Raw genomic sequence first — 47034 nt, 5'->3', positions numbered from 1 at the left:
CCTGCGAAGAACGTCACGCCGTCGGCGTTGGAGGACTATAAGACTTTTTTGAGCAAAGACCGTTTATTAACGTCGCGGTCTTTATATTGGCAACGGATGCCTGCGCCTAATTCCGAATATTAACTAGTTTGTTGTAATTTTTTAACTGCTTTATCCATCAGAGTCATAAACTCTTCAAGTTTAAAATGCCACTTCCTGCCATCAGCCGTCGGGAATATTACGAATTCAACTGGCCTTCCAGGCTCGCGAGATACTTCAGCTAATTGTTCAGTTCCTGACCAGATCTCGAATACCAAATTTTCTCGATCTGGTGGACTACTTATCAAAGAAGAAAACTGTGTCATAGCTTCGGCTCTAAAAGTCCAATAAATTTCTACTAGTGTCGTAGCGTAGACCTCGTCCATCTGGTCCAATCACATCCATAACTCCCCCAGATCTTCCGGTAACTTTGTAGGTTACGGTCGGTTTCAAGAAGCTACCTTTGACAGTGGTTATAACGTTTTGGCCTTATCATCAATCCTCTTCATTTTTAATGCCTTTTGCACAATCAGATTTTAGGAACTAGAATAAACAGTCCCTCATCCGTTGGGTAGTTTAAAATATAACTTCTTGCCTTGTCTGAACTGCGTTTTAAAAAAATAGAATCACACTCATCGACCTCTTGGTCGCAATGCCAACTGTCGTATGTATGCTCAAATTTATCACTAACCAATTTATATACATCTCCCCCGAGAATCGCAATTCCTAAAGCCTCGAGTTCGTGAATAGCAAGTAAAGCCTCATCATGACCTAGGGCCCAATTTCTTACCCCCAAATGATTTAGGGATTTACCTTGACTTAGAATGGGGTCTATTTGCTCCGACCATATAATACTCATAAATTACTCCGTCGAAGTCGGTTTGAACAGTCGATGATTTATTGATCCGTCCGACTCTTTTATAAATTCGAAAACGCCTTGCTTCCCACGATACTCGCCTGGAATTTTCAGCATATCTCTTACCACGCCATCTCCCCCTTTGATCTTCGTTACCTGTCCAGCGCCTTGGAACGTTGTCACACTTTCCGGGAAACCATGAAGATCGCCAGTCTTGATCTGACCTAACACTTTATCTGTGTATTTTGTGCCTGCAAAAAAATCATCCTCTACTGCACTTACGTTTTTCCCACCCTCCCCGCCCTTAACAACATCAGCCCCAACCCCTCTATCCTTACCGGTATAGTTCTTCCAGTCAGGATGGTACGGATCAGCCCTCATTTCGGCTGTGACTACCTTGGACTTGCCTGAGAATTTGCCGCTTGCCAGCACACCCGTCAAGAGCCCTGCGGCGAGCCCTCCTCCGCCGATGAGGTATAGCTCACTGTTGTCATCTTTGTTAAGCGGCTTGCCCTCCATTGCACTTGCAACCTGCTCCCCCAGCGCGTCGCTGTATTCTGCAAGCTTCTGGCCCAGGCTCTGCCCCAACGGCGTCTCGGAAACCGCGTTGTAAACCGCCAGTTGCACCAGACCTTTAGGCCCCTGCGCAACCGCTACCAATACACTCACCGCTTCCTGTTGCCCCGGATGCTCCTGGATGTACTGGTTGATCGAAGCCATCGACCGCAGCGTATCCTGAGCGACGGTGAGCTGTTCCTTGTCCGTCGGATTGACGAAGGAGGCAGGTAATTCCATCGCATCTGGACTATTGGGCCTATTGTCTTGCTGAAGCGTCTTGTCCAGGTCTTCAACCGGGTTGAGGTCGATCCCGGCAAGGCGTGCGATTTCTGCGACGACGCTTTCCTGGAACTGAGGATCGGCCATGGTTTTCATGGCCTGGTCGCGCGTCATGCCACCTTGGAGCAGCGAGTCCATGGTGTTTTCGGCGAAGTCAGCACCCATCAGTTTGGAGGCGCCCGTATCCATCTGGCGGCCTAGGGTGCTTTCGATTTTATTGACGGCACGCGTCAAATCGCGAGAAGCATTCTCGTAGTTCTGCCTGGCGGTGTCGTCGTAGGTCAGTAACTGGTTCGTCCACTGTTTGGCGGTGACGACCGGTTGACTGGCCGCCTCCACCGAACTCTTCGTCACATACAAATCAGTCCGATGTTCATCATCGCGCGTGATCTCGTACGCTTTATCCACATCGCGGTTCAGCCCGGCAGTCGAGTCTTTACCCGCCGCCGCATCGCCCCGCACCACCACATCGCCCGCACCCACCGTGCCGCGCACAATTTGCTGACGATCCTTCTCGTAGTTCCAGCCTTCGACGCTCCAGCCGTTCTGGCCCTGTTTGCCTTTGCTGACCTGGCTCTGGTCCTGAATGGCACCGCTGCTGTTACCGTACGAGCCGCCGACGTTGAGGTAGTAACCGTGCTCTTTGTCCTTACCGGCGATGTCGCTGAAGCCCAGCGTGTTGGTGTCGAGCTTGAGGTTGCCGGTGTCGGAGGCGATAACTGCGCCGTCGAGTTGGGTGTGGTTCTGCGTGCGGATGTCGACCTGGTCTTTGCCGGTGATGCTGGTCTGTTGCTCGATCCAGTGGGTCGAGCCGTTGGTGCGGCCGTAGCCGGCCGAGCCGCTGACACTGCCGCCCAGACCGACCACGACGGTGGCGCTGAGGTCGTATTCCTTGCCTTCGACCTTGCCGGTGTTGGCGAGTGAAGTAACGTTGAGGTCACGGCCGACGCGCCCGACCACGTCATTGCCACGCAGCGTGGCGCCGCCGATGTGGGTGTCCTGGCCGCTGGTGAAGCCCAAGCGGTTGCCCGCGTACAGATAGGCTTCCTGTTGCTGCAAGCCTTCGCGTTCGAGGTCGCCCTTGCCGATGTTGACGCTGGCGTAGACGCCGATCCCGCCTGGCCCTACCGCGATGCCGGCTTCGCCGCCGCCGTTCTTGCGGGTGTTGTCGGTGCTGCTGTTGTTCTGGGCGGCGCGGATATTGAGGTTATTGCCGGCGCGCAGGTCGATGTCACGCTGTGCCTGCGCCTGGGTGCCGATCAGGTTGAGGTCGTTGCGGGCTTGCAGGTTGATGTCACGCCCGGCTTGCAGTGCGGTGACGGTCGAAGCCTCCTGACTTTGATCACCGCTGGCGATGCCGTTGCTGCCGCCGATGCCGAGCTTGAAGCCGCCGCTGGTGCCGCCGTGAATGCCGCCCCAGCTTTGACGCTCGCGGGTTTCCTGGCTGTAGCGGCCTCTGGCGGCATCGAGGGTGACGTCCTGGCCTATGACGTTGATGTCGCGGCCCGCCTGAAGCTGGCCACCGGTGACCTGCACGGCGTTGTTCGCCGACAGGTTCACGTCGTTGCCGGCGTTCAGGGTCGAGGCGCGGTTGGTCTCTTCGATAACCTGCTGACTGGTGCTCTGCTTGCTGTTGCCCAGCTTGGCGTCAGCCGTCGGGCCTGACAGGAACTGCGAAACCCCGTCAACCGCCCTGAGCGTGCTCGACCCCTTGCTGACCGCGTCGTCACCTTTGCCTGCGCCACTCACGGCATCCCGGGTGCTGCCGTAGTTGTGGTTGACGCTCAGGCTGAGGCCGTTGCGCGAGCTTTCGCGCTGCTGTTCGATCAGTTGCGACTCACGCGCTGCATCGATCCTGATGTTGCGCCCGGCCGTCAGGTCGACATTGTTGGCGGCTTCCAGATCGGAGCCGACCTGATGGATGTCGCGTTTGGCATCGACCGCCAGGTTTTCACCGGCGCGGATCTGGCTGGCGGCAGCGGTCTGTTGTTCGAGGCGGTTTTTCTCTTTGGTGCGATCAACGCCTGCGAAGAACGTCACGCCGTTGGCGTTGGAGGACACACCGATGCCGGTCTGCCGGTTCTTTTCCCAATCCTGATTGGAGGTGCTGTTCTGCGCGGCCAGCACGTTGACGTCCTGACCGGCGTTCAAGCGCACGTTGCCGCCTGCGTTGATGCTGCTGCCGATGACATTGATGTCGCGCTCGGCTTGCAGATCGGCATCGCGCACGGCGTTGACCTGGCTGCCGACGCTGGTGCTGCTCTGTGCGACGCGGCCGGCTTCCTTGGCTGACGAGATGGACAGGAAACCGCCAGACACTGACAGGCCGGTTTTCTTCTTGTACTCCTCGCTGCGGCTGTAGGCCTGGTCGTTGGCCGAGACCAGATTGATATCACCGGTCTTGTCCAGCAGACCGGCTCTGACGTCCACGTCATTGCCCGCGCCGATTTCGCTGGCGCGCAGCCGCACGTCCTTGCCTGACGCAAGCACCACATCGTCGCCAGCGTTCAGCTCGCTGCCGACCTGCGTGGCGCTGGTCTTCAGCTGGCTTTTTCCGCTTTTCGACAGGCCGAGGAAACCGGACTTGGTCTTCTTGCTGTACGCCCCGTGTTCTTCGACGCCCGAGAGCACTGCTACATCGTTGGTGGCACCCAGTACCAGGTCGTTGCCTGCCGACAGCTTGCTGCCGATCACGCTGACGTCACGACCGCCATTGATGTTGACGCTGCCGTCGGCGGCCTTGCTGGCATTGACGGTGAGGTCCTGCCCTGCGTTGACCTCGGAGGCCATGTTGGTGCTGTCGTAGCTTTCCTGCTGCTTGCTGCTGCTGCGTCCGAATGAGCTTTTGCTCTTTTTCGAGTAGAAGTACGAGTTCTCGTCCTTGGCCGACGCGATGGTCATGTCCTGCGCGGCATCCAGCGCAACGTTTCCGCCTGCCGTGACCCGGCTGGCGACGATGTCGAGGTTTTGCCCGGCATCTGCCGAGAGGTTACCGCCCGCGTTGAGGTCGCTGGCTTGCTGATTGACCGTGCGGGTTTCCAGTTTGGTTTTCTTGCTTCGCGAGACGTACTCGCTTTGGTTGGCTGCCGACTCGAGCGCAATGTTGCCAGCAGAGCGCAAGGCCATATCCCGTCCGGCGTCCACACGACTGGCGGTGACACCCACATCACGACCCGCCTGCACGGCAACGTCCTGACCGGCGTTTACGCTGGCGCCCAGCTGGGTGGTGCTGGTGCGTACGTGATTCGGTCCGTCGGTGCGGCCTTGCTGGAGCTGTGCGGCGTTGATCGCGACGTCGCGGTCTGCCAGCAGGGTCACGTCGCGCCCGGCCTGCAATGCGCCGCTGCTGTTGACGTCGCGCCCGGCGCTGACGGTCAGGTCATTGGCGGCCTCGACGCGGGCGGCGTTGTTGGCGAAGTCTCTGCGCCACGTGGAGTTGCCGACCGCGCTCTGGTGGCGGGTGACACTGCGCTCGTTGCTCACGTCGCCATTCACGGAACTGAGGGTCACGTCGCGACCGGCGACAACGCCGCCTGCGCGGTTGATCAGGTCGTTTCCGGAACTCAGGTTCAGACGCTCATTGGTCTGGATCAGGCCTTCGTTGATGAGGCTGTTGCCAGCGCGGGCGTTGAGGGTGTTGGTCGCTCTGAGCGTGCCAACGTTGGTCAGGTTGTTGCCCGCAATCAGCGACAGGTCGCCGCCCTGGATCAGCGCGCCGTTGTTGGCCAGTCGATTGTTTGCCTGGGCCAGGTAAAGCACCGGCACCAGTACGTGTTCGCCGCGCACGACCTGATCTTCCATCCAGACGATGTCGTGGGTCAGGGCCGCGACCTGCTCGCCAGTCAGCGCCACGCCGACGCTGAGGCCCAGCGTGCTTTTGCTGGCGATGGCGTTGTCCATCAGGTACTTGTACATGGCTTCGTCGCTGGTCAGACCGTCGATGAAGCGTTGCCCGGTACGCGCGACGACCGCTTGCTGAATCAGGCGCTGCTCGTAATACCCATCGCCCAGGCGTTTCCAGGCGGCGTCGGGGTTGTAACCGACGGTGTCGAGCAAATAGCTGGAGCTCAGAAACTGCCGCAGGTCGGTCAGCGCCGGGTTGGTCTCGATCAGATACGGGTGGGGCTGGGCGGCTGTGGCGGCGCTCAGCAGTTGCGCGCCGCTGCCCGGCAGGCTCGCGCCGTTTTGCGTGTCGCTCAGGCGGAACAGGCCGTTCTGCCCGGTCGGCAGGCTGAAGCCTGGCAGCGCCGTCGGGTTGACCTGCTGCTGTGCAAGGTCGGGCGGCAATTGACGATTGAGCGTCACGACCGTCGCATAGTCGGTGCCCGGCGCCGTGGTGTCCGTGCGTGTGCCGCCGCTGACGTAAGTGAAGCCGCCGCGCACGACACTGTTGTCGAAGTTGTTGCCTGCGGTAATGCTGACCGGGCCGCCAGCCTGGATGATGGCGGCGTAGGTCGTGGCATCGGAGGCGAGCTGGCGGTTGGTTTCAAGCTCTGGAACATCGCGTTCAGTGATCGCGATGAAGTTACTCATCGCGGCTTGCAAGCCACCCAGATTGTTCGGGTCGTAGCGCGGGCTGTCCTGCGAATAGCGCAGGTTGAACAGCCTGGCGTCTTCATCCCAACGGTCATCGTCCCGGGTACGGCGAGAGACGAAGATGCGGTCGTTCTCGGTCTGGCCGGTGACCACGCCCACATTGTTGAAGTTGTTGAACGTAGCGGTCAGCGCCCCGCCGCTGGCCAGCGAGCTGCTGCTGTTGAGGAAGTCGCCACCGGCCAGTGTCATGTTGCCACCAGAGGTGATGCTCGAAGCGGCGCTGGCGGCGATTACTTCCAGCTTTTCCAGCTGCTGGATCTTCCAGACGTGATGCTCCTTGCCGCCGTCGCAATCCAGATTGCCGGTGCCTGGGGTGGAGCAGGACAGTTCGTCGATGCGAGCGCTGTAGATTCCGGAGTCCTTGACCGACAGCACGTCACGAATGTTCTGAACCGTGTTGGCGGCCAGCAGCATGCTGCCGTCGCTGGTCAGCGTGGCAGAGCGGTTGACGATGCTGTTGGCGAATGCGCCTGCGGCATCGCGGCTGATCTGCAGATTGCCCATGCTGTATACATCGGCGTACTGGTTGGTGAAATCATTGACCAGCAGCGAGGTATTGCCGCCGCTGAAGATCAGCGCGTTCTGGTTCAGCAGCGTCGGGGTGCTGACGGACAGATTGCCGCCCGCGCCCAGGGTGCCGAAGTTGTTGAGGGTGCCCGCGTTCACTTGCAGGTCGGTGTTGCCGGTAATGCGCCCGCTGTTGTTGAGGATGCCATCGATATCGATGACACCGGCAGCGCCGCTGGCCAGCCGTGCGTTGGCGTCGGTCAGGTTGAGTTGCGCGGCCTTCAGCGTCGAAGCGCCCAGGCTGGTCATGCTGCCTGCGCCGTTGTAGGCACCGGTCAAGCGCACGTCCAGCGTACCGTTGCTGGCGATGCGCCCGTCGTTGGTCCAGTTGCCGCCACGCCCGATGAAGCTATTGGCTGCCAGTAACTGCCCGCCGCCGAGCTGGGTGAAGCTGCCGATGTTCAGGTCCAGGTTGGCCGCTTGCAGCGTCGTGCTGTTGGTCCAGCTGTCGCCGGTCAGGGCCAGGGTGCCATTGGTGGAAATGCTGCCGCCTGCGTTTTGCAGCAGGGCCAGGCTCAGGCCCAGAGCGCCCTGGCCGACGTGCAGAATGGAGCCGTCGGTATTGACCAGGCTGCCGAGGGCGAATTGCAGATTGCTGCTCGCGCTTTCCAGCTTGCCCCCGGTGTTTTCCAGCACGCCGCTCAGGGTCAGTGCGGTGGAACCACCGCTGCCCAGCGCGCGCAGTTGTCCCGACGTGTTGTCCAGGCTGGCCGCCTTGAGCAGCAGGCTGTTGTCACTTTCAATGATGCCCTGACGGTTGTTCAATGCGCCGGACAGGTCGAAATCGATATCGCGACCTGCCACCTGGCCGCCTTGGTCACCGCTGTTGTCGAAGCTGTCGCCCCGCACTTGCACCACGCCATTGGCCGACAAAGCGCCGTTGCGGTTATCGAACGTCGACGCCTCAATCAGCGCGTCGCCTTGTTGGGCGGCGATGCTGCCGCCGTTGTTGTCGACGCCGCCACGGGCGGTCAGCAGCAGGCGCTGGCCCTGGATGACACCGCCCTTGGCGTTTGAAAGGCCGTTGCGCAGCAAGCCGGCAAGGTTGGTGTTCACGTTTCCGGCCAGACTGGCCAACACGCCCGCGCTGTTGTCGACGCTAGCACCGGTGATCGACAGGTCACCCGACTGCGCGATGAGGCTGCCACCCACGTTGCTGGTGGCGCCATTGCCGGTCGCCAACGTCAGTGTGTTGGCGCTTTGCACGATGCCGCCGTCGTTGTTTAGCGCGCCAGCGTTCAGCCCGAGCGTGCCGGTGCGGCTGTTGATCAGCCCGTTGTTGCCGTTCAGCACGTCGCCAGAGGCGGTGATCGAGACCGTGCTGCCTGCAAGCGTGCCGTTGTTGCTGTTATCCAGGGTGTTGGCGAACAGGGTCATCAGGCCCTGACTGGTCAGGCGACCATTGTTGTTGGTCACTGTGCCGCCGCGCTGCAGCAGCAGATCCGCACCGCTGACAATCGCGCCATTGCTGTTGTTCAGCACGCCCGGCAGGTCAAGGGTCATGCCTGAAGTGCTGACCACGGTGCCGTTGGTGTTGGTGAAGGCGCCATTCAGGGCGAGTGCCATGTCGCTATTGCTGACCAGCGTGCCTGCACTGTTGTCGAAGCGGTCGCCGGTCAGGGTCACGCCCTGCCAGCCGGAAATCAGGCCACCAAGGTTGTTGAGTACGGTGGTGTTCAGCACCAGTGCCGCGCCGCTGGTGATGCGGCTGGTCGCGCTGTTGTCGAGCTGTGCCGACGTAATGTTCAGGGCCTGAGCCGCGCTCAGCGTGCCGCCGTTGTTGTTCAGACGTGCGCTGCTTACGGTCAGCGCGCCGTCAGTCACCAGTTGCCCGGCGGAGTTGTCCAGGCTTTCGCTGGCTGTAACGAATTGCTGACCGGCGCTGGAGAGCTGGCCGTTGCTGTTGTCGAGGCGCGCCGCGCTTGCCGTCAGCGTACCTTCCGAAACGATCTTCCCGGCGCGGTTATCCAGGGTTTCGCTGACGATGGCGCTGAGTGTGCTGCTGGCGGCCAGGGTGCCCTGATTAACGATGTTGCGGGCGCGCAGGCTCAAGGTGCCCGTACTGTTGCGTGTGTTGTCGGCGTTGATCCCGGATTCGATGACGCCGGTGTTGCTCAGTTGCTCGGCATCTAGATTCACCGCCTGAGCGGCCACCAGATCGCTGCTGTTGGTCAGCGTGCCTGACGCATTGAGCGTCAGCTGTGAACCGGCGTAGGCCGGACCGGTGACGGTGATATCGCGAGCCTTGGCAACGATGTTGCCGCTGGCTGCGGTCTGATTCATGGTCAGCTTGCCGTTGGCATCGATATTGATATCGCCACCGCTGGCCGCCAGGTCTCCGGCAAGCCGAACGCCGACGCCTGTTTCAGTGCCGACCAGCCGCACCGCCCCGGCGTACATCCCGCCCAGCGCCGAGGAGTCGATCGCCAGCTCGGGTTTGGCGCTACCGTCGTCTGGCAGCGGTGTGGCATCGAGCGTCTGCGCATCGACGTCGTTGCGGCCGGCGATGATGTTCAGGCGTTTGGCATGCAGCTCGGCGTTGATTTTCGCGCTGCGGGTGATGATGTCGAACTGATCGACGTTGTCCGCATTCAGGCCTACGCCATCAATGGACACGCTGCCACCCTGCACGTTGAAGCGATTCAACTGACCGCTTGCGTCCAGCACCGGCTTGCCGGTGGTCAACGTGACCTGCGGAGTATTGATAAAGCCGCAGCCGTTGCAACTGATGCCATAGGGGTTGGCCACGATCACCCGCGCCGACTGCCCCGCGACTTCCGTGTAACCGTTGAGCTGGCTGGCGTTGGCACCGGTCACTTCGTTGAGAATCGTCCGGGCGGCAGTGCCTCCAAGATTCTTGTTGCCCACGATGATGCCGCCCAGTTGGGTGTTCTGGGTGGCATTGGTCGCGTTGTTGAGAATCACGCCTTTGCTGTCGACGTTGTACTGCTGGTACTGGTTATGCGACAGCCCGGCACCGTTGGGCGCGGCGATGTTGATCACCGGCACGCCGTTGCCAGCCTGGCCTACAGAGGTGTTGGTGGTGCCGCTGACCGCGATGCCTTCGGCTTGCACCAGCAGCGGCTGCCAGAATAGTGCGTTGGCGAGGATCAGCGCGAGGCCGCGTTTGGGAATACCCCAGAAGTGTGGACGTTCGGTCAGGGCAGCAGAAGGCTGACGTGCCAGCAGAGCCAGTTGATGAACGTCCATGTGAGTAACCTCGGGGCAGTGTTATCAGGAGCGGCGTTATTAAAGGAAAAGGTCCACGCGGAAATAGATCGGCGCTTCGCGCTCGATGACGTCGGGACGTTCCAGAGAATGAGCAAAGGTGACAGACGCGGCGACGTGCTGGCCGCGGGTAAACAGCTCGAACGAGTTGCTGGACAGCCGCCCGTGTTCCTGGCCGTTGTAACGGTCATTGCTGATCACGCCCTGATCGTAACCCGCCGCCGCGCCGTACTCGACAAACACCGGCCGCAACCAGTCGAGGGTGACCGGGCGGGTCAGGCGTATTTCGTTGCGCCAGTAGCCGCCGCTGTCGCCGGACAGAAACTCATCCTTGTAGCCGCGCACCGACGACGATCCGCCTAGGCTCAGGCGTTGCGGGCTGAACAGCACGTCTTCACTGCGCTGTCCGGTGGCCAGGCTGGTGAACGCCAGGTTCTCGCCCCACAGCTGAAACGGGTGCAGGTAGCTGATGGTGCCGGTGTATTTGCGATAACGCGCGTCAGCTTCGCCAGGCCCCGGATCGTGATTGCCTTGCGCGTCCAGCAAACCGATGCCCTGCTGCATGCCCAGGTCAATGTTGACGAACGCCGAGCCGACCCGTCGGCCATGGTTGATGCCGAACTGTGCTTCGGTGATGCGATTGCTGCTCACGCCGATCTTGCTGTTGTCGAGATAGTTGTTGGTGCGCAGGTACGCCAGACCGGCGTTGAGCGAGGTCTTGCTGACCGAGTCACGTTGAATGACGCGTTCGGCACGGAACTGGTGGCTCTGGCTGTCGCCGTCCTGCTTGAACTTGAAGCCGTTAGCCTGGGTTTGCGAGCGGTATTCGCTTTCGCTGTACAGGTAACTGAAGGTCCACCAGCCCCACGGCAAGCTGTACGACAGCAGGCCGTTGTGCGACCCCTGTTGATGATCGCTGACGGCGTCATGCCCACCGCGCAGGCTCAACTGGTCGGCAAGGCCCAGCGGGCTGTCCCAGTCCAGGCCTACGTTCCACTGCTGCTCGCCGGTACTGCGCTGGCCTTCGTTGTTGCGTGAAAGGCTGGCGCGCCAGGGTTTTTGCGGAGCATTCTTGACCAGCACGTCACTGCCACCTACAGCCTGACCCGGGGTCAGCTCCATTTGCGCCTGGTTGGAGGGCAAGCGGTTGAGCTGGTCCACCATCTGCTCGATTTCACGCAGGTTGACCACTTGCCCTTCCTGTCCGGGAAAGGTCATCGCCAGCTCGCGATCCGATAGACCGCTGTCAGCGTCACTGCGCAGTTTTTCCAGCTTGCCTTCGATGACCAGTACCTGCAGGTCGCCTTTGGACAGATCCTGCTGCGGCAGATAGGCACGAGTGGTCACCAGACCTTTCTCGATGTAATGGTCGGTGATGGCCTTGAGCAGTTCGTTGAGCTGGGCCACGCCGAGGCATTTGCCCTGAAACGGCGTGATCAGCGCATCACGTTCGGAGGGCGACAACGTGTCAGCGCCCTTGAGTTCGATGCGGTTGATCGTGAAGCAGCGGGTGTCGGCCGGGGCGACAGGTGCTGTTGGCGTGGTCTGTTTGCCGGGAAGGTCCTTGAGCTCTTCCAGGCGGCGGCGTTGCTCTTCGAGCAAACGGTCCTGGCGATCGCGTATGAGGTCCTGTTCACCGGGAGTCGCGGCCTGAGCAGGCGTCAACGCTCCCATAGCCCACAATAACGCGCACAGACCCAGCCATGTCCTCTTGGAGGCAAGCATAAATATTCCATTAAAAGCGCTGGAGGCGAGAGTTACGCCTACTCGGGGTTAGTCGATACGACAGTCAACCTCATGCCGAATAGCGGCTAAGTGATATCAGGTGTAACCATCGTGAAACAGACCACGCACATGTAAGAAAATTCCTACTTGAGGAAAATTCTTACCAGTCCGCCAGCTTTTCTCTGGAATAAATGACGCAGCGGTTAATCGCGCGCCAATAAAAAACCGACCTCGAAACGGTCGGTTTTTGTACATCACTAAAACTTATGCACGTTTTCAGCGTGTTAAGCACGTTGGGAAATAAGCTGCACAATTAGGCACTTATATCGGTTTTCCAATGCTTTTCCAAAAACCGTGCACAGGTTATCCACAAAATCACGCCGGGACTTTTTCTGCGGTGGTTGCAGGCGTGACCGGCGTGCCCATCGCGCGTTGCGTCTCTTCGTTCCAGGTCTGAACGCGGTCGTTCAAGGCGGCGATAGCGCGGGGGCCGGTGCCTTCTGCGTACATTGGCTTGCCAATCACCACCTGGATGGTGCCGGGTTTCTTCGCCCAGCCATCTCGAGGCCAGTATTTGCCGGCATTGTGAGCGATAGGAAGGACTGGCAGATCAGCGTTGACTGCCAATGCAGTGCCGCCGCGCGAGAATTTGCCGACCTGGCCGTAAGGCACGCGTGTGCCTTCAGGGAAGATCAGCACCCAGACACCGTCCTTGAGCAGTTCGTCGCCCTTCTTGGCGATCTCCCTCAAAGCCGCTTTCGGGTTTTCACGATCGATGGCGATCGGGCGCAGCATGGCCATGGCCCAGCCGAAAAACGGGACATACAGCAACTCACGCTTGAGGACCTGGCTCAACGGCTCGAAATACGCCGAGAGAAAGAAGGTTTCCCAAGTGCTTTGATGGTTGGAGATGATAACGCACGGCGTTTTCGGGACGTTTTCTGCACCGGTCACTTCAACCTTGATGTTCAGGAACACGCGGGTCAGCCAGAGTGCACAGCTGCACCAGTAGACGTTGATGAAGCGATAGCGGGCCTTGAACGGCAGAAAAGGCGCGATGAAAAAGCTCAATGTGCACCACAGCAGCGAGCTGGTGCCCAGCAACAGGTAAAAGAAGAAAGTCCTGATTGCCTGCATGATCGACATAGTTACGTTTACCGTACGGGCAGGTGCCCGCTCCTGGAGCGTTCCGAACCTGATGGGTCAGCTGTTCAGTGAAGCGCTGTTGTGGATAAGTTCTGCGGCAACCGCCGCCAGATCGTCAAAAATCAGAGTGCCCTCAGGCACGTCACCGTCCATCGTCCTGCGGCCTTTGCCGGTCAATACCAACACAGGCTGGGAATCGACGGCCAACGCGGCCTGCAGGTCACCTTTGCTGTCGCCCACGAACCATAGACCCTTGAGCTCGGCCGCGTAGTGACGAGCGATGGTTTGCAACATGCCGGGTCTGGGTTTGCGGCAGTCACAGCCTTCGTCCGGCCCGTGCGGGCAATAGACGATCAAACCCACCTCGCCGCCCTGCTCCGCCACCAGTTCGCGCAAACGCGCATGCATGGCGTCCAGAGTGGCCAGGTCGTAATAACCGCGGGCAATGCCGGACTGGTTAGTGGCAACCGCCACCGTCCAGCCGGCCTTGCTCAGGTCTGCGATAGCCTTGATCGAGCCGGGAATGGGCAGCCATTCCTCCACCGACTTTATATAAGCGTCGGAGTCGTGATTGATCACGCCGTCCCGATCCAGTATCAGCAGTTTCACCAGCGATCCCTTGTCAGCCCAGCAGCGAGATATCGGCAACGCCGAGGAACAGGCCGCGCAAACGCGACAACAGGGCATAACGGTTGGCACGCACGTTGGCGTCTTCCGCGTTGACCATCACGGCTTCGAAGAACGCATCGACCGGCTCACGCAGCATCGCCAGACGCGCCAGCGATTCGCTGTACTGACGCTCGGCAGCCATTGGCTGAATCGCATGGTCAGCCTGCTGAATCGCCGAGTACAGCGAGAACTCGTTGGCGTTGTCGAAGTACTTGGGCTCGACGGTCTGGGCAATATTGCCTTCGGCCTTGCTCAGCAGGTTCGACACGCGCTTGTTCACGGCAGCCAGTGCGGCCGCTTGCGGCAGTTTGCGGAACGCCTGAACCGCCTGGACGCGCTGATCGAAATCCAGCGCCGAAGCCGGTTGCAGGGCACGCACCGAGAGGTAAACCGCCACATCGACGCCTTCGTCTTCATAGCGCGCACGCAGGCGGTCGAAGATGAAATCGAGCACCTGCTCCGCCAGACCGGCTGGCTTGATCTTCGCCCCGAATTGCGTGACCGCGAACTTCACGGTCTCGACCAGGTTCAGATCGAGTTTTTTCTCGATCAGGATCCGCAGGATACCCAGCGCCGCACGGCGCAACGCATACGGGTCTTTGCTGCCGGTGGGCAGCATGCCGATACCGAAGATCCCGACCAGCGTGTCCAGCTTGTCAGCGATGGCAACCGCCGCGCCAGTCAGCGTGGTAGGCAGTTCGGCGCCTGCGCCGCGTGGCATGTACTGTTCGTTGAGCGCCAGCGCGACATCGTCTGCCTCGCCATCGGCCTTGGCGTAGTAATAACCGGCGATACCCTGCATTTCCGGGAATTCGCCAACCATTTCACTCGACAGGTCGCACTTGGACAGCAGACCGGCACGCGCCGCACGCTGGGCGTCGCCGCCTATACGGGGTGCGATGTAGGCGGCAAGCTTCGAAACACGCTCGGCCTTGTCGAACACACTGCCCAGCTGGGCCTGGAACACGACGTTCTTCAAGCGGTCGTTGAAGGTTTCCAGCTTCTGCTTCTTGTCCTGCTTGAAGAAGAACTCGGCATCGGTCAGGCGTGGACGAACCACCTTCTCGTTACCGGCGATGATCTGGGCCGGGTCCTTGCTCTCGATGTTGGCGACCGTGATGAAACGCGGCAGCAGCTTGCCATCGCCATCCAGCAGGCAGAAATACTTCTGGTTGTCCTGCATGGTGGTGATCAGGGCTTCTTGCGGCACTTCAAGGAAACGCTCCTCGAACGAGCACACCAGCGGCACTGGCCACTCGACCAGACCGGCAACTTCATCCAGCAGGCTTGGCGGCACGATGGCGGTGCCTTCCTGTTGGGCAGCCAGCTCTTCGACGCGCTTGCTGATGATCTGGCGACGTTCGTTGAAGTCGGCCAGCACATAGGCAGCGCGCAGGTCGCTGAGGTAACCGGCAGGCGAGGAAATACGCACGTCTTCCGGGTGGTGGAAACGGTGGCCGCGAGAGTGACGACCCGCGTTCTGGGCGAGGATCGTGCAATCGACGACCTGATCACCGAACAGCATGACCAGCCATTGGGTCGGCCGCACGAACTCTTCCTTGCGAGCACCCCAGCGCATGCGCTTGGCAATCGGCAGGTCGTTCAACGAGTCTTCGACGATGGTCGGCAGCAGCGACAGGGTCGGCTTGCCGAGGATGGTCTGGCTGTAACGCAGTTTCGGACCACTTTGATCGATCTCGCTCAGGTCGACGCCGCACTTCTTGGCGAAGCCCAGCGCTGCCTGGGTCGGATTGCCTTCGGCGTCGAACGCGGCCTGACGCGGCGGGCCGTCGAGGTTGACGCTGCGATCCGGTTGTTGCGTGGACAGTGCGGTGATCAGCACGGCCAGACGGCGCGGCGCGGCGTAGACCTGCTTGGCGCTGTAGGTCAGACCTGCGCCCTGCAAGCCTTTTTCAATACCGGCCAGAAAGGCGTCGGCCAGCGAAACGAGGGTCTTGGGTGGCAGTTCTTCGGTGCCCAGTTCGACCAGAAAATCTTGAGCACTCATTGCGCTGCCTCCAGCTTGGCCAATACTTCATCGCGTAGATCAGGCGGCGCCATCGGGAAGCCGAGGCGGGCACGGGCTTGCAGGTAGGCCTGAGCCACCGAGCGGGCCAGCGTGCGCACGCGCAGGATGTATTGCTGACGCGCGGTCACGGAAATCGCGCGGCGGGCATCCAGCAGGTTGAAGGTGTGCGAGGCCTTGAGAACCATTTCGTAGCCCGGCAATGGCAATTCCAGCTCGATCAGGCGTGCGGCTTCGCTTTCGTAGAAATCGAACAGTTCGAACAGTTTGTCGACGTTGGCGTGCTCGAAGTTGTAGGTCGACTGTTCCACCTCGTTCTGGTGGAACACATCGCCATAAGTCACTTTGCCGAACGGGCCGTCAGCCCAGACCAGGTCGTAGACCGAGTCCACGCCCTGCTGGTACATCGCCAGACGTTCGAGGCCGTAAGTGATTTCGCCGGTGACCGGGTAGCACTCAATGCCGCCGACCTGCTGGAAGTAGGTGAACTGCGAAACTTCCATGCCGTTGAGCCAGATTTCCCAGCCCAGACCCCAGGCGCCCAGCGTCGGCGATTCCCAGTTGTCTTCGACAAAACGCACGTCGTGCACCAGCGGATCGAGGCCGATGTGCTTGAGCGAGCCCAGGTACAGTTCCTGGAAGTTGTCCGGGTTGGGCTTGAGAATCACCTGAAACTGATAGTAATGCTGCAGGCGGTTCGGATTCTCGCCGTAACGGCCGTCAGTCGGGCGACGGCTGGGCTGTACGTAAGCGGCATTCCAGGTTTCCGGGCCTACGGCGCGCAGAAACGTGGCAGTGTGGAACGTGCCGGCGCCTACTTCCATATCGTAGGGCTGAAGTACCACGCAACCTTGTTCTGCCCAGTATTGCTGGAGGGCGAGGATCAAGTCTTGGAAGGTACGCACGGCTGGCGTAGGCTGGCTCACAAATTTCACCTGTGCTGGGCTGCGATTCAAAGAGCGGGAGTATACCCGATTCGGCCGCACGTCCACTCCTGGGAGCCCTATGACACGCTGCTTTTGGTGCAACGAAGACCCCCTGTACGTCGCTTATCACGATCAGGAGTGGGGAGTGCCGCTGCGCGATGCGCAGAAGCTCTTCGAGTTGCTTTTGCTCGAAGGGTTCCAGGCGGGGCTGTCGTGGATCACGATTCTCAAGCGTCGGGCGCGTTATCGCGAGGTGCTGCACGGCTTCGATGTCGAGCGGCTGGCGGACTTGAGCGACGCCGAAATTGAAGCGTTGATGCTCGATCCGACCATCATCCGCAACCGTCTCAAGCTCAAGGCCGTGCGCACCAATGCACGGGCCTGGCTGGCGCTGGAAGACCCGGTCGGCCTGCTCTGGTCGTTTGTCGGTGGCAAACAGAAGATCAACCATTTCAAGGATCGCAGCGAAGTGCCGGCCATTACCCCTGAAGCCGAGGCGATGAGCAAGGCGCTGAAAAAGGCCGGTTTCACGTTTGTCGGCCCTACCATCTGTTATGCCTATATGCAGGCCAGCGGCATGGTCATGGACCACACGGTCGATTGTGATCGGTACGCGATCCTGAGCCGCTGACGTTACACTACCCGCCTCGATAATCTGGGAGTCATCTGTGGATAAGTTCAAAGGCGCCGTAATGGTCGGCGCACTGCGATTGTTTGCCCTGCTGCCGTGGCGAGCCGTGCAGTGGGTTGGCACGGCCATCGGCTGGTTGATGTGGAAGCTGCCCAACCGCTCGCGCGAAGTGGCGCGGATCAATCTGTCCAAGTGTTTTCCGGAGCTGAGCGAGCCCGAGCTGGAAAAGCTGGTCGGCCGCAGCCTGATGGACATCGGCAAGACGCTCACCGAAAGCGCCTGCGCATGGATCTGGCCTGCACAAAAATCGATCAATCTGGTGCGTGAAGTCGAAGGGCTCGATGTGCTCAAGGACGCGCTGGCGTCTGGCAAGGGCGTGGTCGGGATTACCAGCCACCTGGGCAACTGGGAAGTGCTCAATCATTTCTATTGCAGCCAGTGCAAGCCGATCATCTTCTATCGTCCGCCCAAGTTGAAGGCGGTGGATGACCTGCTGCGCAAACAGCGCGTGCAACTGGGCAACCGGGTGGCGGCGTCGACCAAGGAAGGCATTCTCAGCGTCATCAAGGAAGTGCGCAAAGGCGGTTCGGTGGGCATTCCGGCCGATCCGGAGCCGGCGGAATCAGCCGGTATCTTCGTGCCGTTCTGCGGCACCATGGCCCTGACCAGCAAGTTTGTGCCGAACATGCTCGCCGGTGGCAAGGCAGTCGGCGTGTTCCTGCACGCCATGCGCCTTCCGGATGGCTCGGGCTACAAGGTTGTGCTGGAGGCGGCTCCCGAAGACATGTACAGCACCGACACCGAAACCTCGGCAGCGGCGATGAGCAAAGTGGTCGAGAAATACGTGCGGGCCTACCCGAGCCAGTACATGTGGACCATGAAACGCTTCAAGAAACGCCCGCCGGGCGAAGCGCGCTGGTATTAGGAACGATTGGGCGTGGGGCACTCAGCGTTATACGCAAGTGCGCTTTCGGTTCTGGCCGGAGGGCGGAATCTGTGTGTGCGAGCTCGCTCGCGAAGAGGCTATGGAGATCGCTGATCCGCCAGACCGTCTTCGCGGACAAGTCCGCTCCCACAAAGTCATGTTTTCCGGACGGCTCAAAAGTCGCTGACAACGCTGAGCGCTAACTCGCCGCCGCTATCAACCCACGCCGCTCCAATGCCACTTGCATGCCCTCCGGGCTCATCCGCACCAGGTTCACCGGGATGGACTTCGCCGCCGGTGTGTTGCTGCGGCTGTCGCGATTGGCCAAGGGCAGCAGGCCGTTGGTTTCCGGATAGTACGCGGCGCAGCAGCCTTGCGGCACGTCGAAGGGGATGACTTTGAAGCCCGGTGCGCGCCGCGGCGTGCTCGGGTCCAGCGCCGTCTGAAACTCTATGTAATCCCCGGCCTTCAGCCCCAGGCGCTCGATATCCTGCGGGTTGAGCATCACCACCATGCGGTCGCCGTAGATATCCCGGTAGCGGTCATCGTTGGAATACACAGTGGTGTTGAACTGATCATGGCTGCGGATCGTCATCAACTGCAGATGCTCGGCGCCCGGCGGCGTGTCGTCTTCGTCGTAGATGCCTTCGGGAAAGAGAAAGTTGGCCTTGCCCGACTCGGTGTCCCACTTGCGCTCACTGGCGGCATTGGGCAGACGGAACCCTCCGGGTTCGAGGATGCGCTGATTGAAGTCGTAAAACTGCTCGGGCATTACCTCTTCGATCTTGTCGCGAATCCGGCCGTAGTGGTTCACGTAGCTGTCCCAGTCCACCTTGGGATTGGGCGCAAGCGTCGCCTTGGCGATACCGGCGATGATCGCCACTTCGGAAATCAGGTGTTTCGACGCAGGTTCCAGCATGCCGGTCGACCCATGCACCATCGACATCGAGTCTTCGACCGTAATGGTTTGCGCCACGCCGTTCTGCATGTCCAGTTCCGAGCGCGCCACGCATGGCAGCAAAAAGGCTTTCTGACCATGCACCGTCGCGCTGCGGTTGAGCTTGGTGTTGACCAGCACGGTCATTCTCAGGCGGCTGACGGTCGGGCAGATCACGTCGATGTCCGGAATGGCGCGGAATAAATTGCCGCCCATGGAAATGAGGGCTTCCACCTCGCCACGCAGCAAGGCTTCGCAGGTCTCGGCTACGGAGTGACCTTTTTTTCTGGACGCCTCGAAACCGAACACCTTGCTCATGCTGGCCAGAAACGGCTCGCCGGCTTTTTCGTAGATGCCCATGGTCCTGTCGCCCTGTACGTTGGAATGCCCACGTACCGGACAAGCCCCCGCACCTAGCTTGCCAATGTTGCCGCGCAACAGCAGCAGGTTGATGATCTGCTGCATCGCGTCGCCGCCACGCTTGTGCTGAGTGACGCCCATGCCCCAGCAGCAAATGACCCGCTCCGAACGCATGTAGACCGCCGCGATGTCTTCCATGGCCTGACGCGTCAGGCCCGAATGGCGCTCGATGGTGTCCCACGGCAACTGTCGGCAGTAGTCGGCGTAGCGCTCCAGGCCGTGGGTGTGTTCTGCAATGAAATCCACATCCAGCACGCGCGGCAGGCCTTCCCGCTGCGCCACATCATCCGCCGCGATGACTGCTTTGCAGACGCCCTGCAGCGCAATCATGTCGCCGCCGATTCTGACCTGATGATACTGAGAGCTGATTTTCACGCCGCTGCGACTGAGCATGTCGCGCGGGTCCTGCGGCGAGGCAAAGCGCACCAGCGCTTTTTCGCGCAGCGGGTTGAACGAGATGATGCTGGCGCCCCGCCGTGCGGCGGCGTGCAGCTCGGACATCATGCGCGGGCTGTTGGTCCCGGGGTTCTGGCCGATGATGAAAATCGCGTCCGCGTTCTCGAAATCCTCCAGCGTCGTGGTGCCCTTGCCGACGCCGATCGATTCGGGCAGCGCCACGCTAGTGGTCTCGTGGCACATGTTCGAGCAGTCAGGGAAATTGGCCATGCCGTACATCCGGCCAAACAGCTGATACAGAAACGCGGCTTCGTTCGAGGTGCGTCCGGAGGTGTACAGCTCCAGCTTCCATGGGTCGCTCAAATGGCGCAGCTCCTCACCGATTTCGGCAAAAGCCTGATCCCAGGTGACGGGCAGGTATTTGTCACTGGCGGCGTCGTAGCGCATCGGCTCGGTAATACGGCCTTCTGCTTCCAGGTCGTGATCGCTCCAGGTGGCCAGCTCAGTGACTGTATGTTGGGCGAAAAACTCAGGCGTCACGCGTTTTTTGGTCGACTCCCAGGCCAGCGCCTTGGCACCGTTCTCACAGTATTCAAAGGTGTGCGGCTTCTTTGGATCCGGCCAGGAACAGCTGGGGCAATCGAAGCCGCCGGGCTTGTTCATGGACAGCAAGGTGCGGTTGCCCTTGAGCAGCACGTGCTGGTGCAGTAGGTGTTTGTTGACCGCATTCAGCGCAGGCCAGCCGCCAGCGGCCGAGCCGTCGGTCTGCGAGCCTTGTAGCGGGGCCTGGGAATTTTCGGATTCAGACATTGTGTGTGTTCTCCCTGATAAAGCCCGTGAAGGCATGGTGCGTGTGTCTGTGATACACGCACCCAGAGAGAATTCGCCCGAGTCGACGAGCGTTGCCGACCGGGCCGGCCGGCAAGAGGTTCAGTCAGTCTGGCCGCTGTTCAGAAAAAGCTCAGCCCTACCTGGAACAGCCGCTCGACTTCGCGGATGCACTTTTTATCCACAAGAAACATGATCACGTGGTCGCCGGACTCGATCATAGTGATGTCATGGGCAATCAACACTTGCTCGTCGCGGATGATTGCGCCAATCGCCGTGCCGGTCGGCAGGTTGATGTCCTTGATGGCGCGACCGACGACCTTGCTGGACCTCGAATCGCCGTGCGCGACGATTTCGATGGCTTCCGCCGCGCCACGGCGCAGCGAGTGCACGCTGACGATATCGCCGCGTCGCACATGGGCCAGCAATGTGCCGATGGTTGCCAGTTGCGGGCTGACCGCGACGTCGATTTCGCCGCCCTGCACCAGATCGACATAGGCCGGGTTGTTGATCAGCGTCATCACCTTGCGCGCGCCCAGCCGTTTGGCCAGCAGCGACGACATGATGTTGGCTTCGTCGTCGTTGGTCAGCGCCAGAAACAGGTCGGTGTTACCGATATTTTCTTCCAGCAACAGGTCGCGGTCCGATGAGCTGCCCTGCAGCACCACCGTGCTGTCGAGGTTCTCCGACAGGTAGCGGCAGCGCGCCGGGTTCATTTCGATGATTTTGACCTGATAACGGCTTTCAATGGCCTCGGCCAGGCGTTCACCGATGTTGCCGCCGCCTGCGATGACGATGCGCTTGTAGTTTTCGTCAAGCCGCCGCAGCTCGCCCATCACTGCACGAATGTCTGCTTTTGCCGCGATGAAAAACACTTCGTCGTCGGCTTCGATGACCGTGTCACCTCGCGGCAGGATCGCCCGGTCGCGCCGGTAGATCGCTGCAATGCGGGTGTCGACATCGGGCATGTGCGCGCGCAACTGGCGCAATTGCTGACCCACCAGCGCCCCGCCGTAATAGGCTTTGACTGCGACCAGTTGCGCCTTGCCTTCCGCGAAGTCGATCACCTGCAACGCGCCGGGGTATTCGATCAGCCGCTTGATGTAATTGGTCACCACTTGTTCCGGGCTGATCAGTACGTCGACCGGGATTGCGGTCTTGTCGAACAGGCCTGCACGCGTCAGATAGGCCGACTCGCGAATCCGCGCGATCTTGGTGGGCGTATGGAACAGCGTGTAGGCCACCTGACAGGCAATCATGTTGGCTTCGTCGCTGCTGGTGACCGCGACCAGCATGTCGGCATCGTCGGCACCCGCCTGGCGCAGCACTGCCGGATACGAGCCTTTGCCCTGCACGGTGCGGATGTCCAGACGGTCGCCCAGATTGCGCAAGCGGTCGCCATCGGTGTCGACCACCGTGATGTCGTTGGCTTCGCCCGCCAGATGTTCGGCCAGCGTACCGCCGACCTGACCTGCACCGAGAATGATGATTTTCAACTGCTTACTCCCGCGCCGTCGCGATCTTGATCAGTTTGGCGTAGTAGAAACCATCGTGACCGCCCTGTTGGGCCAGCAACTGGCGACCATGCGCCTGCTTGATGCCGGCCGCTGGCTGCCCGGCCTGCCCGGCGATATCCAGCTCTCTGGCCCCCGACGTCCGGGCCAGAAACGCTTCGATGACCTCGGTGTTTTCGGTCGGCAGCGTTGAACAGGTCGCGTACACCAGCATGCCGCCTACTTGCAGCGTAGGCCAAAGCGCGTCGAGCAGCTCACCTTGCAAGGTCGCGAGTGCGGCGATGTCATCCAGCTGGCGGGTCAGCTTGATGTCCGGGTGACGACGAATCACCCCGGTGGCCGAGCACGGCGCGTCGAGCAGGATGCGCTGGAACGGCGTGCCGTCCCACCAACTGGCAGTGTCGCGGGCGTCGGCGGCGATCAGCTCGGCGTCGAGGCCCAGCCGGTCGAGGTTTTCACGCACGCGCACCAGACGCTTGGCTTCCAGATCCACGGCCACCACGGCGCTCAGTTGCGGCTGCACTTCCAGCAGATGGCAGGTCTTGCCACCCGGCGCGCAGCAGGCGTCGAGCACACGTTGGCCGGGGGCCAGTTCCAGCAGGTCGGCGGCCAGTTGCGCGGCTTCGTCCTGAACGCTGATCCAGCCTTCGGCAAAACCGGGCAGCGAGCGCACGTCACACGGTTCGGCCAGCACGATGCCGTCCTGACTGAACGTGCAGGCACTGGCTTGCAGCCCGGCAGTATTCAGCAGCTCAAGGTACTGATCGCGACTGTGATGGCGGCGGTTGACCCGCAAGATCATCGGCGGGTGCGCGTTGTTGGCTGCGCAGATGGCTTCCCACTGTTCAGGCCATGCGGCTTTCAGGGCTTTTTGCAACCAGCGCGGGTGGGCGGTGCGCACCACCGGGTCGTGTTCCAGTTCGATCAGCATCGCCTCGCCATCGCATTGTGCATTACGCAGCACAGCGTTGAGCAAGCCTTTGGCCCACGGCTTTTTCAGCTTGTCGGCGCAGCCGACGGTCTCGCCAATGGCTGCGTGCGCAGGGATACGGCTGTAAAACAGCTGATAAAGGCCCACCAGCAGCAGCGCCTCGACATCGGCATCGGCAGCCTTGAACGGCTTTTGTAACAGTTTGGCGGCCAGCGCCGACAGACGCGGCTGCCAGCGTGCTGTGCCAAATGCCAGATCCTGGGTCAGACCGCGATCACGCAGCTCGACCTTGTCCAGTTGCGTGGGCAGCGAGCTGTTCAGCGACGCCTTGCCGCTGAGCACGGCGGCGAGCGCCTTGGCGGCGGCCAGACGCGGGTTCATTGGCCGAGCACCGTGCCGATGGCGAATTTCTCGCGGCGGCTGTTGAACAGGTCAGAGAAATTCAACGGTTTACCGCTCGGCAGTTGCAGACGGGTCAGGCGCAGGGCGTTCTGGCCGCAGGCGACGATCAAGCCGTCCTTGCTGGCGCTGAGGACAGTCCCCGGCGCGCCCTGCCCTTCGGCCAGATCAGCCGCCAGTACTTTCAGGGTTTCGTCGTTCAGCGTGCTGTGGCAGATCGGCCATGGGTTGAAGGCGCGCACCAGACGCTCCAATTCATCGGCCGGACGGCTCCAGTCGATGCGCGCTTCATCCTTGTTCAGTTTGTGAGCGTAATTGGCCAGGCTGTCGTCCTGAACCTCTCCGACCAGCGAGCCATCCGCCAGGCCGGCAATAGCCTGCAACACCGCCGGCGGACCGAGTTCGGCCAGGCGATCATGCAGCGTGCCGCCAGTGTCCTGCGCGGTAATCGGCGTCACGGCCTTGAGCAGCATCGGCCCGGTGTCCAGGCCCGCTTCCATGCGCATGACGGTCACGCCACTTTCAGTGTCACCGGCCTGCACGGCGCGCTGAATCGGTGCCGCGCCGCGCCAGCGTGGCAGCAGCGACGCGTGGCTGTTGATGCAGCCCAGGCGCGGAATATCCAGCACCACTTGCGGCAGGATCAGGCCATAAGCGACAACGACCATCAAGTCCGGCGCGAGCGCTGTCAGTTCGGCCTGCGCCTCAGGGGCGCGTAGCGTTGGTGGCTGCATGACCGGGATGTCATGCTGCAACGCCAGTTGCTTGACCGGGCTGGGCATCAGCTTTTGTCCACGACCGGCCGGGCGATCAGGCTGGGTGTACACGGCCACGATCTGGTGAGGGCTGTCGAGCAGGGCCTTGAGGTGTTCGGCGGCGAATTCCGGGGTGCCGGCGAAGACGATGCGCAGTGACTCAGTCATGGGCTTCTCATTCTGAAAAAACAAAAAGGCCTTGTGCAGGCCTTTTGGAGGGACGACGGATCAGGCATTCAGCTTGTGCTGTTTTTCGAGCTTTTTCTTGATCCGGTCACGCTTGAGGTTGGACAGGTAATCGACGAACAGCTTGCCGTTCAGATGATCACACTCATGCTGGATGCAGATCGCGAGCAGGCCTTCGGCCACCAGTTCGTAAGGTTTGCCGTCGCGGTCCAGCGCCTTGACGCGGACTTTTTGCGGGCGGTCGACGTTCTCGTAGAAGCCCGGCACCGACAGGCAGCCTTCCTGATACTGATCCATTTCATCGGTCAGCTTTTCGATTTCAGGGTTGATGAAGACCATCGGCTCGCTACGGTCTTCACTGAGGTCCATGACCACCACGCGCTTGTGGACGTTGACCTGCGTCGCGGCCAGGCCGATGCCCGGCGCTTCGTACATGGTTTCAAACATGTCGTCGACCAACTGGCGAATGCCGTCGTCTACCATCGCTACAGGTTTGGCGATGGTACGCAGGCGCGAATCGGGAAATTCGAGGATGTTTAGAATGGCCATATACGTAAGAGCTGCACTGTTAAGGTAAAGTCAAGGTCGGGTGCCGGGCTCGGGAGTTCAAGGCAGGCAACCCAGGACAGGACTCTAGGGTTCGCGTGAGGCAACATGATAAAGGGATTCACCGCATGAGGAAATCACTACTCGCCCTGCTGTTCCTGACCGCCAGCGGTCTTGCCCAGGCGCAAGTGCAACTCAGGGAAGGCTATCCGCAGAGCTACACCGTTGTCGCCGGAGACACGCTCTGGGACATTTCCGGCAAGTTTTTGCGTGAACCGTGGAAATGGCGCGAGATCTGGCGGGCCAATCCGCAGGTCCGTGATCCCGACCTGATCTACCCCGGCGACACGCTTGCGCTGAGCTGGGTAGACGGCCAGCCACGGGTGACGCTCAACCGTGGCGAGTCGCGTGGCACCATTAAATTGTCACCGCGTGTGCGCAGTACGCCGATGGTCGAGGCGATTCCGAGCATTCCGCTGGGCGCGATCAACGCGTTCCTGATCAGCAACCGCATCGTCGACAGTGCCGAACAGTTCGACAGAGCGCCGTACATCGTCGCCGGCAACGCCGAGCGCGTGCTCAGCGGCGCGGGTGATCGCGCCTATTCGCGCGGCCGGCTGGACCCGGCGCACTCCGTCTACGGCATCTTTCGCCAAGGCAAGGTTTACGTCGATCCGCAAACCAACGAAGTGCTGGGGATCAACGCCGACGATGTCGGCAGTGCTGAGGTGATTGCCGCCGAGGGCGACGTTTCGACCCTGACGTTGCAGCGCACCACCCAGGAAGTACGCCCCGGCGATCGCCTGTTCGCCAGCGAAGAGCGGGCGATCAACTCGACCTTCCTGCCCAGCGCGCCGCAGGGCCAGGTCGACGGTTTGATTCTGGATGTGCCGCGTGGCGTCACCCAGGTGGGCGTGATGGACGTGGTGACCTTGAACAGAGGCAAGCGCGACGGTCTGACCGAAGGCAACGTCCTGGCGATCTACAAGACCAGCGAAACGGTGCGCGACCGGGTCACGGGTGAATACGTGAAAATCCCCGACGAACGGGCCGGCCTGCTGATGGTTTTCCGCACTTACGACAAGCTTAGTTACGCCTTGGTCCTGCAAGCCAACCGATCTTTGGCCATCATGGACAAGGTTCGCAACCCGTAGCCCATGTTTCAGTTCTGATACGGAATTGTGTTACCAGCCAGTCAGTTATCAAATTGTTGTCAACAGAGTTATCCACAGGTTTGTGCATCACTTGAGATGCACTATGGATCAGGGACGATCTCATGCCACTGTTCGAAAAAGCCCTCTCTTCACCCGCAGAGCTGGAAGCGCGTTTGCGCGTACATCGCTTGCCTGAGGTCGGACCGAAACGCTTTTCCAGGCTCATCGATGCGTTCGGTTCGGCTTCCTCGGCACTGAGCGCACCGGCCAGTGCATGGCGTGCGCTGGGTATTCCGAGTGCGTGCGCCGAGGCGCGACGGGATGCCTCGGTACGCGATGGTGCAAGCGCAGCCTTAGCCTGGCTAGAGCGTCCGGGCCAGCATTTGCTGATGTGGGACGACCCTTGCTACCCCGCGCTGCTGGCCGAGATCGCCGATCCGCCGCCGCTGATTTTCATTGCCGGTGACCCCTCGATACTCGAACGTCCGCAGTTGGGCATGGTCGGCAGTCGTCGCGCCTCCAGACCCGGACTGGACACCGCCAGGGCGTTTGCGCGCAGCCTGGCGGGTGCCGGTTTTGTGGTCACCAGCGGTCTGGCTCGCGGCATTGACGGCGCCGCGCATCAGGGTGCACTGGATGTCGGCGGGCTGACAATCGGCGTGTTGGGCACCGGGCTCGAAAACTTTATCCACAGCAGCATCGTGCTCTCGCGGCACAGATGGCGGAACAGGGCGGCGCGGTGATTTCCGAGTTCCCGCTGGACGCCGGACCGCAGCCCAGCAACTTCCCGCGCCGCAACCGGATTATCAGCGGCTTGTCGCTTGGTGTGCTGGTTGTCGAGGCCAGCGTCGCCAGCGGCTCGTTGATCACCGCCCGACTGGCGGCCGAACATGGCCGTGAGGTTTACGCGATACCGGGCTCGATTCACCATCCGGGCGCCAAAGGGTGTCACCAGTTGATCCGTGACGGCGCGACGCTGGTCGAGACCGTCGAGCACATCCTTGAAGGCTTGCAGCACTGGAGGAGCGTAGCGCCCGGCCGGGCCGCGCAACCTGCAAGGCCCGCGCCCTGCGATCATCCGTTGCTGGCGCTATTGCATGCCGCGCCGCATACCAGCGAGGGGCTTTCGGTTTCCAGCGGCTGGCCATTGCCCAAGGTCCTGGCAGGCCTGACGGAGCTGGAACTGGACGGGAGAATCAGCTGTGAAGCGGGACGATGGTTCGCCAGAGCGCCCTGAGGTTAAACTGCTGCCAGGATTTAGCGGAGAGACAAACAATGGTCAGCAGTTGGCGTGTGCAACAAGCCGCTCAGGATATTCGAGCCGGTGCGGTGATTGCCTACCCGACCGAAGCAGTCTGGGGGCTGGGGTGTGATCCATGGGATGAAGAAGCGGTCTACCGCCTGTTGGCGATCAAATCGCGGCCGGTGGAAAAAGGCCTGATCCTGATTGCCGACAACATTCGCCAGTTCGACTTCCTGTTCGAAGACTTCCCGGAGCTTTGGCTCGACCGCATGGCCAGCACCTGGCCGGGGCCGAACACCTGGCTGGTGCCGCATCAGAACCTGTTGCCCGAGTGGATCACCGGAATTCATGAAACCGTGGCGTTGCGCGTCACCGATCACCCGACCGTGCGCGAGCTGTGCGCGCTGGTCGGTCCGTTGATTTCGACGTCGGCCAACCCGGCAGGCCGTCCGGCTGCGCGCTCGCGATTACGCGTCGAGCAGTATTTCCGCGGTCAGATCGACAGGGTACTCGGTGGCAGCCTGGGCGGCCGCCGAAACCCCAGCGTAATCCGCGACATCGCGACCGGGCAGGTCATGCGCGCAGGCTGACGCTGACTTACGGGATCAGAATGGTCGAGCCCGTGGTGCGCCGGGCTGACAGCTCGGTTTGCGCCTGGGCGGCATCCTTGAGGGCGTATTGTTGAATGTTGTCGACCTTGAGTTTGCCGCTGGCGAGCATGTCGAACAGCTCATCGGCCATGGTCTGCAGACTCTGCGCGTTGTTGGCGTAGCTGCCCAGCGTCGGGCGCGTGACATACACCGAACCCTTCTGCGCCAGAATGCCCAGGTTCACGCCGGAAACCGGCCCCGAGGCATTGCCGAAGCTCACCACCAGCCCACGCGGCGCTACGCTGTCGAGTGACGTCAGCCAGGTGTCCTGCCCCACGCCGTCATAGACCACCGGACATTTTTTGCCGTCGGTCAGCTCCAGCACACGTTTGGCGACATCTTCGTGGCTGTAGTCGATGGTTTCCCAGGCGCCGAGTGCTTTGGCGTGGGCCGCTTTCTCTGGCGAACTGACCGTGCCGATCAGCTTCGCGCCCAGTGCCTTGGCCCATTGGCACGCCAGCGAGCCGACACCGCCCGCAGCGGCATGAAACAAAATGATCTCGCCCGGCTTCACCTGATAGGTCTGACGCAGCAGGTATTGCACGGTCAGGCCCTTGAGCATCAGCGCAGCGGCCTGCTCGAAACTGACCGAGTCGGCCAGCTTGACCAGATTCGCCTCGGGCAGCACATGCACGTCGCTGTACGCCCCCAGCGGCCCGGTGCCGTAAGCGACCCGGTCGCCGACCTTGAAGCGCGTCACCTCATCGCCCACCGCCTCGACCACACCGGCCCCTTCCGCGCCCAGACCGGACGGCAATGACGAGGCCGGATACAGCCCGCTGCGGTAATAGGTATCGATGAAATTCAGGCCGATAGCCTTATTACGCACAACCACCGCCTGCGGCCCCGGCGCCTCTGGCTCGAAATCGACATATTCAAGCACCTCGGGTCCTCCGACCGTGCTGAACTGGATACGCTTTGCCATGTGTTCTCTCCTTGATGGTTGAAGGGCTGCGAAAAACCCTATCGGACTCCTTCGCCCGACCTGCGTCAACTGCCAGTCCCGCCTGCCGATGGTATGCTACGCGCCAATTTGCCTGCGCCCCTTCTGCTCAGGGGGCCAGCCGTTTGAAGTCAGCCGTAAGGGATCGCCATGAGTACCCGCACCGAGGCCGTAAAAGCCTACCTGCTCGACCTGCAAGACCGCATCTGTATCGCGCTTGAGCAGGAAGATGGCAACGCACACTTCATCGAAGATGCCTGGACACGTCCTGCGGGCGGCGGCGGTCGCACACGGGTTATCGAAAACGGCGCGGTCATCGAGAAAGGCGGCGTCAACTTCTCCCATGTGTTCGGCAGCAACCTGCCACCGTCGGCCAGCGCACATCGGCCTGAACTGGCCGGGCGCGGGTTCGAGGCGTTGGGTGTTTCGCTGGTAATCCATCCGCATAACCCGCATGTGCCGACGTCTCACGCCAACGTGCGGTTTTTCATCGCCGAAAAAGAAGGCGAAGAGCCGGTGTGGTGGTTCGGCGGTGGTTTCGACCTGACGCCCTACTACGGCGTCGAAGAAGACTGCGTGCACTGGCACCGGGTTGCCGAGCGCGCCTGTGCGCCGTTTGGCGATGATGTCTATCCGCGCTACAAAGCGTGGTGCGACACCTACTTCCACCTCAAGCATCGCAACGAGCCGCGCGGTATCGGCGGTCTGTTTTTCGACGACGTGAACCAGTGGGATTTCGACACCAGCTTCGCGTTCATCCGCGCCATCGGTGATGCATTCATCAATGCTTACCTGCCCATTGTGCGCCGTCGCAAGGCTGCGGCGTACACCGTGCAGCAGCGCGAGTTTCAAGAGTTCCGGCGTGGGCGCTACGTCGAGTTCAACCTGGTCTATGACCGCGGCACGTTGTTTGGTCTGCAATCCGGTGGCCGAACCGAATCGATTCTGATGTCGTTGCCGCCGCAAGTGCGTTGGGGCTATGACTGGAAAGCCGCGCCGGGCAGCGAAGAAGCGCGTTTGACTGATTACTTTTTGACCGATCGCGATTGGCTGGCGGACAACTGATGGATCGCTACGTTGTCTTCGGTAACCCTATCGGTCACAGCAAGTCGCCGCTGATTCATCGCCTGTTTGCCGAGCAGATCGGGCAGCCACTGGATTACCAGGCTGCGTTGGCCCCGCTCGAGGACTTCACTGCGTTTGCCCAGGCATTTTTCCAGACCGGGCGTGGTGCCAACGTGACCGTGCCGTTCAAGGAAGAGGCGTTTGGTCTGGCTGACAGCCTGACCGAGCGCGGCCAGCGCGCTGGCGCGGTCAACACCTTGAGCAAGCTCGACGACGGCACGTTGCTGGGCGACAACACCGACGGTGCAGGACTGGTGCGCGATCTGACGGTCAATTGCTCAATAAGCTTGCAGGGCCAGCGGATTCTGGTACTGGGCGCGGGCGGTGCTGTGCGTGGCGCGCTTGAACCGTTACTTGCGCAAGAGCCTGCAGCGCTGGTGATCGCCAATCGCACGGTCGAAAAAGCCGAACGTCTGGCGCAGGAATTTGCCGACCTTGGCCCGGTGTTCGCCAGCAGTTTCGACTGGCTTGAAGAGTCGGTGGATGTGATCATCAATGCCACGTCCGCCAGCCTGGCCGGAGAACTGCCGCCTGTTTCCCCAAGCCTGATCCAGCCCGGCGTAACCTTCTGCTACGACATGATGTACGGCAAAGAACCCACCGCCTTTTGCCGATGGGCCACGGAGCACGGCGCGGCGCAATCGGTTGACGGTTTGGGGATGCTGGTCGAACAGGCGGCAGAAGCCTTCCTGCTGTGGCGCGGCGTGCGGCCTGATTCGGCTCCGGTACTGGCTGAGTTGCGCAGGTTGCTGGCGGCGGGTTGAATCACTGGCACGCTAACTGAACGACTATTTTTCCAACGCTCTGCGTTATCCACAAGTCTTGCTAAGCCCGCAGATTTGGCTTCTGCCCGGAGGGCGTGGGAGCGAACTTGTTCGCGAATGGGCCGGTACATCCGCTAAAGATGTACCACCCGAAATAAAGCTTTCGCGGACAATGCGGATCGCCGCCCCGGCCGCTCCCAAGCCCTTTGGGCAGAAGCCAAATCTACGGGCTTATCAGGACCTTTGTACAACGCTGAACACTATGACGATGATCCATAGCTCAATCCTCAAACGAAATCGGGCATTGCTCCGCACCTTCCAGCTTGTATAACTCCTCGATCACCTGCGGTCTTGCATTGCGCAGAACCAGCACTCGCCCCTGCTGACCCAGACGCCTGGCTTCCTGATGAAGCATCTCCACGCCCGAATAATCAATGAAGTTGATTTGCTGCGCATCGATCACCACACGCAGGCCTTTGGTGCGTTGCAGGCGGGTTTGCAGGTAGTGGCTGGCGCCGAAAAAGATCGAGCCACCGACCCGCAGCACCTCATCATCGCCCTCGCGCCATTGCTGCACGCGGGGTTGTGAGGTGCGCTTGAGGTAGAAGAACAGCGAGGCCAGCACGCCGGCATAGATCGCGGTTTGCAGCTCCAGCAACAGCGTAGCCAGGCAGGTCAGCGCCATCACGAAAAACTCGGCGCGGCTGACGCGGAACAGCGCACGTATGCCACGCCGATCCACCAGCCCCCAACAGATCAGCAGGATCGAGGCTGCCATGGCCGGAATCGGAATATGCGAGATCAACGATGCTCCGGCGACCGCGAACAGCGCCACCCACAGCGCCGAAAACACCCCGGCCAACGGTGAGCGTGCGCCCGCGTCATAATTCAGCGCGGCGCGCGTGAACGAGCCTGCAGACAGGTAGCCGGAAAACAGCGAGCCGACCATATTCGACAGCCCTTGAGCGCGAACTTCCTGATTGGCATTGAGCATCTGCTGCGAGCGTGCCGACAGCGAGCGGGCAATCGACAGGCTGTTGACCAGCCCGAGCATGCCCACGGCTACGGCCGTCGGCAGCAATCTGAGGATCAACTCGAGGTCCAGCGACAGCGGGCTGAACAGCGGCAAATGCCCGGCGAAGGCGCTAACCACTCGGACCTGGCCGAACATCGCTGGCCACAGCCAGACCAGCAGACTGCTCGATACCAGCGCGATCAGCAGCGTCGGCCAGCGTGGCACCAGAGCCTTGAGGCCGATGCCCAGCACCAGCGTCAGCAGTCCAAGTATCAGCGACGGCATATAGACTTCACGGCGATGCTCAAGCACGGCGTTCAGGCTGTTGAGGGCTGTGGTCTGACTCGGTAGATCGAGGCCCAGCAGATTGGGCATCTGCCCGAGGGCAATCACGATGGCCGCGCCCAGGGTGAATCCGAGTACCACAGAGTGCGAAACGAAATTCACCAGCGCGCCGAAACGCATCATGCCGAGCACTAGCTGGAAGACCCCGGCAATGAACGTCAGTAGCAGGATCAACATGATGTAGTCCTGACTGGCCGGGACGGCAAGCGGACTGACACTGGCATACAAGACAATGGAAATCGCCGCAGTCGGCCCGCAGATCAAGTGCCAGGACGAACCCCACAGGCAGGCGATGACGACCGGAACGATGGCGGCGTACAGGCCGTATTCTGGCGGCAAGCCGGCGATCAGTGCGTATGCGATGGATTGCGGCAACGCCAGAATCGCCCCACTCAAACCCACCAGCGCATCCCGCCCGACGCTGGCGCGAGTCTGACGCGGCAGCCAGGCGAGAAACGGCAGGAATTTATGCAGATTGAACCAGCGCATCGGTCCCTCATGTTGGATGGGTCACTGCATCACTACGTCAGACCGTTTCTGCCCGGAGCCGCGAGCGAACGCTAGTTCATGGCGTAGCATTTCGAGGTGGCGACGTTTGTGTCTGACCCGGTTCCAGCACCTCTGAGCATGCAGATAACATAGTGTTTCTTGTTCTTGAGGGTCACTACCGGACCAATGTCTGCTACGTACGAAGAAACGACCGTTGCTCCTGCATTGAGCATCTCTTCCATAGAGACATTGACGGCCTCCAGCTTGGTCGGATATTCCAGCGCGTTTCCAGGCACTTTGGCGCTGGTTTCTGGAGGCCAGCTACCCGCAGAGGCAAACGATGTGCTCAGAATCAGGGCCAGCGAGAGGGGTATAAGTGACTTTTTCATACTGTTCTCCAGAGTTAGCGGATAGGCCGCACGGCAGTCTAGTGGTTTGTCCCCTTCCGTTGGTTCCTTATTGCTATTCCAGAATGACGCTTCGCAGCGCCAATATTGCTGAAAAAACGGCGCAGTGGAACCCCCCTGACGCCGGGTCACTACATAGTGTCGAGGCCTACAACTTCGCCTTCACTGCCGCCAGCCCGTCCTTGCCATCAACCGTCTTCACGCCCTCCAGCCACGTGTCCAGCACCGCCGGGTTGGCCTTGATCCAGGCTTTGGCGGCTGCACTGTTGCTGACCTTCTTGTTGGTCACCTCGGCCATGATGCTGTTTTCCATGTCCAGGGTGAAGCTCAGGTTGGTCAGCAGCTTGCCGACGTTCGGGCAGGCTTGTGCATAACCCTTGCGGGTCAGGGTGAAGACCGAGCCGGTGTCGCCAAAGTATTTCTCGCCGCCCTTGAGGTAGTGCATGCCTTTGATCTGCACGTTCATCGGGTGCGGCGTCCAGCCGAGGAAGACCACGAACGCCTTCTTCTTCACGTTGCGATTGACCTCGGCGAGCATGGCCTGTTCGCTGGATTCAACCAGCTTCCACTGGCCCAGATCAAACTCGTTCTTCTTGATGATCTCCTGCAGCGACAGGTTAGCCGGTGCGCCGGAACCGATGCCGTAGATCTTCTTGTCGAACTTGTCGGCAAATTTGCTCAGATCGGCAAAGTTGTGCACACCTGCGTCCCAGACGTAATCCGGTACGGCCAGAGTGAACTCGGTTCCTTCAAGATTTCTGGCCAGTTGCGTCACGTCACCCGTGGCCACGAACTTGTCGTAAAAGCCCTGCTGCGCCGGCATCCAGTTACCCAGAAACACATCCAGCTTGCCGTCTTTCAAACCGCCGTAGGCAATCGGCACCGCCAGCGTATCGACCTTGGGCTTGTAGCCCAGCCCTTCCAGCACCACGCCGGTGATGGCGTTGGTGGCGGCGATGTCACTCCAGCCTGGATCGGCCATTTTTACGGTGCTGCAACTGGCATCCTCTGCCCGCGCTGCAAGGCTGCCGAATGTCATGAGCGCGACCGCAACAACTGTGGATAACTTCTTCATCGATGTACCCCTTTTTGATTATTGGTGTGGGCAGGGTCAAGGTTGCGGAAAACGTGCCTTGCGTTCCAGATCGTCCAGATCGATGTGGTTGCGCATGTACTGCTGACTGGCGTCGACCAGTGGCTGGTGATCCCAACTCTTCAGCTTGCCGATTGCCAGCGATTTGGCGACGAAGCGCCGTCTGCGCTGGCTGGCGAGCACCTGTTGGTGTATCGCCGGGATGTCCCACTTCGCCCGAGCTTCGGCCAGGAAGTCATTGAACAGCTTTTCATGGGCTGGCGACTGGCTCAGGTCGTTCTGTTCTTTCGGGTCTTTCTTCACATCGAACAGCAGGCATGGGTCCTGTTCCGAATAGATGAATTTGTAAGCGCCGCGACGGATCATCATCAACGGGCTGGTCGTGCCCTCAGCCATGTATTCACCGAACACCTCATCGTGCCCGCCTTGGCGTTTCAGATGTGGCATCAGCGAGCGGCCGTCCAGTGGCAGCCCGCTGTCCAGCTTGCCCTTGGCCATCTCGACAAAGGTCGGCAACAGGTCGGCGGTCGATACCGACGCACTGACCCGCCCCGGCTTGAACTCACCGGGCGCGTACACCACCAGCGGTACGCGAGCGGCCATTTCAAACCAGTGCATTTTGTACCAGAGGCCCTTCTCGCCCAGCATGTCGCCGTGATCGCCGGAGAACACCACGATGGTGTCTTCGGCCAGCCCGACCTCATCCAGCGTCTGCATAAGCTTGCCGACGTTAAGGTCAATGTAGCTGCACGCGCCGAAGTAGGCGCGGCGGGCATCGCGGATCTTGTGGGTCGGCATCGGCTTGTCCCACAGGTCATACACCTTGAGCAGCCGTTGCGAATGCGGATCCAGCGCAGCCTGATTGGCGTGCGGCGTCGGCATCGGGATCTCGTCGTTGTTGTACAGGTCCCAGAACGGAAGCGGAATGGTGTACGGGTCGTGAGGGTGGGTCATGGAAACGGTCAGACAGAACGGCGCATCACCGTCCTGACGTACATAGTCATAAAGGTACTGCTGAGACTTGAACAGCACCTCTTCATCGAAGTCCAGCTGGTTGGTACGAATGCACGGGCCAGCCTGCAACACCGATGACATGTTGTGATACCAGCTCGGGCGCACATCCGGCTCATCCCAATTGACCGACCAGCCGTAGTCGGCCGGGTAAATATCGCTGGTCAGGCGTTCTTCGTACCCGTGCAACTGATCCGGGCCGCAAAAATGCATCTTGCCCGCGAGCGCGGTCTTGTAGCCCAGCGCGCGCAGGTAATGCGCATAGGTCGGGATGTCCGCCGGAAAGTCAGCCGCGTTGTCATACGCACCGATCTTGCTCGGCAACTGGCCGCTTACCAGCGTAAAGCGCGAGGGCGCGCACAGCGGGCTGTTGCAATAGGCCGAGTCGAACACCACACCGCCGGCAGCAAGGCGGCTCAGGTTCGGCATCAGGACCGGGGACGGCGCGTAGATCGGCAACATTGGCGCGGCCATTTGATCGGCCATGATGAACAGAATATTTTTGCGCTTCATGTAATCGCTGCATCCCATTGTGAAAAGTTATGCGAAAGTGCCGGGTATGAGGATGAAGCCCTCGTGTTTGATGGTAAAGCCCATGTACAGCAATGCCTAGGATAAGCACCGCTTATGTTTGAAGCTTTTAGCGACATGTCCCTCGACCTGCTGCGTGCTTTTGAAGTCGCGGCCCGCCTGCGCAGCTTTACTGCAGCGGCCATCGAACTGGGCACCACCCAGCCTGCCGTCAGCCAGCAGATCAAACGTCTTGAAGAGCGACTGGCAACCCGACTGTTTGACCGGATTTATCGCGGTATCGAGCTTACCGAAGCGGGTGAAATATTGTTCAGCCATGTACAGGCGGGCTTGCAGTCCATCGACAGCGGGCTGACAGCGATCACCGAGCAGCACCAGCACGAGGTGCTGCAAGTGGCGACAGACTTCGCCTTCGCCGCTTATTGGCTGATGCCACGCCTGCACCGCTTCCACAAGGTCAACCCCGACGTGGACGTCAGCCTGGTGACCAGCGAGCGTACCCACAGCATGCTGCGCGCCGATATCGACGTCGCCGTGCTGTTTGGCGACGGGCGCTTCAAACAAGGCGAAAGCCACTGGCTGTTCAGCGAAGAAGTCTTTCCGGTGTGCAGCCCGCTGCTGATTGCCGACCGCCAGACGCCACTGCCCGACGACGCCCTGCGCGACTTCCCGCTGCTGCACCTGCGTGGCGAAAGCATCAACAACTGGTTCGACTGGGCTGGCGTATTCCGCGCCCTCGACATCCCCCAGGCCCCCGCGCCCGGCCAGTTGCGCTTCGACAACTACACCCTGCTCATCCAGGCCGCTATCGGCGGACAAGGCATCGCCATCGGCTGGAAACACCTGGTCGACGACCTCCTCGACCAAGGCCTGCTCTGCCGCCCCATCGCCGGCGCTGCGATTTCCGGTCAGGGCTATTACGTGGTTTTGCCCCAGCGTAAACGGCGGGTGCAGATTGTTCAGCAGTTCATGGACTGGCTGGCGAACGAGCAGGCGTTGAGCGGGGTTTCGCTGGCGGGCAGGCCGTTGCCTTCGATTGCGGTTTGAAGGGGCGATATGTTCGGTGTTCAAGGCTGAATTAAATTAAGTTCGAAGCGGCTATTGGTTAGGACGAAATTTCCTACAAGGTTTTCGGACGTAATTAGGTTTACTTTTGCTCTTGTATAGCATTACTTAGGTTGTGCATCAGATGGCAGCTGCAATTGGGTATGACTTTAAGTTAAGGCTTTCGAAAATAAATTTTTGTGACGCAATCTGACGGATTTAATCATCCCGGGTCGTGCTTGAAAGGCGCATAAAATAAGTGTTTCAGGTTTAACTTATAGATCAGTTTAAGTGCTTCTAAATAAAGCATTTTGCCCATGACGTATCAATACTAACCAGCTTATGGCATGTCACAAATGATCATGGGCCTAAAAATCTATATCAAATCAATGAGGCTGTGGAAGGCTGCCGTGAGCTTTGCTTTTTACTATTTAAGATAATGGATGGATCTAACATGCCTGGAAAAAAGAAAAACAATATTATGAACGTTTTGCTATTGGGCGCGCTATTGGGAAGTCAGCTTGGACACTCTGAAGAGCTAGAGTCCACGCCGTATGACTTAGCACCGAAGAAAAATCCTGGGCTGGTTTCCAGTGCGGTTGACACTGTGGACCCTTGGTCCGGTAATCTCAAAGTCAGTCATATTGATTTGAGTATTCCTGGAACGGCAGGTATGGATATCAATATTCATCGAAGCTACGACCTACAGCGTTTAACAGCCGGACTTGCTGCACCATATAGACAAAGTACGGAATGGACCGCTTTAGGGCCAGGCTGGACAATCGCGGCAGCGCCGAAGATTCATCATGCCACCAATTATCATCTTCGTGATGGCAGCGGGACACCTAACTATTATATGAACTCGACTTTTCAGTGGTGTAGCAATCAAGGTGAACGTGATAACGCCAGATTCAATTTGAGGCTTCCGGACGGTAGTAGCGAAAAATTTTATCGTGTTGCTCCTTATGAAGACAGAACCAAATCAAATTGGCGTTTACGCTGTGATTCAATGGTGCTCACGCTAACGTCTCCATCGGGTGTTCGGTATGACATGGGGCGCGCCGATTTAGACATGAGATTTAGTGCCTCAGTTACATCGCTTCCTATCGAAGATCCAGATTTTACGGAATCTGTTTTTCTGCCTAAAAAGGCAACTGATCTTCATGGCAACTGGATAGCTTATGATTACACCCAATTTGGCCCGCCTTTAAGCGTTCCAGTTTCAGGGAGCGTCTATATTGATCACTGTCTTCAAGTCAATATTGAAGACGCCGCCAATTGCGAAAAATCCGACACGCTTTTATCTAGGATAACGTCCAGTGACGGCAGATCTGTTGATTTTAATTACGCACCTGCGACGGGCCGCCTGCTTTCGCTGGTCGATAATAATCAGCGCATGGTTCAGTATGGATATACCGCAAAAGATCATCTGAACTCTCAAGCACTGGCTCAGGTAACTGGACCTACTGGAGAAGTCTGGAAATATGCCTATCATCCTGGAGAATGGTTTCAGATAGAGGTTTCCAATACGAGTCATGCAAATAATCAAAGAGCGGCAGCTCGCAAGCTCATATCGATTGAACAGCCCAGTGGTGGAACAACAACATACGAATATTCTTATGTGGACCTGCAGGGGCGTCTTGGTGGGCGCTTTGTCTGGTCACGATTCGAGCGTATAAGCGGCAAAATTGATACAGCCGGAAATCACTGGGCTTATGCCTATAATCGAGGAAGTATTGGACAATACGATAGTACAATTATCACCGGGCCGGATGGCACAACCATCCATGAGTTCATTGGTCCTGGATACAGTATTGCTACAGATGGAAATACTATAAACAATACCGTGTGGAGCATAGGAAGCCCGGTTAAAATTACCCGTCCGGACGGGAGTTACGAAATATACAAGTGGCAGCAACGGTTTGTTTCGCCGGGAAGAGATTATGTTTTTGAACTCGGTGTGGTAATAGACGAAGCAATCTGGGCGGCGGACCTTCAAGAGCGAACTTTTGTTCGTGATGGCGCAACCTACAGTAGTCACTATTCTAACTACGATGCTTATGGCAATCCTGGGACCCTGATTGAAACAGGTCCTAATAGTGATGGTCGAACTACCACGCTGACTTGGTATAATAATACTGATAAATGGATAATCGGTCGCCCTATAGACCAGATGTCGCCTGATAGCTCTGTACATCGTATCTACGATGAGAACGGCAAGCTAATCAATTACAATCGCGATGGTGTTGCGACTGCGTATACCTACGATGTGCAAGGTAATCAAGCGACGCAAATTCGCCCGGGTGATCGTCATTACAGCTACACGAATTATAAACTCGGTACTCCGCAAGCTGAGGTTCAGCCAGAGGGTATTACTATTTCGCGTGCGGTCGACGACGCTGGCAATGTTACCTCTGAGACCAACGGTGAAGGCCACACAACACACTACGAATACGACAGGCTGAATCGCGTAACATCTATCACTCCGCCGCAAGGCGCTGGTCAAAAAATAATATACACACCCACCAGCAAGACAAATCTGCGCGGCAATCTGTCCGAGATAACTCAATATGATCTATCTGGTCGTGTCTCCAGTAGTGTTCGAGGTGATATAACAACCACCTATGCGTACGATGCCTATGGCCGCGTAACGTTTACTTCAGACCCTAACTCAAGTATGGGAACCAGTTATCAGTATGATGCGCTGGGTCGCGTCATTCGGATCACCCATGCGGACGGTACCTACCAAAGCACTGCCTACGGTTTTGCCCACAAAGTCGTAACTGACGAACGAGGCAATTCCACTACTTATAACTATCGTGGCTATGGCGACCCCGAAAAATTGTCTCTGATGTCATTTCAGCCGTCGGATCCGGCAGCCAGTATAACCTTGACTCGAAATGCTCGCGAACAAGTGACGTCGGTCACACAAGGCAATTACACCCGCCATTACGGCTATAACGCAAATGGTTATTTGATCTCGGTCAGCAATCCCGAAACTGGAGACACGGTCTACGGTCGAGACATTGCAGGCAATATGACTTCAAAGCAGGTGGGGCAGTCAGATATTACAACATACACATACGATGGGCAGAATCGACAAACTGCAATCGATCATGCGCAAGGCACTCCCGCTATCAAAAATACTTATGATAAACAACATAATCTGCTAATAGCGGAGAGCAGCACGGGTATTCGAAGCTTTACATACAATCCTGCAGGGTTCGTCATAACGGAAAGCCTTTCTATTGAAGGTAAACTGTTTGAGCTTTCTTATGCCTACGATGAAAATGATCGGCTGAAAAGCCTAACTTATAATCCGTCTGGTCGCATAGTTGAATATGCGCCAGACGTATTAGGCAGGCCCACACTGGTATCGGGCTACGTTAGCAATATTGCTTATTGGCCGAACGGTATGATTAAACAGGTCATCTATGCCAACGGTACGACGGTCAGTTACGAACAAAATAGTCGTCCCTGGCCAGCTTCTTTCAACATTACCTCACCCGCTGGAGTCGATTACCTGAAAAGCATGTACGACTATGATGGTGCGGGTAACTTGTTGACCATCAGGGACGGTGTGGACAACAACATGGACCGTACCCTTGCTTACGACAGACTTGATCGTCTGGTGAGTGCCGATGGTTTCTGGGGGTTAGGAACGCTTGCCTACGACGGTGTAGGAAATTTGATCCAAAAAACGTTTGGCAATTCAAGCCTGACCTATAACTACGACGCACAAAATCGCCTGGCTTCTGTCGAAGGACAGCGTACCGCAAGTATGAACTACGATGCGTATGGCAACGTTAGCAGTAGTGCTGACAACGCTTACCTTTACAATAATGCGTCCAACCTCGTGTGCGTTAACTGCGAGAGTCCCGACAAAAAAGTTGAATATCAGTACGATGGTTTGAATCAACGAAGCTCCGTCAGTTCTGCAGGTAGCAAGATATACGAGATGCAAGATGCTAATGGAAGGTTACGGATGGAGCTCGAGGGAGACCAGCTAACCGAGTATTTCTATCTGGGTGACCAGCGCATTGCACAGCAGGTAAACCCATGATCGGGTGTCAAGGAGACCGACCCATGCAATTCATAAAAAGGTTATTTCGCAAAGTCAGTGTCGCGATGCTGGCACTCATGGTGACTCATGCCGCTTTGGCAAACAACGTTACCTATTTTCATAATGATATATCCGGCAGCCCTATGGTCGCCACCGATGCAGCTGGCAATCTACTCTGGAAGGAAAGCTATAAACCGTATGGAGAAAAGCTAAACCAAACGAGTCCAGTCAGTAGCAACAAGGTCGGTTTTCATGGAAAAGTATTTGACGATAATACCGGCCTTTCTTACATGGGGGCACGGTATTACGATCCACTGCTCGGTCGCTTCATGGGTGCTGATCCGGTCGACTTTCAGGAAAGTAATCTGCATAGCTTTAATCGATATGCTTATGCTAACAATAATCCTCAAAAGTATGTAGATCCTGACGGGGAATACGCGTTCCTAATAGCTCCAGCATTTTATGCGCTAACAGCTTTGACTGGCGCGGCGGCTATTACGTCTGCCCTAAAGAGCGGCGGCTTAGCGAAGGATGATGGTTTTGATAGTAACGTGATGGCTTATCCCGTGAGCAGCAACAGCCCCATACCATGGAGCATAGGGCAGGTACAAAGCGAAAGCACAGAAAGTGGCTATGGAACCAATGAGGCAGATCAAGCTCAAGGTGAAAATACTAACAAGGATTCCAAGAAGAAAGTTCGTGATAAAGATGTCCCTTACGAAGGTAAACCTGGCGAAGTCAAAGAGGGTATCCGGCGGACTCGTGAGTATGGGGCTGACGGTACACCGATGAGAGACTATGATAAGCCCCATCAAGGTCACAATACACCTCATGTGCATGAGTGGCCGGGCGGCGTTCGAGAGCACCCTGGTCGTAATTATTCACCTTTGCCGAGAAATTGAGGATGTTTTATGAGTAAGTGGGATGTTTTAGTAGAAGCTACACTTGAATCTATCCATGTATTTTCAATTGAAAAGCAAGTTCGAATACGCGTAACAAGCCCATGGGAGGGTAAGAAGTGCTATCAAATAGTTGTTAAAGGTATCGATAAATTTGTCCTTAATGATATGAGGATTTTGAATATTATTGATCGCGTTAATTTTTTCGGTTTCAGCAAAGAGCAAGAGGTAGAGACTGCAAATTGTTTATTTTTTCTGTTGTGGGGGCGCGACCCTAAAAAAGGAGAATTAAAGGACTCTACCTTTTTACAGAAATTGGAGCTCGTCCGCGCGGGCAAGCTTGTTTTGTTCGAACTTGAGGCTGTTTGCGGTGCAACATTTATTGCATTGTCGGAAAGCGTCAGTTTAGAGCTGCTTGATACAATATAACTTTTTTATGTAAAGGTCATCCAAGTTCAGATGTGTGGGATGGATGGCCTTTTTTGATGCGGTTTAGGTAAGTAGCATTAACTTTGAGTTCGCCTTACTAAAGTAGAGAGGTCGTGATGAGACTAATAAATCATCATGCATAATCTAGTAGTTTTTTATAAATGAAAATGACTAAGTTTTTTGGTTGGAGCATACCGTGCGGCTGGCCGTTACCTTCGATTACGGTTTGAAGGGTGGATGTGCTCATGGGCTGAATTGCAAACCTTTTCCGCGCCGAAAGTTCTAACGGAAACTTCCTACAGAGTTTGCGGAAGTAGGCGTATTCGCTTTTTGATTGCATCGGCATACAAAGTGTTAATGTGGGTGAGGATTATAAAACCTGGACTGGGCACATACCGGTATTGGAGTTTAACAGAATGAGTGGTCTTGACTGGCTTATCGGACGTCGTGTCACAAAAGCGTGCGTTGTGCATGATTATGTGCAAATTTACTTCACGGGCGGCTGTATCTTGAATGTCAATAATACATATGAAATTTATGGCTCGACGATATCCTTGCTTAAAGGAAAAGAGCTTATAAGCGTATTGGAAGGTGAGCAGGAGATTGAATTGATATTTGGAAACTTGGCAAAAATTAGGGTTGATATGAGTCCGGATGGTTTTCGTGGCCCGGAGGCTATGGAACTTTTGAGGCCAGGGTTTCCTCTGGTCATATGGGACTAGCATCAAATAATCGGGAGTTATGCGATGGCTGTTCTTACTAATCTTGTTGGAAGTGATGTTGTAACGGCGCTTGTTATTCACGACTATTTTCAACTATTTTTTTTTCCGAGGACATTATAGTGAGCGTCTATAATTCATACAGCATTATTGGCTCGACAGTTAAGGGTCTACAAGGGAAAAAGCTTTTAAGCGTCTCAGAAAGCGAACTGGAAATTGAGTTTGTTTTCGAAGGTTTAGCAAAGGTTAGAATTGATGTGAGCCCGGATGGGTTTAATGGGCCGGGAGCTATGCAGCTTTCGAAGCCAGGATTTCCTCGGATCATATGGAATTAGCTTCACTTGGTTTAACGAGCATGGGCTTATATGTATGCATACACGTCCTGCTTTGCTAGCTGTACATGGTGTAAAAAATTACGCTACGTCTAGAGGGAAAATCGGTGAAGATAAATGTATCCCTAAATAAATTTGGATTGATGCTAAAAACCGATGGGCTTCTACAAAAGTACGGTTACGAGATAAATGTTCAGGCTCATGATGAAGATTTAGAAGAATACGCAATTGAGTTTGTTGAGACGGTTTTTCATTATCTCGAAACGGGTCATAAGATTTCACCAAATGAAACCTTGGGCTACGGCTCCTGGATAACAAAAATGCAGCTCAATGATTGTCAGGAGCTAATATTTTTTGAACAAGTCCCTTTGACAGATGACTATGTACTCGGTATCACAACTACGCTAAAAATGTGGGCCGAGCAGCACGCACTGTGTGCAAAACTCGGCGTCGAGTATTCCGTCCCACTTCAGGATCAACTGATAGTCATTTCTGATGGTGTGTTCGAGGGCGACGCCGTTGAGGGCGTTCGCTATCCGTCGCCCGAGCATATGTCTGGCTGGTGGATAACCACAGACCGGTATAACGGCGATACACAAACGCTAAAGACGGTTCACGCCTACCATGTGGCGGAGCATCGTCCTGACCTGGTGAAGTTTTTAGCCTTGCCCTTTGGTTACCGGTTCCATGAGGCAAGCGGTGATGTATGGAAAGATAAAAATCAGGAAGACTACGAAGCGTTGTTGCCAGGAAACTGCTCGCCAGAGATGCCTCGCTAAACCAGATCCTCATTTTTTGCTAGGTGGGGTTTGTGGCGCGGATACAGCGCAAACGGCGGGTGCAGATTGTTCAGCAGTTCATGGACTGGCTGGCGAGCGAGCAGGCGTTGAGCGGGGTTTCGCTGGCGGGCAGGCCGTTGCCTTCGATTGCGGTTTGAAGGGGGGGATGTGTTCGGTGTTAAAGGCCTAAATTATTCATTGGATAGAAATACACCGACTCTGCGATTTTGCAAATGCGAACCAGTAGCGTGCGCGACTGGTTCTGCAGGGAGTTTATTTTTTTGGTTCAGGAGCAAAGCTATCGGCGATTAGAGAGTCCTTTCGAGCCGCTTAAGACGTTTACTCAAAATCAGTTTTCGGCATTTGACAGTCTGGACATAGCCAAGAATTATCAATGCTTTCCCATGGCGTGCCCGGAGGTACTCCATTATCAGGGTCTCCATTTAAAGGGTTGTATTCATATCCGCACACGGTACAGGTTTTCGTCTCGGTCGTCGTCATGAGCGCCCCCGTTAATATTACAGTGCAACTGTTGAAATTAATCCCGCCGCACCCAATATGAATCCTATAATAGCGCCCCTCTGCGGTATCTCTCTTAGCATGGCATAAATAACAATAGGTTCAAGTATCAATAGCAACGTTAAAGACGTTACTGTCACCACCCATATATTACCTGTCGCCTGATACCCTAGCCAGTAAGCGAATACTAAGCTGATCCCGGCTATGCTAATCAAAATCATAGGCTTGAGAAACATGGCCGGTGAGTCTAATAGCTTGCCCGGTAGCTTTGCAGCGTAGACCTCGCTGTAAATAGTCAAAATCTCGCCGAAGATCATCAGCATCAATGCAAGAACTATGTAGTATTCTTTTTTCACGGTTGCCTCTTATTCAGAATGGTCACGATTTCTTCAATCACGACGTTACCCATTTCTTCGCTGTTTTGCAAAAAAGTGTGAGCCGTCGTGGTCAAGAAGGAACGAATTTTTTATAGTCGCCACCTTCAAGGTCTGCAATTAATCTAAGGATACTCTCCACTTCTTTTAAGCTGTGGTGGTAATAAGTTTTTAAGGTTTTGAATATTATCAAACTCATAAATTTTTCGATGCCAGCAACGATCAATCAGTAAAAACTGCACATTGTTTGTTTTTCATGATGAAAGGACGCGATCCTCAATCAGACGACTTAAACAGCGCTGGCTTTTTACAGAAACTGGACCTCGTACGCACCGGCAAGCTTGTATTTTTTGAGCTCGAGGCTGTCTGCGGTGCAGCGTGTATTTTATTGGCAAAGAGCGTCGTTTTGGAGCCGCTCGATGCTGTGAGGCTTCACATCTAAGACGGTCATGAGACTTTCTCAACCCTCATGCAGGACCTACTATCGGTCTACACACGAGAAAAATGATCAAGGCTGACGACACACCTGCATCAGTCGGGCCTTCAGCTGAGAAAGGAGCCTCTACCTCAATGCAAGACATCCACGGCTACCACGCCCACATCTATTTCAACGCCCAAACCCTGGACCAGGCCCGAGCCCTGTGCGAGGCCGCGACCGAGAAATTTGCCGTGCAGATGGGGCGCGTCCATCAGAAGCGGGTCGGGCCGCATCCGGACTGGAGTTGTCAGTTGGCGTTCGGGCATGAGCAGTTGGCTGACGTTACGCTGTGGCTTGCGTTGAATCGCGATGGGCTAGTGGTGTTTCTGCATCCGTTGACGGGCGATGAGCTGCGTGACCATACCGATCATGCCATCTGAATGGGTGCGGTCAGGCCTCTTGATTTGAGTGCGCTGACTGGCTGATAGCCAGCTTCCTGCCATTTTCCTTCTGCGGTTACTAGCGCATCCATCGTCGAAAAGATCGGTGTAAGATAGCTCCGCTGAAAAATGACCGACTGGTCCGTTGCAGCGCGAACTTAAACAAAATGGTCATGCATACACGTCAACATCATGAGCTGCCTGCCATGGGTGGTTTGAACTGAATGCTGGAAGACCAGACAGAGGATCATCAGAAATGCCGGATCTACTCATCGACGGTAATACCCTTCACTACGCTGACCAAGGCACCGGGCCGGTTGTCCTGCTGGGCCACAGTTACCTCTGGGACAAGGTGATGTGGAGTGCGCAGGTCGACACGCTGGCCAGCCGGTATCGGGTGATTGTGCCGGACCTTTGGGGGCATGGTGAGTCTGACGGGTTTCCTGAGGGCACTCGCAATCTCGATGATCTGGCCCGGCATGCGCTGGCGCTGCTGGATCATTTGAATATCGAGCGTTGCAGTATCGTCGGGCTGTCGGTGGGCGGTATGTGGGGTGCGATTGCGGCATTGCTCGCGCCCGAGCGGATTACCGGGCTGGTGCTGATGGACACTTATCTGGGCATAGAATCGGAGGCCAAGAAGGCCTATTACTTCTCGTTGCTCGACAAGCTCGAAGAGGCCGGTGCTTTTCCTGAGCCGCTGCTGGACATTGTGGTGCCGATCTTCTTCCGGCCTGGTATTGATCCGCAGTCGCCGGTGTATCAGGCGTTTCGGTCGGCGTTGGCGGGCATGAATGCAGAGCAGTTGCGCCAGACCGTCGTGCCATTGGGGCGAATGATCTTTGGTCGTGATGATCGGCTTGGGTTGATCGAGCAGCTGAATGCGGATACCACGCTGGTGATGTGTGGCGATGCGGACATCCCGAGGCCGCCTGAGGAGACGCGTGAGATGGCGAATCTGATTGGCTGCCCTTACGTGCTGGTGCCTGAGGCCGGGCATATCGCCAATCTGGAAAACCCGGGCTTTGTGTCAGGGGCGTTGATGACGTTTTTGGCACGGGTTAATCAGAAGCAGGGTTGAGCCGGGGGATCTACGCTAGGCGCTCAAGTCATAAGTCTTGCGGGAGCGAGCCGGGCGACGCTTCGCTTGTTCGCGAAGAGGCCAGTACATCCGCTGAAGATGTAT

At 57.8% G+C, this 47034-nt stretch carries 34 protein-coding genes and 3 pseudogenes; 17 read left to right on the top strand and 20 right to left on the bottom strand.

Annotated elements, in window-relative coordinates; genetic code table 11:
• Positions 1-119: 119 nt before the first annotated feature.
• The 8 genes from ABJ99_RS28490 to glyQ form a co-directional block, all read right to left on the bottom strand.
• The gene (locus ABJ99_RS28490) at positions 120-404 is read right to left on the bottom strand and encodes a hypothetical protein (protein ID WP_147461944.1); all 285 of its coding nucleotides are present in this window, start codon (positions 402-404) and stop codon (positions 120-122) included.
• A 143-nt stretch (positions 405-547) separates the two neighbouring features.
• Positions 548-877, bottom strand: coding sequence for an Imm40 family immunity protein (gene imm40, locus ABJ99_RS23870; protein WP_054087894.1), 330 nt, complete (start codon positions 875-877; stop codon positions 548-550).
• A 3-nt stretch (positions 878-880) separates the two neighbouring features.
• The gene (locus ABJ99_RS27800; protein ID WP_080378290.1) at positions 881-10084 is read right to left on the bottom strand and encodes a hemagglutinin repeat-containing protein; all 9204 of its coding nucleotides are present in this window, start codon (positions 10082-10084) and stop codon (positions 881-883) included.
• Positions 10085-10123: 39 nt separating this feature from the next.
• A complete protein-coding gene (locus tag ABJ99_RS23860) occupies positions 10124-11776 on the bottom strand; it encodes a ShlB/FhaC/HecB family hemolysin secretion/activation protein (protein WP_230081078.1) in 1653 nt (550 codons plus the stop codon).
• Positions 11777-12202: 426 nt separating this feature from the next.
• A complete protein-coding gene (locus tag ABJ99_RS23855) occupies positions 12203-12973 on the bottom strand; it encodes a lysophospholipid acyltransferase family protein (protein ID WP_054087893.1) in 771 nt (256 codons plus the stop codon).
• Between the two features lie 57 nt (positions 12974-13030).
• Positions 13031-13582 (bottom strand): D-glycero-beta-D-manno-heptose 1,7-bisphosphate 7-phosphatase, encoded by a 552-nt coding sequence (gmhB, locus tag ABJ99_RS23850; protein WP_054087892.1) that lies wholly within the window; start codon positions 13580-13582, stop codon positions 13031-13033.
• A gap of 13 nt (positions 13583-13595) precedes the next feature.
• Positions 13596-15650, bottom strand: coding sequence for a glycine--tRNA ligase subunit beta (gene glyS, locus ABJ99_RS23845; protein WP_054087891.1), 2055 nt, complete (start codon positions 15648-15650; stop codon positions 13596-13598).
• Positions 15647-16594, bottom strand: coding sequence for a glycine--tRNA ligase subunit alpha (gene glyQ / locus ABJ99_RS23840; RefSeq protein WP_003379468.1), 948 nt, complete (start codon positions 16592-16594; stop codon positions 15647-15649). Before glyQ ends, glyS begins: the two co-directional genes overlap by 4 nt.
• A 79-nt stretch (positions 16595-16673) precedes the next feature.
• Between glyQ and ABJ99_RS23835 the strand changes: the two genes are divergently transcribed.
• The gene (locus ABJ99_RS23835) at positions 16674-17225 is read left to right on the top strand and encodes a DNA-3-methyladenine glycosylase I (RefSeq protein ID WP_054087890.1); all 552 of its coding nucleotides are present in this window, start codon (positions 16674-16676) and stop codon (positions 17223-17225) included.
• A 37-nt stretch (positions 17226-17262) separates the two neighbouring features.
• Positions 17263-18150: a lysophospholipid acyltransferase gene (locus ABJ99_RS23830; RefSeq protein ID WP_054087889.1), complete on the top strand. Its 888-nt coding sequence runs from the start codon at positions 17263-17265 to the stop codon at positions 18148-18150.
• Positions 18151-18349: 199 nt separating this feature from the next.
• Here the strand turns inward: ABJ99_RS23830 and ABJ99_RS23825 are convergent, their stop codons facing one another.
• The 5 genes from ABJ99_RS23825 to def form a co-directional block, all read right to left on the bottom strand.
• Positions 18350-20713: an FdhF/YdeP family oxidoreductase gene (locus ABJ99_RS23825; protein WP_054087888.1), complete on the bottom strand. Its 2364-nt coding sequence runs from the start codon at positions 20711-20713 to the stop codon at positions 18350-18352.
• 140 nt (positions 20714-20853) lie between these two features.
• Positions 20854-22227 carry a Trk system potassium transporter TrkA gene (gene trkA / locus ABJ99_RS23820; protein WP_054087887.1) on the bottom strand — a complete coding sequence of 458 codons (1374 nt, stop codon included), beginning with the start codon at positions 22225-22227 and terminating at the stop codon, positions 20854-20856.
• A 4-nt stretch (positions 22228-22231) separates the two neighbouring features.
• On the bottom strand, positions 22232-23557 hold the full coding sequence (gene rsmB / locus ABJ99_RS23815; RefSeq protein WP_054087886.1) for a 16S rRNA (cytosine(967)-C(5))-methyltransferase RsmB: 1326 nt from the start codon (positions 23555-23557) through the stop codon (positions 22232-22234).
• Positions 23554-24498: a methionyl-tRNA formyltransferase gene (gene fmt / locus ABJ99_RS23810; RefSeq protein ID WP_054087885.1), complete on the bottom strand. Its 945-nt coding sequence runs from the start codon at positions 24496-24498 to the stop codon at positions 23554-23556. Before fmt ends, rsmB begins: the two co-directional genes overlap by 4 nt.
• Positions 24499-24558: 60 nt before the next feature.
• Entirely contained in the window at positions 24559-25065 is a 507-nt protein-coding gene (gene def / locus ABJ99_RS23805; protein ID WP_003401459.1) for a peptide deformylase, read from the bottom strand.
• 125 nt (positions 25066-25190) lie between these two features.
• Here def and ABJ99_RS23800 point away from each other — a divergent pair, with 125 nt between their 5' ends.
• The 3 genes and pseudogenes from ABJ99_RS23800 (at position 25191) to ABJ99_RS23790 (ending at position 28049) form a co-directional block, all read left to right on the top strand.
• Positions 25191-26216, top strand: a complete 1026-nt coding sequence (locus ABJ99_RS23800; RefSeq protein ID WP_054087884.1) for a LysM peptidoglycan-binding domain-containing protein — start codon at positions 25191-25193, stop codon at positions 26214-26216.
• A gap of 122 nt (positions 26217-26338) precedes the next feature.
• Positions 26339-27453 (top strand): annotated as a pseudogene (gene dprA, locus ABJ99_RS23795) (DNA-processing protein DprA).
• A 38-nt stretch (positions 27454-27491) separates the two neighbouring features.
• Positions 27492-28049 carry an L-threonylcarbamoyladenylate synthase gene (locus ABJ99_RS23790; protein ID WP_054087883.1) on the top strand — a complete coding sequence of 186 codons (558 nt, stop codon included), beginning with the start codon at positions 27492-27494 and terminating at the stop codon, positions 28047-28049.
• A 7-nt stretch (positions 28050-28056) separates the two neighbouring features.
• Here the strand turns inward: ABJ99_RS23790 and ABJ99_RS23785 are convergent, their stop codons facing one another.
• Positions 28057-29034 (bottom strand): NADPH:quinone reductase, encoded by a 978-nt coding sequence (locus ABJ99_RS23785; protein ID WP_054087882.1) that lies wholly within the window; start codon positions 29032-29034, stop codon positions 28057-28059.
• Between the two features lie 168 nt (positions 29035-29202).
• Here ABJ99_RS23785 and hemF point away from each other — a divergent pair, with 168 nt between their 5' ends.
• Both hemF and aroE read left to right on the top strand, forming a co-directional pair.
• A complete protein-coding gene (gene hemF / locus ABJ99_RS23780) occupies positions 29203-30117 on the top strand; it encodes an oxygen-dependent coproporphyrinogen oxidase (protein WP_054087881.1) in 915 nt (304 codons plus the stop codon).
• A complete protein-coding gene (gene aroE, locus ABJ99_RS23775) occupies positions 30117-30941 on the top strand; it encodes a shikimate dehydrogenase (RefSeq protein WP_054087880.1) in 825 nt (274 codons plus the stop codon). Before hemF ends, aroE begins: the two co-directional genes overlap by 1 nt.
• 280 nt (positions 30942-31221) lie before the next feature.
• Here aroE and ABJ99_RS23770 read toward each other — a convergent pair whose 3' ends face one another.
• The 4 genes from ABJ99_RS23770 to betC form a co-directional block, all read right to left on the bottom strand.
• Positions 31222-32790, bottom strand: a complete 1569-nt coding sequence (locus ABJ99_RS23770) for a SulP family inorganic anion transporter (RefSeq protein ID WP_054087879.1) — start codon at positions 32788-32790, stop codon at positions 31222-31224.
• A 71-nt stretch (positions 32791-32861) separates the two neighbouring features.
• Entirely contained in the window at positions 32862-33179 is a 318-nt protein-coding gene (locus ABJ99_RS23765; RefSeq protein WP_054087878.1) for a hypothetical protein, read from the bottom strand.
• 166 nt (positions 33180-33345) lie between these two features.
• The gene (locus tag ABJ99_RS23760) at positions 33346-34272 is read right to left on the bottom strand and encodes a choline ABC transporter substrate-binding protein (protein ID WP_054087877.1); all 927 of its coding nucleotides are present in this window, start codon (positions 34270-34272) and stop codon (positions 33346-33348) included.
• Between the two features lie 36 nt (positions 34273-34308).
• Entirely contained in the window at positions 34309-35814 is a 1506-nt protein-coding gene (gene betC / locus ABJ99_RS23755) for a choline-sulfatase (protein ID WP_054087876.1), read from the bottom strand.
• 114 nt (positions 35815-35928) lie between these two features.
• Here betC and ABJ99_RS23750 point away from each other — a divergent pair, with 114 nt between their 5' ends.
• The 7 genes and pseudogenes from ABJ99_RS23750 to ABJ99_RS23715 all read left to right on the top strand — a co-directional run.
• Entirely contained in the window at positions 35929-36879 is a 951-nt protein-coding gene (locus tag ABJ99_RS23750) for a choline sulfate utilization transcriptional regulator (RefSeq protein ID WP_054087875.1), read from the top strand.
• Between the two features lie 451 nt (positions 36880-37330).
• On the top strand, positions 37331-40939 hold the full coding sequence (locus ABJ99_RS29380; protein ID WP_230081076.1) for an RHS repeat domain-containing protein: 3609 nt from the start codon (positions 37331-37333) through the stop codon (positions 40937-40939).
• 23 nt (positions 40940-40962) lie between these two features.
• Positions 40963-41841, top strand: a complete 879-nt coding sequence (locus ABJ99_RS27790; RefSeq protein WP_230081075.1) for an RHS repeat domain-containing protein — start codon at positions 40963-40965, stop codon at positions 41839-41841.
• Positions 41842-41850: 9 nt separating this feature from the next.
• A complete protein-coding gene (locus ABJ99_RS23730) occupies positions 41851-42267 on the top strand; it encodes a hypothetical protein (RefSeq protein ID WP_054087874.1) in 417 nt (138 codons plus the stop codon).
• 416 nt (positions 42268-42683) lie between these two features.
• A complete protein-coding gene (locus ABJ99_RS23725) occupies positions 42684-42989 on the top strand; it encodes a hypothetical protein (protein ID WP_054087873.1) in 306 nt (101 codons plus the stop codon).
• Positions 42990-43461: 472 nt separating this feature from the next.
• A complete protein-coding gene (locus tag ABJ99_RS23720) occupies positions 43462-44097 on the top strand; it encodes an immunity protein Imm33 domain-containing protein (RefSeq protein WP_054087903.1) in 636 nt (211 codons plus the stop codon).
• Positions 44098-44126: 29 nt separating this feature from the next.
• Positions 44127-44255 (top strand): annotated as a pseudogene (locus ABJ99_RS23715) (choline sulfate utilization transcriptional regulator); the annotation flags it as partial.
• Between the two features lie 181 nt (positions 44256-44436).
• Here the strand turns inward: ABJ99_RS23715 and ABJ99_RS27780 are convergent.
• On the bottom strand, positions 44437-44598 hold the full coding sequence (locus ABJ99_RS27780; protein WP_080378287.1) for a rubredoxin: 162 nt from the start codon (positions 44596-44598) through the stop codon (positions 44437-44439).
• Positions 44599-44615: 17 nt separating this feature from the next.
• Positions 44616-44954, bottom strand: a complete 339-nt coding sequence (locus ABJ99_RS23710) for a hypothetical protein (RefSeq protein ID WP_375232673.1) — start codon at positions 44952-44954, stop codon at positions 44616-44618.
• Between the two features lie 238 nt (positions 44955-45192).
• Between ABJ99_RS23710 and ABJ99_RS29375 the strand changes: the two are divergent.
• The 3 genes and pseudogenes from ABJ99_RS29375 to ABJ99_RS23695 form a co-directional block, all read left to right on the top strand.
• Positions 45193-45432 (top strand): annotated as a pseudogene (locus ABJ99_RS29375) (hypothetical protein); the annotation flags it as partial.
• Between the two features lie 128 nt (positions 45433-45560).
• The gene (locus tag ABJ99_RS23700; protein WP_054087871.1) at positions 45561-45848 is read left to right on the top strand and encodes a DOPA 4,5-dioxygenase family protein; all 288 of its coding nucleotides are present in this window, start codon (positions 45561-45563) and stop codon (positions 45846-45848) included.
• Between the two features lie 256 nt (positions 45849-46104).
• A complete protein-coding gene (locus ABJ99_RS23695) occupies positions 46105-46929 on the top strand; it encodes an alpha/beta fold hydrolase (protein WP_054087870.1) in 825 nt (274 codons plus the stop codon).
• The last annotated feature ends 105 nt before the right edge of the window (positions 46930-47034 follow it).

The organism is Pseudomonas syringae pv. cilantro (genome assembly GCF_001293775.1).
GTDB lineage: Bacteria > Pseudomonadota > Gammaproteobacteria > Pseudomonadales > Pseudomonadaceae > Aquipseudomonas > Aquipseudomonas syringae_P.
This window is presented reverse-complemented; position numbering and strand designations above follow the sequence as displayed.

What these genes read in the sequence shown, in the direction of transcription:
- ABJ99_RS28490 (WP_147461944.1), bottom strand. Translation starts at nt 404, where the DNA reads ATGGACGAGGTCTACGCTACGACACTAGTAGAAATTTATTGGACTTTT.
- imm40 (WP_054087894.1), bottom strand. Translation starts at nt 877, where the DNA reads ATGAGTATTATATGGTCGGAGCAAATAGACCCCATTCTAAGTCAAGGT.
- ABJ99_RS27800 (WP_080378290.1), bottom strand. Translation starts at nt 10,084, where the DNA reads ATGGACGTTCATCAACTGGCTCTGCTGGCACGTCAGCCTTCTGCTGCC.
- ABJ99_RS23860 (WP_230081078.1), bottom strand. Translation starts at nt 11,776, where the DNA reads ATGGGAGCGTTGACGCCTGCTCAGGCCGCGACTCCCGGTGAACAGGAC.
- ABJ99_RS23855 (WP_054087893.1), bottom strand. Translation starts at nt 12,973, where the DNA reads ATGTCGATCATGCAGGCAATCAGGACTTTCTTCTTTTACCTGTTGCTG.
- glyS (WP_054087891.1), bottom strand. Translation starts at nt 15,650, where the DNA reads ATGAGTGCTCAAGATTTTCTGGTCGAACTGGGCACCGAAGAACTGCCA.
- ABJ99_RS23835 (WP_054087890.1), top strand. Translation starts at nt 16,674, where the DNA reads ATGACACGCTGCTTTTGGTGCAACGAAGACCCCCTGTACGTCGCTTAT.
- ABJ99_RS23825 (WP_054087888.1), bottom strand. Translation starts at nt 20,713, where the DNA reads ATGTCTGAATCCGAAAATTCCCAGGCCCCGCTACAAGGCTCGCAGACC.
- rsmB (WP_054087886.1), bottom strand. Translation starts at nt 23,557, where the DNA reads ATGAACCCGCGTCTGGCCGCCGCCAAGGCGCTCGCCGCCGTGCTCAGC.
- fmt (WP_054087885.1), bottom strand. Translation starts at nt 24,498, where the DNA reads ATGACTGAGTCACTGCGCATCGTCTTCGCCGGCACCCCGGAATTCGCC.
- def (WP_003401459.1), bottom strand. Translation starts at nt 25,065, where the DNA reads ATGGCCATTCTAAACATCCTCGAATTTCCCGATTCGCGCCTGCGTACC.
- ABJ99_RS23800 (WP_054087884.1), top strand. Translation starts at nt 25,191, where the DNA reads ATGAGGAAATCACTACTCGCCCTGCTGTTCCTGACCGCCAGCGGTCTT.
- ABJ99_RS23790 (WP_054087883.1), top strand. Translation starts at nt 27,492, where the DNA reads ATGGTCAGCAGTTGGCGTGTGCAACAAGCCGCTCAGGATATTCGAGCC.
- ABJ99_RS23785 (WP_054087882.1), bottom strand. Translation starts at nt 29,034, where the DNA reads ATGGCAAAGCGTATCCAGTTCAGCACGGTCGGAGGACCCGAGGTGCTT.
- hemF (WP_054087881.1), top strand. Translation starts at nt 29,203, where the DNA reads ATGAGTACCCGCACCGAGGCCGTAAAAGCCTACCTGCTCGACCTGCAA.
- aroE (WP_054087880.1), top strand. Translation starts at nt 30,117, where the DNA reads ATGGATCGCTACGTTGTCTTCGGTAACCCTATCGGTCACAGCAAGTCG.
- ABJ99_RS23770 (WP_054087879.1), bottom strand. Translation starts at nt 32,790, where the DNA reads ATGCGCTGGTTCAATCTGCATAAATTCCTGCCGTTTCTCGCCTGGCTG.
- ABJ99_RS23765 (WP_054087878.1), bottom strand. Translation starts at nt 33,179, where the DNA reads ATGAAAAAGTCACTTATACCCCTCTCGCTGGCCCTGATTCTGAGCACA.
- ABJ99_RS23760 (WP_054087877.1), bottom strand. Translation starts at nt 34,272, where the DNA reads ATGAAGAAGTTATCCACAGTTGTTGCGGTCGCGCTCATGACATTCGGC.
- betC (WP_054087876.1), bottom strand. Translation starts at nt 35,814, where the DNA reads ATGAAGCGCAAAAATATTCTGTTCATCATGGCCGATCAAATGGCCGCG.
- ABJ99_RS23750 (WP_054087875.1), top strand. Translation starts at nt 35,929, where the DNA reads ATGTTTGAAGCTTTTAGCGACATGTCCCTCGACCTGCTGCGTGCTTTT.
- ABJ99_RS29380 (WP_230081076.1), top strand. Translation starts at nt 37,331, where the DNA reads ATGCCTGGAAAAAAGAAAAACAATATTATGAACGTTTTGCTATTGGGC.
- ABJ99_RS27790 (WP_230081075.1), top strand. Translation starts at nt 40,963, where the DNA reads ATGCAATTCATAAAAAGGTTATTTCGCAAAGTCAGTGTCGCGATGCTG.
- ABJ99_RS23730 (WP_054087874.1), top strand. Translation starts at nt 41,851, where the DNA reads ATGAGTAAGTGGGATGTTTTAGTAGAAGCTACACTTGAATCTATCCAT.
- ABJ99_RS23725 (WP_054087873.1), top strand. Translation starts at nt 42,684, where the DNA reads ATGAGTGGTCTTGACTGGCTTATCGGACGTCGTGTCACAAAAGCGTGC.
- ABJ99_RS23720 (WP_054087903.1), top strand. Translation starts at nt 43,462, where the DNA reads ATGCTAAAAACCGATGGGCTTCTACAAAAGTACGGTTACGAGATAAAT.
- ABJ99_RS27780 (WP_080378287.1), bottom strand. Translation starts at nt 44,598, where the DNA reads ATGACGACGACCGAGACGAAAACCTGTACCGTGTGCGGATATGAATAC.
- ABJ99_RS23700 (WP_054087871.1), top strand. Translation starts at nt 45,561, where the DNA reads ATGCAAGACATCCACGGCTACCACGCCCACATCTATTTCAACGCCCAA.
- ABJ99_RS23695 (WP_054087870.1), top strand. Translation starts at nt 46,105, where the DNA reads ATGCCGGATCTACTCATCGACGGTAATACCCTTCACTACGCTGACCAA.